Below are 57454 nucleotides of genomic sequence, written 5' to 3'. Positions count from 1 at the left end.
AGCCGCACCGAGCGTCTCCGCGGCTTGCTCGAGCCTGCGGTCGATCGCCTCGATCGACAGCCGCATCGGGCGCACCAGCAGTGGAAACGACATCACGCCGCAGGCAAGCGCGGCGCCAGTCCAGCGAAACGCGAAGACGATGCCGAGATGGTCGGCGAGGAAGGCGCCCACGAGCCCGCGGCGGCCAAACGTAAGCAAGAGCAGATAGCCGGTGACGACCGGCGGCAGCACCAGCGGCAGATGCACCACCGCATCGAGCACCGCCTTGCCCCAGAAGTCTTTGCGGGCGAGCAGCCACGCCAGCACAATGCCGAACGGCGTCGCCACCAGCGTTGCGATGACGGCGACCCTGAGCGAGAGCAGGATCGCCGTCCATTCCGCGGGAGAGATATCGAGCATCAAGTCGTAGATATCAGGTTGTGGGGCTGATCAGGAACTTGAAGCCGTATTTTTCCAGAATGGTCTTGGCCGCCGACGTGCGCAGGAAGGCGAGATAGTCGTTGGTCTCGGGCTTTGCGGTCGTGGTCGCCGCTACCGGATAGATGATCGCGGGATGCGAATCCGCCGGGAAGGTGCCGACGATCTTGACGCCGGGCTCGACCTTGGCGTCGGTGGAATAGACGATGCCGAGGTTGGCCTCGTCGCGCGCCACCAGCGTCAGCGCGGCGCGCACGCTTTCGGCCATGGCGAATTTCGGCTCAGCCGCCTGCCAGGCGCCGAGCTTTTCCAGCGCAGCCTTGGCGTATTTGCCGACCGGCACCGACTTGACGTCGCCGGTCGCGATCTTGCCGTCGCCGGCGAGCTTGGCGAGATCGAAGCCTTGCGCGATCGTGACGTTGTCGATCTTGGAGTCCTTCGGCGCGATCAGCACGATGCTGTTGCCGAGCAGATTGACCCGGGTCGGCTCGTTGATGGTCTTCTTGGAAATGGCGTAGTCCATCCAGTCGGTGTCGGCGGAGACGAAGACGTCGGCCGGCGCGCCCTGCTCGATCTGCTTGGCGAGCACCGAGCTCGCGGCATAGCTGACACTGAACTTGACGCCGGTCTTGGCGGTGTAGGCGGCGTCGATCTCGTCGAGCGCGTTCTTCATCGAGGCGGCCGCGAACACGGTGATGGTCTTGTCCTCGGCGGCGGCAGGCGAGAGGCTCGCGCCCGCGAGGATCACGAAAGCGGTGAAAAGTCCGGCAATACGAAACATGGGGTAGCGCTCCGTGCGAGCCCGCGCGCGAAATCGCACGCGCAACCGGCGTTGGGTGGGAAGGCGTTGCGACCGGCGGAAGCGCTGTTCCGCGTGGCCTCGCAACGGCTTACGGCCGGCGAGGATATCGCATCTGCGAAGATAGCAGGCTGGGGCTTGAGGTGAAAGGCGACCGTTTGTCTAACCAACCCAGCCTATTGTGCCGGCAGGATCGAGATCGAGAGCGCATTGTCCTTGGCGCCGCTGATTTGGAGCACGAAGGGCTGCGCCGACAGCTCGTATTTCATGGTCTTGCGGATGCCGTCGCAATCGGTCGCGCCGCTGAAGGCGACGGGCTTGAGGAAATGCCCGTCCTGCACCACGTCGACCCACGCCCCGGTGGACAGGCTGACCGTGTAGAGACCTGCTTTCGCGGTCTTGATGCTCGTGAAGCCGGCAAAGGTGCCATCCTTCGGCGCGCGCTCCGGCGGCGACGGCAGTCTCGCCTCCTGAGGCGCGACCAGCGCCAGCGTGATGCCAGACGACGGCAGAGCTGCCTGCTCGGCTCCCGATGCCAGCTTGGCACGATCCGGCGCAGTGAGCGCAGCGCGCTCACGTTCGATCGGCCATTTGAACTTGTCGCAACCGCTGGGTTCTTCGGCGGCGAGGGCGGAGGTCGCGCTGAGTGAAAGCACGGCGAGGAGGGCAAGGACGCGCATGTCAAATCTCATCGTTGGCCACGCGAACGACGCGGCTTGCAGTCAGGTGGTTGAGGAGCGGGATGCGCATCCCGACGAGCCGCTGGCTTACGGCACAGCGGCAAGGTGATCCTAGCGCATTTGGGTGATGCGAACCAACCATCGAGTTCGTTGTCATGGACAAGTGATCTATCCGCTCGTCGTCCCGGCGAAGGCCGGGACCCATAACCACAAGGAGTAGTTTGGCGAAGACTCGGAGTTCGGTACATCGACTTTCCACAATCGATAGACCTCGCGGTATGGGTCCCGGCCTTCGCCGGGACGACGGCGGAGGCCTACGGCTTCGCATCCCCCGCGCGCAGCACGGCCTTACAAGCGGCCGGCATCTGCGCCAGCGTCATCGGCGGATGCGGCTTCGGTGGCTCCGGCGATGGCTTCGGATGCAGCACGCCCTCGCTGAACCAGTAGGCGAAGTCGGAAGCCTTGCAGCCCTCATCCTCAGATTGTGACGGCTGGCCCTGGCATTCGGTGGCGCCCGCCGGGCAGCGCATGCGGATGTGGAAGTGATAGTCGTGGCCCCACCACGGCCGGATCTTTGACAGCCAGGAGCGGTCGCCCTTGGCTTCGCGGCACAGCGCCTTCTTGATCGCGGGATTGACGAAGATGCGCTGCACCGCCGGCTCCTGCGCCGCGTCGCGCAGCACGAGCACGTGGGCGGGCGTGAACACTTTTGGATCGATGTCGAGGCGGTCGTCGCGCACCATCATCACCGCCGACGTCTCCTCGCGTTCCTCGCGCGAGAGGCGATGGTCCGGCATCGGCGTCAGCCAGATGTCGGCATCCAAACCAATCTGATGGCTGGCATGGCCGGACAATGCTGGCCCGCCGCGCGGCTGGCCGATGTCGCCGACCAGGATGCCGGGCCAGCCCGCATCCTTGTGCGCCTTGGCCGCGAGCCGCTTGATCAGCGCGATCATGTCGGGGTGGCCCCAGTTGCGATTGCGCGACAGCCGCATCACCTGCCAATTGTCGCCGTTGAGCGGCATCTGCTCGGCGCCGCCGATGCAGCCCTTCACATACGAGCCGATGACGTGCGCCGGCCCCGTCGAGGGCAGCAGTTTTCGCGCGAACAGCTCCTTGGCGCCGATCTTGGGATCGTTCGGATTGGCAAGCGGCGGCAGCGGCTTTGGATTCACGCTGCCCTTGTCCTGCGCCAGCGCGTCGCCGGCGGCCAGGAACGTCATGACAAGCAGGAGAGGGGCGATGCGGCGGAGACTCATGCTGATGGTCTTATAGCCCATCGCGGCGCCGATGCCGCACGCGATCTTCTTCCATCTAGAGCCCCGTGCCGATTCCACCGGAACGGAAATGGCTCTAGATCATCCCAAAGTCGCAGGTCGGCCGGCCGATTCTTAACGGCCCGATAACCCTATCCTGTGTTGACCAAAATTCGTGCGCGGAGTGCGCAATCACCGCGGCTCGCATGCAATCCCGTGCGATTTTGGAAACGATTCAAGCGAACGCGCAATTTTGCGCCAGCATGCTAGCCGATTGCGACGCGGGAACAGGTTTGGTGCGCCTGCCGACGCTAGGCCGCCTCGCAAACGGGCAACAAAGTCCGCATCACGCGCTCCGCGCAACGATGGCCCAGTGGCCCGGCTGCCGAAGATTACTTTTTTTTCAGACACTTGCCTCAAGAGTTGCAGCCGCTGGGCGCGACTGGACATGTGAGTTGAGTTTGGGGTCTCGAAAACCGAAAAAGCGAAAGCACACCGCGCTCGCCCGGGCCGGCCAACGGCTGTGCAAGCCGCGTTTCGCGCGCGCGCCTCGTCCGCCCGTCGAACGCGAAGCGGCCATCACCGAAGCGCACAAATCGCATGATCGCCTGCGTCAGGCCGTCGACATGCTGCCGCAGGGCATCGTGATCCTCGACCCCGAGGGCCGCTACGTTCTCTGGAACAAGCAATATTCGGAGATCTACAGCAAGACCGCCGATCTGTTCGCGGAAGGCGCGCGGCTGGAAGATACGCTGCGCATCGGCGTCGCCCGTGGCGACTATCCGGAGGCCGCCGGCCACGAGGATGAGTGGATCGCCGAGCGGCTGAAGAAGCTCCACCAGCCCGGCAAGCGCCACGAGCAGACGCTGTCGGACGGCCGCGTCATCCTGATCGAGGAACGCCGGACCGACGATGGCGGCATCGTCGGCCTGCGCGTCGACATCACCGAATTGAAGCAGCGCGAGGCCTCGTTCCGCCTGCTGTTCGACGGCAATCCCGTGCCCATGATCGTCTGTGCGCTGGATGACGAGTGCATCCTCGGTGTCAACGATTCCGCGGTCGCGCATTACGGCTATAGCCGCACCGAGTTCGAGAAGCTGAAGATCCGCTCGTTGCAGGCCTTCGACAGCGAGCCGCCCTGGACCACCGATCGGTCCAGCGAGGAGCAGGCCGCGCGCATCTGGAAGCACGTCAAGGCCGACGGCGCGCTGATCGATCTTGCGATCTATTCGCGCGAATTGACCTATGCCGAGCGGCCCGCGGTGCTGCTCGCGCTGATGGACATCACCGAGCGCAAGCGCGCCGAGGCGCGGCTCGCCTTCATGGCCCAGCATGACGGGCTGACCGGCCTGCCGAATCGCAATTTGCTGCGCCAGCAGGTGGACGAGATGCTGCTGCATACGCGTCGCGGCGCCGAGAAGGTCGCGGTGCTGATGCTGGGGCTCGACAATTTCAAGGCGGTCAACGACACGCTCGGACATGCTGTCGGCGACAAGCTCTTGCGCGGCGTCGCCAAGCGCTTGCGTTCGACGCTCCGCGAGGACGACGCGCTGGCGCGCCTCAATTCGGACGAGTTCGCGATCGCGCAGAGCGGGCTGACGCGTCCCGAGGATGCGGTGATGCTGGCAAAGCGCCTGCTGGAAGCCATCGCCGATCCCTATCTGCTCGACGGCCATTCCGTGGTGATCGGCGCCTCCATCGGCATCGCGATGGCGCCCGGCGACGGCGATGATTCCGAGAAGTTGCTCAAGAGCGCCGACATGGCGCTGTCGCGCGCCAAGCTGGATGCGCGCGGCACCTTCGCGTTCTTCGAGGCCGCGCTCGACGCCAAAGCGCAGAGCCGCCGCAAGATCGAGGTCGAGCTGCGCGACGCCATCCAGAGCGACGTGCTGCGGCCATATTATCAGCCGCTGGTCGATCTCTCGAGCGGGCGCATCACCGGCTTCGAGGCGCTGGTGCGCTGGCCGCATCCCGAGCGCGGCATGGTCTCGCCGGCCGAGTTCATTCCGGTTGCCGAGGACACCGGGCTGATCAATCCGCTCGGCGGGCTGATGCTGCGCCGCGCCTGTCTCGACGCCGCGACCTGGCCCGACGACGTCCGCGTCGCCGTCAACCTCTCGCCGCTCCAGTTCCGCAGCGGCAATCTGCTTTCGGTGGTGACGGACGCGCTGAAGCATTCCGGCCTGCCGCCGCGGCGGCTCGAGCTCGAGATCACCGAGACGCTGCTGCTGGAGAAGAGCGCGCAGGTGCTGGCGACGCTGCATGCGCTGCGCGCGCTCGGCGTGCGCATCTCGATGGACGATTTCGGCACCGGCTATTCCAGCCTCAGCTATCTGCGCAGCTTCCCGTTCGACAAGATCAAGATCGACCAGTCCTTCGTGCGTGATTTGGGCGCCAACCGCGAATCGCAAGCGATCATCCGCTCCATCGTCAGCCTCGGCAAAGGCCTCGGCGTCATCATCACCGCCGAGGGCGTCGAGACCGAAGCCGAGCTGAGCTGCCTCCGCGCCGAAGGCTGCGACGAAGGCCAGGGCTTTCTGTTCAGCAAGGCCCGCCCCAACGTCGAGATCATCAGCCTGCTGGCGGCACAGCGCGGGATTGATGGGGACGAGGACGCTGCGCTGGTGGCGTGAACGTGCCGTCTGATATGATCGAACCTCGAGCCGCTCGCCGGCGTCTCTTAGTCGGATCGGATCAACGGATGCTGCACCCATGGCCTCTGACGCCCCAACCCTGACGCCCGGGCCGCGCTATGCGCGCTTCTCGCGGCGGCTGAAAGCCATCCTGCTCGACTGGATGCTCGCGATGGTCTTGCTGTTCGGCGCCTTAGCGGTGGCGAGCAACGCGCAAAGCGATGCGCTGGCCCGAACCCTCGGCGTGTCGGTCGTCGTGATCCTGCTGCTCTACGAGCCGATACTGGTCTGGCGCACCGGCGGCACGCTCGGGCATGCCTGGACCAATCTACGCGTCGTCGACGACCGCGGCGGGCATTTGAGCTTTGCAAAGGCGCTCGCCCGCTTCGCCATCAAGAGCCTGCTCGGCTGGTACTCGTTCCTGACCATGGCGGCCACCCGGCGCAACCAGGCGATTCACGATCTCCTGACCCACTCGACCGTGCAGATTCGCGATCCGGCCAAAGCCAATCCGGGGCAATTCATCACGGAGCGGAGCGAGGACGACCCGGCGATGCCCTCGCGGCTGCGGCGAACGCTCGTGACGGTGGTCTATCTCGCGCTCGGCGTCTTGCTCTATTTCGGGGTGCTCGCCGCCCTGCTCCGGGGTGGCATCCTGTCCCGCGCCTGCCTCAATCACGATATTTGCTCCGGAGGCGACCGCATCGTCGATGTCGCCGCCGCCGTGGCATTCCTCCTGATGATCGCCCTGGTCATCGGCATGGGCTGGCGAGGCCGCCTGTTCGGCGCACGCAAGGCGTAGAGTGCGTCCTCCAGCGCAGGCCAAGGCGGTCCTTTCACCTTCCTCGTAGGGAGAGGTCGGAATTCAAGCGCAGCTTGAATTCCGGGTGAGGGGGACTCTCCGCGAGCCCAGCTGATGCAGCGACTGTCCAGACCGTGTTGATAGTCCTAGGGGAAGTACCGCCGAGCAAACTTCTGGAAGTTTTCCGTCAGGAACCGGTTTGCCCGCTTGCTGATGGGAGCGTCGGGTACCACGACCTCAAAAGCGTGATAAGCGCCGTCGAATACCTCGAACTCAACCGGAATATTGGCCCGGCGAAGGTTTTCGACGTAGATTTTCGTTTCATCCCGAAATGGCTCCAGACTGCCGACGTAAGTGATCGTCGGCGGCAATTTCGAATAGTCCGTGCAGCGCGCCGCAGCAGCGTAGGGCGTCACGTTCATCACGCCATCCAGATAACGGGACCAAGCCAGCCTGTTGGCTCCTTCATCCCATATCGGTGCGTCGTTTCCAACGACAGAGGCGCTGTTCTGCCGGTCGTCAATCATCGGATAGAGCGGCATTTGAAAGGCTATTTTTGCATCGCCGGTATCGGTAGCCTTGAGCGAGACGGCCGCCGCAAGCCCTCCGCCCGCGCTAGGTCCCGCCACGATGAATCCGTCGGTTCTTCCGCCGATGGAGGCCGCATTGTCCCTTATCCATAGCAGGGTGTCGTAGCAGTCGTTGAATGCAGCCGGGTACGGCGCTTCGCCGGCCTTTCTATAGTCCGGCGCGACGATGATGCAGGGTTCTGTTTCGATGAAGGCCTTGATGAGTGAGCCGAATTGCTCGGGCACCCCGTGAATATAACCGCCGCCGTGCAAATACAACATCACCGGCAGGGGTCCAACCGCCGCGGTTGGCCGATAGAGTCTCACACGAATGGGTGACCCGTCATTTCTGCTCGGAATATGCTGTTCTCGGCATACAAGTCCACGGATGTTTCTTCCCCGCAGGATGGCCCCAGTGAAACCGAACATGAGCAGAGCGAACCATCTCGTGTGAAAGAATCTTGCGACCATCCGCCCAACCGCATATCGGACGCGCAGGTCCTGATCCACCATGTCTCTGGCGACCTTCATCCGATACGTCCTGCCTTGACCTTCGGAACCTCTTCCATCCGAGAGGTATGCTGCAAGTGCAGGAAGCAAGTCCAGCAGGATACCGGCTATCGCAACGGGGCGGTCATCTTTGCCGGGATGGGCAGCCGAAGGCCCAGCCCGCGAGAAAACGCCGGGCGCCTCGATGCCGGCAGTCTTTCCGGGAGCTGTCCGAAATAGGCAATGGTCTGCGTCATCGCAGCTCTGATGGCCGGCTCGATCTTCGCGCTGATAAACCAGCAGACCAGGACAAGCATGCCCAGCTCGACAAATACGGCCGCGGTGGCATCCAGGCCGGCATCGACCAGGACACGAATGATCTCTGTGCCGATGACGTTGTGGGTGAGATAGAGCGGATAGGTGATCAGCCCGAGCGTTCTCCAATAAGCCGGCGCTTCACGAGACACGGTGCCCGCAGAACGCCTGTTCCTGTTCGCGCCATAGGCAATGAGGCCCACCGCCGCCGCCCAAACCGTGATCGGCACCAGGGCCGATTGATCCGAGATGGCGGGGATGCTCGTCAGGAAGAAGGAGGCAAAATAGTAGATTTCCGCGACGCCGGAGAGGCACGTGACGGCGACGGCGACTTGTTCGAGCGTCGTCAACTTTCTGTTTGCAGAAATGAACAGCCAGATCCCAAGCGCAAAGAAGCAGCCATGGTTCAACAGGAATGCTGCGGCGGGCACCCGGAACATCAGGATAATCAGATAGGGCAAGTCGTTGGGCGTCGTGCACGACAGAATCAGCAACGCGACAGCATTGAAGACCGCGCTGTAGATGGTGAGACCAAAGGCCACGTGTCGCAGGGTGATCCTCTTCGTGAGCATCGCGCAAAACACCAGCCCATAAAACGCCGCCTCGGCCGCCAGCGTCCAGTAGACGCCGTCAAGCCAGTCACCGATGACTCCCTTGGGAACGAGCGTCATGGCGTGGATGTAGGGGACAATGAATTGCGATACTGACCCACTGCCAAACAGAACCAGAACGAGGAGGGTCGCGGTGGCGCAAACCCAGACCGCGGGATAGAGCCTCAGCGCGCGGCCAAGAAGAAACTCAGTCGGCGAAGACTTGCTCGCGGAATTCGCGATGACGAAACCGGAAATAACGAAGAAGATTTCAACACCCACCCAGCCGAACCATGTGAAGGGCGCGGCGGACGGGTATAGAACATCGGCGGCGACGGTGCGCTCGAAACCTGGGACGCCAATCGAGACCCAGGCCCAGGACCAGAACATCTGGTGGAAAATGGCGACGCCGAGGGCAGTCGCGAAGCGCAGCGGATCCAGCAGGGGAAAATGGTTCTTCATGGGAGTGCTTCAAATGTATGAGACGCTCCCGTTGCAGATATTGGATCCCTTCACCGCGCTCTTTGAGGTAGGTCACACTTCTCCGCCATGCTTCAAATGCCCGGATCGTCGTATCTTCGCGCAGTGTGATTTTCCTCACGGTGTCAATGTGGGTTGCCCTTACGCCAAGACCACTCTTCATGAGGCGACGCGGGGCCGCTTCAGCCAAACAGGGCGACGGCCATGACGAATATCTCGCTCACGAGGACCGTTCGCAGCCCGGCCTCAGCCGGACGTGCCGCCCGATAGGATCCCCTTCCCGACATCCTCATAATGCGTGTCGCGAGCCTGGATCTGCTGGGTGATCGCGTGCATGTCGCGGAACCGCCGTTCGAACGGGTTGCTGCGAAACACCGCGGTCGCGCCGGCCATGTGATAGGCGGTGTCGACCACTTTTGCCGACTGCTGGATGGTCCAGGTCGCGGCGAGGCGAACCGCGCTGCGATGCGCCGGGCTGAACTTGCCGGTCGCGGAGAGGTCGCGCCACATCGCGTTCGCCGTCGCGTAGAGATAGGCGCGCGCGGCGCGCAAATCCCCCTCGGTGCGGCCGATCAACCCATGTACCGCCTGGTTGTCGCGCATGGCGCTGGCGGCAAGCGACTGATGTTTTGCGCGAGCCAGCGCGATTCCCGCATCGAGCGTGGCGCGCGCAACGCCGAGCGAGACCGCGGCGAAGCCAAGACTGTACGTCGATCCGGTCGGAAGCCTGTAGAGCGGACCCGGCTCGCGCAACGCCGCGGGCACGTCGCGGAACGCTGCAAAGCGATCGGGGATGAAGAGGTCGTGCACCTCGTAGGAATCGGTGCCGGTTCCGGCAAGCCCGATCGCCTGCCACACGTCGTGCATCACAGCGCTCGCAAGCGGGAACAGGATGGTACGCATCTCCGGTGAGCCGTCGGCGTTTTTGCGCGGCGTGCCGTCAGTGCCGATGATGCGGACATGCGCCCCCAGCCAGCTCGCCTGCCGCGAGCCCGAGGCGAAATCCCAGCGTGCCGTGGCGCGATAGCCGCCCTCGACCGCGCGTGCCTCATGCGCGACCGCGCCCCAGGCGAGGATGCCGGGCGCCGTGTTGAAGATCTCGTGCGCGGTGTCGCGGTCGAGGGAGGCTGCGATCATCGCGCAGACGCTGTTTTGGCCGAGACACCAGGCGGTGGAGGCATCTGCCTTCGCGATCTCCTCCAGCATCTGCATGAAGGCTTCCGGCGCAGCCTCGGCGCCGCCGAGGCTCTGCGGCAGCAACGCGCGATAGAGCCCGTTCTCGATCAGCGCGCCCACGACCGCCGGCGTCAGCCGCCGCGTCCGCTCGATCTGATCAGCCTCGCCCGCAATCAGCGGCGCGATGGCCCGTGCCCGCTCGACCAGATCAACCCCGGGAGTTGCATTCATGTCAGCGTTTCCTCGCCCATTCTTGGTGTGAGCGGTAAGTGACGCGATGGTGGTCTATTTGGCGGGGGCGATCAAGATCGCATCCCGGTGCTCAGTTGATCACGATCTGAAATCTCGGGATCTCTCGTAGCCCGGATGGAGCGAAGCGAAATCCGGGGCCTTCGGAAACTGCGGCGACGAACCCGGATTGCGCTTCGCTCCATCCAGGCTACGCATTCACTACGCCATAGGCTTGCAAGCTTGTCGCACAACCAGACTTAATGTTACCGTCCGTAGCATATTCGGGGCCGCTCAAGAGGAATACCATGAAGAAGCCGACTCGCCGCGCTGATCGCCCCGCCACGGTTGCCGCCAGCGCCGAGCCGGCGCCCATGCCGACGCTCGCGCACGCGCCGATGAGCGATATCATCGATGCCCTGGCCGCCGGGCGCGTCACCGCTACAGCGCTGACCAGAGTCTATCTTGCGCGCATCGAGGCCTATGACCGCGATGGTCCCATGCTCAATTCGGTCCGCGCGCTCAATCCCGACGCGCTCACGATCGCAGGCAAGCTCGACGACACCAGGCCGCCGGTCAAGCGGCCGTTGGCCGGCGTCCCGATCTTGATCAAGGACAACATCGCGACGTCTGACAAGCAGCAGACCACGGCGGGTTCGCTGGCGCTGGAGGGCGCACGCGCCAAACGCGACGCCACGGTGGTCAAGCTGCTGCGTAACGCCGGCGCGGTGATCCTGGGCAAGGCGAACCTGACGGAGTTCGCCAACATCCTCGCGATGGACATGCCCTCGGGCTATTCATCGCTGGGCGGCCAGGTGAAAAACCCCTATGCGCCGGCGCTGATGGACGATCGCGGCATTCCGGTCGTGTCCCCGGGCGGCTCGAGCTCGGGATCGGCGGTCGCCGTCGCCGCCGGTCTGTGCGCGGCCTCGATCGGCACCGAGACCTCGGGCTCGCTGCTGTTTCCCGCCAGCCAGAATGGTCTCGTCACCGTCAAGCCGACGGTCGGATTGATCAGCCGCGCCGGCATCGTGCCGATCGCGCATAGCCAGGACACCGCGGGGCCGATGACGCGCAATGTGCGCGACGCGGCGCTGCTTCTCAACGTGCTGGCCGCCAAGGATCCGCGCGATCCCGTGACGCTGCGGCAGCGGCGGCCGGCCGATTACACCGCGGGCCTCGCCTCCGACGCGATGAAGGGCGCGCGCATCGGCGTGCCGAGCGACCCCGCCGACCCGCTGAACGATCCCTATTACGGCAAGCTGGCACCCAAATGGACCGAGGTGATGACCGAGGCGATCAAGGTGATGGAGGATCTGGGCGCCGTCGTCGTGCGCGCCAGCATGCCGACGGCCGGCTGGATGGCCGGACCGGGCACGACCATGGCCGTGTTCAACCGCAATCCGCTGAGCCGCAACAAGGGCAATCCGATGATGCAGTCGGTCGTCTTCCTTTACGAGCTGAAGCACGATCTCAATCTCTATTTGAAGGATTGGGCGACCAACACGGAGATCAAGACCATCGCCGACATCGTCGCCTTCAACGAGGCGCACGCGGAGAAGGCGCTGCGTTTCGGCCAGGATCTGTTCCTCGCGGCCAACGCCACCAGGGGCGATCTCAGCGAGCGCGAGTACAAATCGGCGCGCGCCATGGACCTGCTCGCGGCGAAGACGCGCGGCATGGACGCCTACATCAACCAGCACAAGCTCGACGCCGTGCTGTTCCCCGGCAGCATGGGCGCCGCGATCGCCGCCAAGGCGGGCTATCCCAGCGTCATGGTGCCAGGCGGATTCGTCTCGGGAGCCGACGACAAGGACACGCCCGACTATCCGCTCGGCATCACTTTTGCTGGATCCGCCTGGAGCGAGCACAGGCTGCTGCGTCTGGCTTACGCGTTCGAGCAGGCGTCCCAGATGCGCAAGCCGCCGCCAGGCTTGGTCGCGCTCTAGAATCGGGTGCTGGCCCGATCAGCAACCCCGACAAATGCCGGAGATCTTGCGGTCGATATTGGCATCCTCCTGATCAAGGAAATCCTGCGATCCCAAGGTTGTTGCCGGCACGTCGGACGCGTGCGGCTGGCGGTGACCGACCGGCGCCGTCCAGGGCCGCGTGGTCGTTTCCTTTCCAGGAAGCGAGGGGTGGAAAGGCTGAGCCGAAGCTGCGCCCATCGCCGATACGATCGCGACCACAACCAGCATCTTTGAGGTGATCATAGGTATCTCCAAATGAATCCCGCGACACATGCGCGGTTCCGACATCTGGATTTGCAGCGACGGCCTGCTATTCCCCCTCGTCGCGTAGGCGTGATCCCGCTGTGGCCCGGTCTTACGGAATGACGCTTGGTCAGGCCGGCGCTTTCCGGCCGATCAGGCCGAAGATGATCATGACGAGGCTGATGCCGCCGACGGCACCGGAGACTTCTCCGACGGTTCGCATCAGGGCGACAGGATCATTGGACCACAGCGTCATGTCCTGCATGGACAGGAAGAACAGGATTGCAAGCACCAGCAGCACCGTGCCGACCGCAATCAATCGCCAGTTTCGCTTCCGCATGCGAGATGCTCCCCTGTATCGCCCAAGGATGGGCGGGGCCGTTCAGGACGCAGGGGATAGTGTCGTCGACGCCTGATCGGGTTCAATCGGAGCGGAGGACGCAGGTGAAGTTCGGCGAATTTCGTGCCGTCCCTCACCGTCACCCTGAGGTGCTCGCCTCTTCGGCGAGCCTCGAAGGGCGACGGCCCGGCTGTATCCGGGCCGCTCATCCTTCGAGGCTCAGCTTGCAATGCTTCGCATCGCAAGCTTCACACCTCGGGATGACGGGTTGAGAGGGGTTGTTTTCGAGATTCTGGTCAGAAGCACTCGGCCAACTCCAGCTGACGTCCCTCCGTTCGTCGCGCATCGTGATGGCGAGCTTCAACGTCTTCGTCTACGATCCGATCGAGCCACTTTTCGGAGACGTCTAGATGCAAACCATCGGCCTGATCGGAGGCATGAGCTGGGAGAGCACCGCGCTCTACTACAAGCTCATCAACGAGCGCGTCCGCGATCGCATGGGCAAGCTGCATTCGGCTCCGCTGCTGCTGTATTCCTACGACTTCCAGGAGATCAAGGACATGCAGTACGCCGGCCGCTGGGAAGAGGCGGCAGCCAGCCTGGCGGAGGTCGCGCAGCGCCTCGAAAGCGCCGGCGCGCGTGCGATCGTGCTGTGCACGAACACGATGCACAAGCTGGCGCCCGACATCGTGTCGAAGGTGACCATTCCCTTCATTCACATCGGCGACGCAACGGCGCAGCGGATTCGGGCCAAGGGGTATCGGCGGGTTGGGCTGCTCGGCACCAGGTTCACGATGGAGGAAGACTTCTACATCGACCGGCTGCGCGCGCATGATCTCGACGTGCTGGTTCCTCCCACTGACGCACGGGCTGACGTGAACCGCATCATCTACGATGAACTGTGCCTTGGCATCGTCGCCGCTCCCTCGCGCCGTCGCTACCAGGACGTGATGGCCGCGCTCGTCGCCGCCAGCGCGGAGTGCATCATCCTCGGCTGCACCGAGATCACGATGCTGGTCGGTGGGGGCGATACGACAGTCGAGACGTTCGATACGACGGCGATTCACGCCGAGACAGCGGCCGATTTTGCGATCGGATGATGGTGGTCTCGCTGGAGGCCAAAGCGGGGCAGGGTTTGGTCGGAGTGTAGGCCGCGAAGTAGGTATGCTCCCTCTCCCGCTTGCGGGAGAGGGCTGGGGTGGGGGTGCTTCCGTAATGGACACTCCCGATGTGGAGAGAGCCCCCATCCGGCGCTTCGCGCCGACCTCCCCCGCAAGCGCAGGGCGATCGCACAGCGGAAGGCTGCCGGATGAGCTCGGCCTGCATGGTTCGAGACGCCCGCTTTGGCGGGCTCCTCACCATGAGGGTTTAATATCTCGCCGCAAAACGCGACCTCATCCTGAGGGCCCGCCATAGGCGGGCGTCTCGAAGGATGGGCCGCAGGCAAGCTGCCCGCCACGTTTTTCTTCATATGCGATAGCCCTGCCCGCAAGCGGGAGAGGTGGACCGCGTCCTCGGCTTGCATCGATTCAACCAAAACTCTTCGCTTTTAGACGTCCGTCATCGGAAGCAATTCCAGCTTCGCCGCCGATTTTTCCAACAGCCGGGCTTGCGCCGCCCGCCGAGGATCGCTCCGATAGTTTTGAAAGTCCGCATCGGATGCGAAGCTGACGACGTGCATCTCGATGGTGCCATCCGGATTTCGAAGCCGTCGCTCCAGACATCCGTTGAACTCAGGCAACAGCGGCAAGACGGCCTCTTCGTAGGCGCGAAAGCTGTCGACACCCTCGGTAGGTATCCGGGCAATGAGCACAAACGTTACGGGGTTGGTTTGATGGGACATCACCGCTGCCGGTCACACACGCTGCGATCCTGCCATCATGCCCCTGTTTTGCCCGACGGGTCAAACGGACTTCGTAAAATCGAAAAAATGCAATGCCGACAAGCCGCCGGCTACTGTGCATGGGGTTGTTTTCGCGTTTTTGTTTGAGGCGAGGCTGGCGCGGCCGGAGTGAAGCCGGCGCCAGGCAGCAACGCGCCTCAGCTATCGACCTTCAGCGCGGCAATAAAAGCTTCCTGCGGGATATCGACCTTGCCGAACTGCCGCATCTTCTTCTTGCCTTCCTTCTGCTTCTCCAGAAGTTTTCGTTTACGCGTGATGTCGCCGCCATAGCACTTTGCGGTGACGTCCTTGCGCAGCGCGCGCACGGTCTCGCGGGCGATCACCTTGCCGCCGATCGCCGCCTGGATCGGGATCTGGAACATGTGCGGCGGGATCAGCTCCTTCATCTTCTCGACCATGGCGCGGCCGCGCCCCTCCGCGCGGGTCCGATGCACCAGCATCGAGAGCGCATCGACCGGTTCGTTGTTGACCAGGATCTGCATCTTGACGAGATCGGCCGGCTTGTAGTCGGTGAGATGATAGTCGAACGAGGCGTAGCCCTTGGAGACCGACTTCAGGCGGTCGTAGAAATCGAACACGACTTCGTTGAGCGGCAGGTCGTATTTCACCATCGCGCGCGAGCCGACATAGGTCAGCTCCTTCTGCGAGCCGCGGCGGTCCTGGCAAAGCTTCAAGACGCTGCCGAGATATTCGTCCGGCGTGAGGATCGTGGCCTCGATCCAGGGTTCCTGGATCTCGGCGATCTTGACCACGTCCGGCATGTCGACGGGATTGTGAATGGAGATTTCCTGCCCGTCGGTCAGCCTCATCTTGTAGATGACGCTTGGCGCGGTCGCGATCAGATTGAGATCGAACTCGCGCGACAGACGCTCCTGGATGATCTCCAGATGCAGCAGACCGAGGAAGCCGCAGCGGAAGCCGAAGCCGAGTGCGGCCGACGTCTCCATCTCGTAGGAGAAGCTGGCATCGTTGAGGCGCAGCTTGCCCATCGCCGCGCGCAAGGTCTCGAAATCATCGGCGTCCGCGGGGAACAGGCCGCAGAACACCACCGGGATGGCCGGCTTGAAGCCCGGCAGCATCTCCGTGACCGGCTTTCTGTCGTCGGTGATGGTGTCGCCGACGCGGGTGTCGGCGACTTCCTTGATTGCGGCGGTGATGAAGCCGATCTCGCCGGGGCCGAGCTCGTCGACCTGCGTCATCTTCGGCGTGAAGAAGCCGACGCGCTCGATGTCATAGGCCGCGCCCGTGCCCATCATGCGGATGCGGCTGTTCTTCTTCATGACGCCGTCGACGACGCGGATCAGCACGACCACGCCGAGATAGACGTCGTACCAGCTGTCGACCAGCAGCGCTTTCAATGTGGCTTCGCGATCGCCCTTCGGCGGCGGCAGGCGCGTGACGATCGCCTCCAGCACATCGGGAACGCCGAGGCCGGTCTTGGCGGAGATCATCACCGCGTCTGATGCGTCGATGCCGATCACGTCCTCGATCTGCTGCCTTATCTTCTCGGGTTCGGCGGCGGGCAGGTCGACCTTGTTGAGGACCGGAACGATCTCATGACCCGCGTCGAGCGCGTGGTAGACGTTGGCGAGCGTCTGCGCTTCCACGCCCTGGCTGGCGTCGACCACCAGTAGGGAACCCTCGCAGGCCGCCAGCGACCGCGAGACTTCGTAGGCGAAGTCGACATGGCCGGGCGTGTCCATCAGGTTGAAGATGTAATCCTTGCCGTCCTTGGCGCGGTAGGCGAGGCGGACCGTCTGCGCCTTGATGGTGATGCCGCGCTCGCGCTCGATGTCCATGGAATCGAGCACCTGCTCCTTGCCCGCCATTTCGCGGTCGGTGAGGCCGCCGGTCATCTGGATCAGGCGGTCGGCCAGCGTCGATTTGCCATGGTCGATATGGGCGACGATGGAGAAATTGCGGATGTTGGAAATGGGGACGGTCGTCATGGGCGCGGGATACCACTCACATCCCCGTGCGGCAACCATATTGCTGTATTTTCAGGGGCTTTGTTCACGCCAAGCTGATTCCACACTGGCCCAAAACGCGCTACGCAACGGCCCATGTCGACCACTTCGATCCCATCCGCCCGAGCCCGTGCAAAGACCCGGGTGAGCTTTGGCCGCTTCCGGGCCTGGCTGGTTGCCTGCGCGATCCACCCCTCAGCCCGCCTTTGGCTGGTGATCCAGTTCGCCATCCTGCATGCGGTGATCTGGACCTTCATCCTGATCAATCTCAAGGCAGCGCAGGACGTTCACATGGACGTCGCAGAGGCCTGGGGCTGGGGCCAGAAGTTCCTGCTCGGCTATGGCAAGCACCCGCCGTTGTCGGGCTGGATCGCCGGTGTCTGGTTCACGGCGTTCCCGGCGACGGACTGGGCGACCTATGCGCTCGCGATGGCCACCGTCAGCGTCGGCATGGTGATCTGCTGGCTCCTCGCGTTGCGCGTGGTCGATCCGCGCCGCGCGTTCCTGGTCGTGGTGATGGTCGCGCTCTACCCGATCTTCAATTTCAAGGGCTTCAAGTACAACCCGGACCTGTTGCAGCTCGTCACGCTGCCGCTGCTCGTGCTCGCTTATCTCAACGCCTTCGAGAAGCGGAGCTGGCAGTCCGGAATTTGGCTTGGACTCGCCGGTGCGCTGGCGCTGATGACCAAATACTGGGTGCTGACCATGATCGGCGCCATCGGGCTCGCCGCGCTGATCCATCCCGACCGGATCAGATTCCTGTTGTCGCCCGCGCCATGGGTCGCGATCGCGACGATGGCCGTGGCGATGATCCCGCATATCATCTGGCTCGCGGACGCCCATTTCGTGCCGCTGACCTATGCCGGCGATACCTATAGCATCGAGGATGCCGGCCTCGTGCATCAGCTCGTGTTCGGCTATGTCCTGCACAATGTCGCGCTGCTGGCATTGCCGGTGGCGCTCGCAAGCCTCGCGATGGCGCTGGTGCCGTCGTGGCTGACGCTGCTCTCGCGCGCGCCGTTGCGCATCGTCACGCGGGCTTGGGCGCGCGGCGCCAATTCCGGCGTCAACCTCTCGCAGGCGCTGAATATCTGGATCATCCAGATCATCGTCGCAGCCGGGCCGCCGCTCGGCGCGCTGGTCTTCAGCATCTACATGAAGACCGATTGGGGCATCTCGCTGTTCTTCCTGGTGCCCTTGGCGCTGGTCGCGATCCCTGCGCTGCGGGTGCAGGGTGCGGCGCTGTTCAATATCGTTGCGATCTGGCTCGTGCTCAGCATCGCAACGCTCATTGCCTCGCCCTGGATCGCCGCGCGCGAGATGGCGGTCAATTCCGACAATACGGCGACCTATGGCGCGCGCTCGGAGCTCGCGCGCGAGCTCACGCAAGCCTGGCACGCGCGTTTCGCTTCGCGTTGGGCCGTCGTCGCCGGCACCATGGAATCGATACAGCCGATGGTGTTCTACAGCCCCGATCATCCGGCCGCATTCACGCCGAACGAAGCCTGGAACTCCGGGCTGACGTCACTCGATGACGTGAAGAAATACGGCTTCATCGGTGTGTTCGATCCGGCCGACGGCCGCTTGCCCGCGTTCGAGAAATGGGTCTCGGAGACCGCGCCGAACGCCGAGCGCATCGTGATGACGACGCGCCGCTTTACCCACGGCAAGGCCGGACCGTCGATGACCTGGAACGTCTACATCGCCCCGCCGGAGAAGTGACCCTCAGGTCCCTTCTTCGTTGAACTTGCTTTCAACGAGCTCCGTGATCGCCGCAAGCGCAGCTTCCGCATCGGCACCGGCAGCGGCCACCGTGATCGTCGTGCCCGGTCCCGCGGCCAGCATCATCAGGCCCATGATCGAGGTGCCGCCGACGGTCTCGCCGCCGCGCGTCACCCACACTTGCGCGTTGAAGCGCTCGACCGCCTGGACGAATTTTGCGGAGGCGCGGGCGTGCAGGCCGCGCTTGTTGATGATCAGGAGGTCTTTAGAGATCGCGCCCGCGGGCACGCCCGTCCCGGCTTGGGGCGCGTCGTCGCTCATTTGCCGGCGAGCACGCGGCTGGCAATGGTGACGTATTTGCGGCCCGCTTCCTGGGCCATTGCGATCGCGTCCGGCAGCGAACGTTCTTCACGCACCTTGGCAAGCTTCACCAGCATGGGAAGGTTGATGCCCGCGAGCACTTCGACCTTCGGCCGGCTCATGCAGGATATTGCAAGGTTCGACGGCGTGCCGCCGAACATGTCGGTGAGGATCGCAACGCCATCGCCGGAATCGACGCGGTTAACCGCTTCGATGATGTCGCTTCGACAGAGATCGGAATCATCTTCGGCGCCGATCGTGATCGCTTCGATTTGCTTTTGTGGGCCCATGACATGTTCAAGCGCTGCCTTGAATTCGTCGGCAAGGCGCCCGTGGGTCACAAGTACTAGACCAATCATCGGAAAAACTCCTCGCGGGCGCTTTTGGTGCACCGCACGAACGCGCCACTTTGACCATCCAGAGCCCCCGCGCAAGAGGGGATGTTGCGTATCTCCCTGAATCTAGACGGATGGATGAGGGGAGCTGCGCCGGTCTATTCGGTCGCGATAGTGGGGTTCATATGGTTACCATTTCCCTTCAAACAATCGCCTGAAGGGTTAACGGAAGATGAACTCTTGGTAGTGGTCAAGGCCGCGACAACCAGTGGGAGGGGCAAATAACCGCGCTCGATCGGGATTCGCGGTATTTCGACACCTAAAATGCATATTTTCAGCGATTCCGCCGCAGGCAGGCGCTCGGCGTCCGCGGCGTCCAGATCGACCACGAGGCCGACGGTCGCACGCTCCACGAAGTCGCAGCGGCGAATTCCCAGGCCCCGGATCTCGATCAGGCCGGCCAATGGCTGGGCGGGACCAACCTCAATTTCATCGCCGACTGTCGCCAGATGGACACGGTCATCGCCGACCAGAACGGCCCTTTCGACCACGCCGGCGCGTCCCGCCATGATTAAATCGAAGGCAAGCCGCGACTTGCCGGAGCCCGAGGGCCCGCGGATTAGCACCGCCAGATTCCCGACCTTGACCGCGGAGGCGTGAATGCTGGGGCCGCCGTCGCTCATAGCGCCGGCAGCCTCACCACGAAGCGCGCGCCGGCAACCGTCGCCGCGCCGTCGGCGTCCGCAGGGCCTGCGCGGTTCTCCGCCCAGATGCGTCCGCCATGGGCGTCGACGATCTGCTTGGAGATCGAGAGCCCGAGCCCGGAGTTCTGGCCAAAACCCTGATGCGGACGGTCGGTGTAGAAGCGCTCGAAGATGCGCTCCAGCGCGTCGTCGCGGATGCCGGGGCCGTCATCGTCGACCACGATCTCGATCTCGCCGCGCACACGCCGGCAGGTGAGACGCACCTTGCTGCCGGGCTCGGAGAAGGATTGCGCGTTGGCGAGCAGATTCGAGACCACTTGCCCGAGCCGTGAATCGTGGCCGGTCACGGAAAGCGTGTCGGTCGGACTGCGGCCCTCGAAGCGCGCCTCGACCGCGACGTCGTGGCCGAGTTTTGTTTCATTGGCGACCCCAACCAGTGTGCCCAGCAGGCGCCTGAGATCGACCGGACTGGCATCCTGCCGCTGGAGTTCGGCATCGAGTCGGCTCGCGTCGGAAATGTCCGAGATCAGCCGGTCGAGCCGCTTGACGTCATGCTCGATCACCTCGAGCAGGCGGGCGCGGCTGTTCTCGTTGCGCGCCAGCGGCAGCGTCTCGACCGCGGAGCGCAGCGAGGTCAGCGGGTTCTTCAGTTCATGGGCGACGTCGGCGGCGAACATCTCGATCGCCTCGATCCGCTTGTAGAGCGCATTGGTCATGTCGCGCAGCGCGCCGGAGAGATGGCCGATCTCGTCACGGCGGCGGGTGAAGTCGGGAATCTCGACGCGGCTCTTGATGCGGCGACGGACCCGCTCGGCGCTGTCTGCGAGCCGGCGCACCGGGCCTGCGATCGTGCTGGCGAGCAGCAGCGACAGCATGATCATGACGGTGGCGGCGACACCGCCGACCTTGAGGATCGCCAGGCGTTCGGCGGTGACCATCTGGTCGATGTCGTCGCCTTGGGTGGACAGCATCAGCGCGCCGTGGATGGCGCGCGAGCGCAGCACGGGGACGGCGACCGAGACGATCACCTCGCCGCGCGCATTGACTCGCACCATCGAGCGCTTCTGGCCCTCGAGTGCATCGGCGACTTCCACATAGCCGTTGCCGTTCTCGCGCCCGAGCTCACGATACAGCGGCAGGTCGCCGCGGTTGATCCAGAGGCGTACCGCCACCGTCCCGCGTTCGACCAGGCCGGGCTTTTCCGACGGCGGCGGCAGCGGCAAGGTCCGCACGTTGTCGAGGTCACGGCTGTCGAGCAACACCGAGCCGTTGGGATCGAAAATCCGCGCGCGGGTCTTGGTTGGTGAGATCAGCGTGCGCAACACCGGCGCCACGCGCTCAGGATTGATCGGAAAATCCAGCGAATCGTCCGGTCCGCCATAGCTCTCGCCCAGTTTCAGGTCGAGCAGCCGCTCAGGGTCGACGGTAATCGCATTGGTCTGAACCGTCGCCGACGCTCCGATAGCGCCCGCGATGATTTCGGCCTGCACCAGGAGGCTCTGTGCCCGCGCGTCGATCAGGCCGGCGCGGAACTGCGACAGATAAAGGATGCTCGCGACCAGCGCGACCAGGCCCGCGAGGTTGAGCGAGACGATGCGGCGGGTCAGGCTCGAGAACGACAGCGCGAAGAAGAACTGCCCGGCGCGCTTGATCCAGTTCAGCGGCCGCCAGCCCTGCGCGACCGGTTTGTCGTCATAGTCCGAGGCGCCGTGGGAAGCGCTGTCCTCGGCGTTCGAACTCGACTCAGGCTGCGTTCGGTCCAGCAATGCTCACGCCCGCGTTAGGACAGCTCGTGCGATGGGTCCCCGCATCCTAGAGCCATCCCGGCCCTGATGGAATCAGAACCGGCCCAGCTCTCGTCTTTTGTGAAGGCGCGTGCGCCTCAGGCTTCCTTGAAGCGGTAGCCGACGCCGTAGAGCGTCTCGATCATCTCGAAATCGTTGTCCGTCACCTTGAACTTCTTGCGCAGCCGCTTGATGTGGCTGTCGATGGTGCGGTCGTCGACATAGACCTGATCGTCATAGGCGGCGTCCATCAGCGCGTTGCGGCTCTTGACCACGCCGGGGCGCGTTGCGAGCGCCTGGAGGATCAGGAATTCGGTGACGGTCAGTGTCACCGGCTCGTTCTTCCAGGTGCAGGTATGGCGTTCCGGGTCCATGCGCAGCAGGCCGCGGTCGAGCGCCTTGGCGTCGTTCTCCTTCGGCACGACGGTCGGATCCTTCGGCGCCGAGCGGCGCAGCACCGCCTTGACGCGCTCGACCAGTAGGCGCTGTGAGAACGGTTTGCGGATGAAATCGTCGGCGCCCATCTTGAGGCCGAACAGCTCGTCGATCTCTTCGTCCTTGGAGGTGAGGAAGATTACCGGCAAGTCGGATTTCTGCCGCAGCCGCCGCAGCGTCTCCATGCCGTCCATGCGCGGCATCTTGATGTCGAGGATGGCAAGATCGGGCTGGGTGGTGCGGAAACCGTCCAGCGCAGAAGCGCCGTCGGTGTAGGTCATGATGCGGTAGCCTTCCGCTTCCAGCGCGATCGAGACGGATGTGAGAATGTTGCGGTCGTCGTCGACCAAAGCGATTGTGGGCATGAGCCTGCTTTCTGCTTTCCGTTTGGATCGTGGCTTAAACGGCGAGCAATCCAGTGGTGCGCCGCATAGATGGGTCCCGAACTTGGAGTTCGAACTTTGTCACCGAGCAATGCAAGCTGGGCTGAAGTGTGACCAAGTTCCACGAAACACGGCAGATTCGCCGCATATCGACCCATAACCAGACCCTCGTTTACCCGAAAAAAGGCCCCTCTTGCAACCACCTGAACCGAGAAAGCCAATGCAACCGACCCCCGATTTCGACCCCGGAAGGCTCGCCAAATCGCTATTGCGGCGGTCCCGGCAGGGGGCGCTGGCCACGCTGATGGCCGGCAGCGGCGATCCCTATTGTTCCCTGGTCAATCTGGCGAGCCACCCCGACGGCTCGCCCATCCTGCTGATCTCGCGCCTGGCCCTGCACACCAGGAATATCCTGGCAGATAGCCGGGTCTCCCTGATGCTGGATGAGCGTGCCGCGGGTGATCCGTTGGAGGGCGCCCGGATCATGCTGTCCGGCCGGGCCGAACAGGCGGACGTCGAAAAAGATCTCCTCCAGCGACGGTATCTCAATGCTCATCCGTCGGCGGAAACCTTTGTTTTATTTAAGGATTTTTCGTTCTTTCGGATCATCCCTGCGGGAACCCATCTGGTCGCAGGCTTCGGCCGGATCGTGGATCTCGAGCCGGGGCAATTCCTCACGGACCTTGCGGGAGCCGAGGACCTGCTGGCGGCCGAGGAAGGCGCGGTCGAGCACATGAATGCCGACCACCGCGACGCCATGGGCCTCTATGCGACCAAGCTGCTCGGTGCGGCCGAGGGGGACTGGCGCTGCAGCGGCTGCGACCCTGACGGCCTCGACATGCAGGACGGCCAGACCGCGCTGCGGCTGGACTTCCCGGAGCGGGTGACCGACGGCACGGCGCTGCGCAAGATGCTGGTCAGGCTTGTCGGCGAAGCGCGCGCCAAGGTGGACTAGCGCCGACAATTTTGAACGCTGGCGCCCATCGCGGCGACCCAAGTCCGTAATGGTCTGCGGTTGGCTGCGAGAGGGTTCATGACGCGTTGTCGTTTGGCAGGGGTCGCAGGCTTTGCGCTCGCGATCACCTTATCGTTTGCCACGCCCGGCCTGGCCCAGAAGGCCGATCTTTCCGGACAAAGCGCGCGGATCAACGCGTTCAGGAGCGCCGGCAAATATACGGAGGCGCTGCCGCTGGCGCAGGCCATGGTGGCGTCTCTCGAGAAGACCAGCAACAACCGCGACCTTGCAGCCGCGCTCAACAACCTCGCGCAGATCTATGCCGATCAGGGCCATGACGATCAGGCCGAGCCGATCTACAAGCGCGCCATTGCGCTGATGGAAAAGGGCACCGGCCTCGACAGCGTCGAGATCGCGCCCTTACTGAACAATCTCGCCGCGCTCGATCAGCGGCAGAGCCGCTTCGCGGAAGCCGAGCCGTTGTTCAAGCGAGCGCTCGCCATTCGTGAAAAGGCGCTGTCGCGCGAGCATCCCGATGTCGGCCAGTCCCTCAACAATCTCGCCACGCTCTATGTGAAGCAGGAGCATTTTGCCGACGCCGAACCGCTGTTCCAGCGCGCGCTCGCGATCTATCAGAAGGTCGGCGGTCCCGAACATCCGGCGGTCGCGACGCTCCTGAACAATATCGGCCAGCTTGATCGCGACCTCAATCGCGACGCCGATGCAGAGGCACCGATCAAGCGCTCGCTCGCGATCCGCGAAAAGGTACTGGGGCCGGATCATCCCGACGTCGCGCGCTCGCTGAACAATCTCGCCGGGCTGTACGAGCACCAGCAGCGCTATGCCGAGGCCGAGCCGCTCTATCGCCGTGCGCTTGTCATCCGCGAGCGGGCGCTTGGCCCGGATCATCCGGATGTGGCGACCTCGACCAGCAATCTTGCTTATTTCCTCTATGTGGCCGGGCGAAATGCCGAGGCGCTGCCGTTTGCCGAAAAGACGCTTGCGACCAATCGCGCGCAATTGCGTGTCGTTTTGCCGATCCTGTTTTCCGCGCGCCAGCAATCTCTGCTGCCGGCCGACAAGGCGGTAGACGAGGCACTCGCGGCGATCCAGCGCGGCACGCAATCCTCCGCCGCATCCGCCGTGAACAAGCTCGCGGTACGGCTCGCGGCCGGCAGCGACCGGCTCGCCGAGCTCGTGCGCAAGGACCAGGATCTCGCGGCAGAGGCCGAGGCGCTCGACAAGGCGATCATCACCGCGGTGTCGAAGCAAGCGGCGCAACGCGACGTCGCGGCCGAGCAGCGCAGCCGCGCGCGCATCGCCGCAATCACAAGCGAGCGCGCCGGGTTGCAGAAGACGCTCGCCGTTGAGTTCCCCGACTACGCCTCGCTCTCCAATCCGTTGCCGCTGACGGTGAAGGACATCCAGCCGCTGCTCTCTGCTGATGAAGCGATGACGATCTATTCCGTCGTCGACAAGCGGAGTTATGTCATCGCGATCACGCGCGACGGCGTCGACTGGAAGGAGATTCCGCTTGGCGCAGATGCGCTGGCGCAGAAGGTCACCGCGTTCCGCAAAGGTCTCGATGTCGGCAAGGCGCGCGATGCCTCCGACAAATCAGGCCTGTTCGACCTCGCGCTCGCCAACGAGCTCTACGTCACGCTGCTAGGCCCGGTCGAGACGTTGACGAAAGAGAAGCGCAGCCTGCTCGTGGTGCCGTCGGGCGCGCTGACCGCACTGCCGTTTCATCTGCTCGTTACGGAGACGCCGCAGGCTGCGATCCCGGACAAGCTCGAAGGTTATCGCAGCGCTGCCTGGCTGTTGCGCCGTCAGGCCGTGTCGGTGTTGCCGTCGGTGGTCAGCCTGAAATCGCTTCGCGCCTTCGCGCGTGGCGATCAGGGCATCAAGCCGATGACGGGCTTTGGCGATCCCGTGTTCAATCCCGCCGAGGCCGGACCTGCCGACCGGCGCGCAGCAGGCGGGAAAGTCGCCGCGCGCAGCATCGCGACATCAGCCTATACCGATTTCTGGCGCGGCGCCGGCGTCGATCGCGCGCGGCTTGCGCAGGCGCTGCCGCAACTGCCCGACACCGCGGACGAGCTGAATGCGGTGGCTAAGGATGTCGGCGCGGCCGAGGCCGACATCCATCTCGGCCGCGATGCCAGCGAGACGACGCTCAAGCATGCAGCGCTTGCTCAATACAGCATCATCTACTTTGCCACCCACGGCCTGGTCGCCGGCGATATCAAGGGCGTGGGCGAGCCGTCGCTTGCGCTGTCCATTCCCGACCAGCCCTCCGAGCTCGACGACGGTCTGCTGACCGCGAGCGAAGTTGCCCAGCTCAAGCTCAACGCGGATTGGGTGGTGCTGTCGGCCTGCAACACGATCGCCGGCGACAAGCCCGGCGCCGAGGCCCTGTCTGGATTGGCGCGCGCGTTCTTCTATGCCGGCGCCCGCGCGCTGCTGGTCTCGCATTGGGCCGTAGATTCCGAAGCTGCCACCCGCTTGACCACATCGACTTTCGATTTGCTCAAAAACGAACCAAAAATCGGCCGAGCCGAAGCGCTGAGGCGCGCCATGTTAACCTACCTCGATGACACCTCGTCACCGCGCAATGCTTATCCCGCGATGTGGGGACCGTTCGCACTCATTGGCGAAGGTGCGGTACGATAGACTAATCTCTGGAATTGTGCGTCGCAACAACAACGGAGAACGCCGAATTGAGCGTTTGGTTGCGCGACCATCTCTAATTTTTTGATGCGCCTGCTCAGAGCAGACATGCGTGACTTTTGGCGCAGTCCTTGAATAAACCAAATCCCAAGGGATCAGCTTGGCAACGTCAGCGTTCACCGATATTAGGTCGTCCAACCGAGGCCGGACGGCCTGTTATTAACGGTGGCCGCGATGGCACCAAAGCTTGGTCGCGCAGAGTGTCGCGGGTTCTAGGAGGATTTTTCGTGCAAGAGACGGGCGTGCGCAACGGTGCCTTCGGTGCCGACAAATTCGGCTTAAAGAATCTCAAGCAGGTTCACTGGAACCTTGCTGCGCCGCAACTCTATCAATACTCGCTCGCTGCGGGCGAGGCGGTGCTGTCCGCCGACGGCGCACTCTGCGCCGACACCGGTGAGTTCACCGGCCGCAGCCCCAAGGACAAGTTCACGGTGCGTGACGCCACCACCGACAAGAAGATGTGGTGGGCCGGCAACCAGTCGATCACCGCGGAGCAGTTCGAGACGCTCTACCAGGACTTCCTCAAGCACGCCGAAGGCAAGTCGCTGTTCGCGCAGGACCTCTACGGCGGCGCCGATCCGGCTTACCGGATCAAGACCCGCGTCTTCACCGAGCTCGCCTGGCACTCGCTGTTCATTCGCACGCTCTTGATCCGCCCCGAGGCGGTCGAGCTGCCGAGCTTCACGCCGGAGCTCACCATCATTGACATGCCGAGCTTCCGCGCCGATCCGAAGCGCCATGGCTGCAAGTCGGAGAACGTCGTCGCGATCGACTTCGCCCGCAAGATCGTGCTGATCGCCGGCTCCTACTATGCCGGCGAGATGAAGAAGTCGGTCTTCACCACGCTGAACTATTACCTGCCCGAGCGCGGCGTGATGCCGATGCACTGCTCCGCCAATGTCGGCGCCAAGGGCGATGCCGCGATCTTCTTCGGCCTGTCCGGCACCGGCAAGACCACGCTGTCGGCCGATCCCAACCGCACGCTGATCGGTGACGACGAGCACGGCTGGGGCCCGAACGGCATCTTCAATTTCGAGGGCGGCTGCTACGCCAAGTGCATCAAGCTCTCGCAGGAAGCCGAGCCCGAGATCTACGCCGCCTCGACGCGCTTCGGCGCGGTGCTCGAGAACTGCGTGCTCGACGAAGACACCCGCGTGGTGGATTTCGACGACGGCTCCAAGACCGAGAACACCCGCTCGGCCTATCCGCTCGACTTCATCCCGAACGCCTCGCGCACCGGCCGCGCGCCGCAGCCGAAGAACGTGGTGATGCTCGCCGCCGACGCCTTCGGCGTGCTGCCGCCGATCGCAAAGCTCTCGCCGGCGCAGGCGATGTATCACTTCCTCTCGGGCTACACCGCCAAGGTTGCGGGCACCGAGCGTGGTCTCGGCAACGAGCCGCAGCCGGAATTCTCCACCTGCTTCGGCTCGCCGTTCCTGCCGCTCGACCCCAGCGTCTACGGCAACATGCTGCGTGACCTGATCGCGGAGCACAATGTCGATTGCTGGCTGGTCAACACCGGCTGGACCGGCGGCAAGTACGGCACGGGCTCGCGCATGCCGATCAAGGTGACGCGCGCGCTGCTCACCGCGGCGCTCGACGGTAGCTTGCGCAACGTCGAATTCCGTACCGACAAGTACTTTGGCTTCGCGGTCCCGACCGCCCTGCCGGGCGTGCCGAGCGAGATCCTCAACCCGGTCAACACCTGGAAGGACAAGGACGAGTTCGACAAGACCGCGCGCGCGCTGGTCGGCATGTTCCAGAAGAACTTTGCCAAGTTCGAAGCCCAGGTCGACGCCGAGGTGCGCGCGGCTGCGCCGGACGTGAAGCTCGCGGCGGAGTAATCTCTTTCAGTGTGAATGCAAAAGGGCGGCCGAGAGGCCGCCCTTTTTTGTGACCACTAGCGCGAACCACACACTCGGTGTCGTCCCGGCGAAGCCCCTACTGTATGCACACATCTTTTGACCGTCATCGGCAGCTTCAAAAAATGTGAGTCTTATCAAGGACGCAAACGTGCCCACGATAGGATCGCTCAAAAACCGGGGGCATCTAAGTCCCTGTATCTGAGTCGGTTTTTGAGATGTGTGCATACACTAGGGCGAAGCCCGGGACCCATACCGCGTGATCCATCGATGGAGCTCGGTGAAAGTACCAGCGAAGAAAACGATAACTACGAATCTTCGCCAAACTACTTCCGGTGGTTATGGGGCCCGGCCTTCGCCGGGACGACGTTGGGGTGAGACCTCACGCTTTGAAATACGCGATCTGCGTGCTGGTCGCGAGCAGTCTTCCATTCGGTGACCACAGCTCGGCGTTCTGGTCGGCGTAGCTCTTGTGCATGACCTTCGAATCGGCCGTCGCGAGCACGCGGGTGATGTCCTCGGCCGCGAGCTCGTCGCTATCGGTGTGAAAATACGTCGTCAGCGACACCGTGCCGAACGGCACCAGCTCGCGTCGCGCGTGGAAGATGCGGCCGAAGAAGGCGTCCGACATCGACATCAGCGACAGCATGTCGAGCTTGCGCGGCGTGCGGTCGCCGATCCAGATTTTCGAATAGGTGCTGGCGAGCTCGGCCTGCGGCGGGCCGATCCGCATCTCGCCCTCGACGAAACGGAATTCATACTGGTTGGCCCAGGACGCCGAGATTTTCGGGAATGGCAGCGTTGCCTCGAACGCCGTGGCATCCGGATATGTCGCCACCCTGTGCTCCCAGGACGGCTGGCGCTCGGCGAATACGGCGGTGGCGAGCGTCGCGACCTCGCCGCCGCCCTGCGACAGTTCGACGCTCCAGTGCTGGCTGGAACGGTTGGACTTCACCAACCGTATGTCGAGATCGAACGGTCCTTTGGCGATCGGCGCGCAGTAATTGACGGTGAGGGCGAGTGGTTCGCCGGCGCGTTGCGGATGCTCGATCAGCGCGCGCAAAATGGTCGCGGCGGTAGCGCCGCCGAACGGACCGACAAAGGCCCAGTAGTCGTCGCTGGTGTGTCCCTGCCAGCTAGAGTCACCGGCGGTGATGCGGGTGGCGTCGTCGAACGGGTGCGGGAGTTTCGCGTGCATTGTTTGATCCGGCTTTCAATGACGGACGTCATATCACGTCCGACGCCGGCTTGTGCAATTACCTTAGAGGTAGCCGATTTCACGCAGCGGAAAATCAGCTCGCCGCGTCGCGCAAATCCTCTGCCTCCTGGAACGGCGGCGTGACCGGATTGACCGGCACGTTCCAGATCTCCTCGGCATATTCGCGGATGGTGCGATCCGAGGAGAACCACGCCATGCGCGCGACGTTGAGGATCGATGCGCGCGTCCAGGCTGGCGCCACCTGCCAGCGCGCATCGACGGCGCGCTGCGCCTCGTAATAGGAATCGAAATCGGCGCTGACCATGTAATGGTCGAGATAGCGCAAGGCGTGCGCGATGGATTCGAACCGACCGGGCTCACCGGGCGAGAACTCGCCGGCGCCGATCGCATTGATGGCACGCTGTAGCTTTGGCGATTTGCGGATCACGTCGGAGGCATCCAGCCCCTGCTTGCGGCGGATCATCACGTCGCCGGCCTCCATGCCGAAGATGGCGATGTTTTCCAGGCCGACATGGTCGCGGATCTCGATGTTGGCGCCGTCGAGCGTACCGATCGTGAGGGCGCCGTTCAGCGATAGCTTCATGTTGCCGGTGCCGGACGCTTCCATGCCGGCGGTCGAGATCTGCTCGGACAGGTCGGCCGCGGGAATGATCACTTCCGCAAGGCTGACATTGTAGTCGGGCAGGAAGACGACCTTGAGCTTGCCGCCGATCGCGGGATCGTTGTTGACGACCTCCGCAACGTCGTTGATCAGCTTGATGATCAGCTTGGCGTAGCGATAGCTCGCCGCCGCTTTGCCGGCGAAGATCTTTACCCGCGGCACCCAGTTTGCGTTGGGATCGTCCTTCATCGACTGGTACAGCGCGACCGTCTCGATGACGTTGAGCAGCTGCCGCTTGTATTCGTGGATCCGCTTGATCTGCACGTCGAACAGCGCGTTCGGATCGACCTTGATGCCGATCCGCTCGCCGATCAGGCGCGCCAGCGCCGTCTTGTTGTGAAGCTTGACCGCACGGAATTTCTGCTGGAACGCGACGTCGCTGGCGCGCGCTTCCATCAGGCTGAGCTGGGTCGGATCGTCGAGCACTGCGTCGCCGCAAGCCTCGCGCAATAGGTCTGTCAGCCTCGGGTTCGCCAGCATCAGCCAGCGGCGGAAGGTGATGCCGTTGGTCTTGTTGGTGATGCGGCCAGGATAGAGATGGTTGAGATCGTGGAACACGGTCTCGCGCATCAGGTCGGAATGCATCGCCGAAACGCCGTTGATGCGGTGCGAGCCGACGAAGGCGAGCTGGCCCATGCGCACGCGCCGGCCGCTTCTCTCGTCGATCAGCGAGACCGAGGCGCGGAAATCGATGTCGCCGGGCGCGCGCGCTTCGGCGAGTGCGAGATGCTGCACGTTGATGCGATAGATGATCTCGAGATGCCGCGGCAGCAGGCGCTCGAACAGCTCGACCGGCCAGGTCTCCAGCGCCTCGGGCAGCAGCGTGTGGTTGGTGTAGGACAGCGTCGCGACCGTGATCTTCCAGGCCTCGTCCCAGCGGAAATTGTGCAGGTCGATAAGAATCCGCATCAGCTCGGTGACGGCAAGGCTCGGATGAGTGTCGTTGAGCTGCACCGCGACCTTGGACGACAGGCTGCGGAGCTGACCGTCGGACGAGAGATGCCGCTTGATGAGATCCTGGAGCGAGGCCGAGACGAAGAAATATTCCTGGCGCAGGCGCAGCTCGCGACCCGCCGGGCTCTCGTCGTTCGGATAGAGGAATTTGCAGATCGCTTCCGCGCGCGACTGCTCGGAGCTGGCGCTGACATAATCGCCCTTGTTGAAGGCGTCGAGCTTCAATGGATCGGGCGAGCGCGCCGACCACAGTCGTAGCGCATTGACGTGCTGGCCGCGCCAGCCGACGATCGGCGTGTCATAGGCGAGCGCCTGCACCGTCTCGCCCGGATGCCAGATCGCGCGGTCGCGGCCCTTGTCGTCGACATGCTCGACGCCGCCGCCGAAATTGATGTCGTAGATCACTTCCGGCCGCTGCAATTCCCAGGGATTGCCGAAGCCGAGCCATTCGTCCGGATATTCCTGCTGCCAGCCCTGATTGATGATCTGGCGGAACAGGCCGTAGTCGTAGCGGATGCCGTAGCCGATCGCGGGGATCGACAATGTCGCCATGCTCTCCATGAAACACGCGGCAAGCCGTCCGAGGCCGCCATTGCCGAGCGCGGCATCCGGCTCGCATTTGCGCAGCTCAGGCAGGGACACGCCGAGATCGCCGAGCGCGACCTCGAAGATCTTCAAAAGTCCCATATTGTTCAGCGCGTCGGTGAAGAGGCGGCCGATCAGGAATTCGAGCGAGAGATAATAGACGCGCTTGCGCCCCGCGTCGTAGCTGCGCTTCTCCGCGCTGAGCCAGCGATGCACGATGCGGTCGCGCAGCGTGAGCGCCGCAGCCTGATACCAGTCGTGCTTGGTCGCCATGCCCGCGTCCTTGCCGATGGCAAGGCGCAGCTTCGCCAGGATCGCACCCTTGATCTCCGACAGCGCGAGTTCGTCGATGGGCTGACCGGGGGCGGGGAAATTTGGCTGGAACGATTGATCTTGCAAGGCCGTCACTTCCTGGTCGCGAGAACACCACTAACCCTACGCAACTTGCTTCCGGACCGAAACCTCGCTGGCGCGGCCGTGAACTGCGCTGGCGTAAAATTATGCAAGGAACGGGCCGGTTTGGGAACCCGGGCGAGCACGGAGAAGCGTGGATTTGGTGCTAGATTGGGCGCCAATTCAGCCATCAGTATGGAGGAGACGCCCCATGAGACCTCTGATGCGACTGCTGATCGAAATCGCCACTGCGGCGCTTGTTGTCATCTGCATCGCCACCTCGAGCGCCGCCTTTGCCGCCGGCAAGGGCCGCAGCGCCGACGGCCTCAGCTGCGCGGTCGCGCTCCCGCAAAGCGCCACACCAGCGGCACGATGCGCCGCCATCAAGCGCCAATGCGGCGGAAAGTTTTATGCGAGCGCGTGCGGGGATAAGTTGATGTCGGCGATGTGAGGGCGAATAGCTTACCACGAAAGCAGTGTCGTCCCGGCGAAGGCCGGGACCCATAACCACCGCTGTTAGAGAAGATGCGAGAGATCGCGCCAATCCGGATTCTCGCGCTCAATCAAGCGAATCTTCCAGTCGCGTTGCCATTCCTTCAGCGCCTTCTCACGCGCGATCGCTTCGGATGGCGAAGCATACATCTCGACATAGACGAGCCGCGTCACGCCATACTTCTTTACGAATTTCGAGCCACGCCCTGAGCGATGCAAAGTGAGCCGATTGCTGAGGTCGTTGCAGACGCCGACGTAGAGCGTGCCGTATCGTCGGCTCGCAAGAATGTAGACGTAGTACGCGGCTGGTGCATTCATTGCTGGGCATCCACTTCCGAAACGTCCGACGGCGGTGGTTATGGGTCCCGGCCTTCGCCGGGACGACATTGCTGGAGTATCGGAACAAATTAAGAACACTTTAGCAAGTCTTTGATATATCATTGTGATTCGGCGCGTTGCCGACACAATATCTAGGGTCTGTCCGACGTTGCGAGGACTACATGTCCACCATTGCCTTCGATCAATTTGCTCTCACCCGGATCGCGGATTTCGCGCGCTCGCTGTCGCGGCTGCATCTGGCGGCGCGGCGCTATGCCGTCGATGACGATCAGTTCGACCGCGAGTTCAACGCGGTGTGCCAGTCGATCTGGGGCTACACCATCGACGACGTCAGCGACGATCTGTTCGCGGCTGAGGATCATTTGTTTCTCGACACGCTGGATGAAGCGCATGCGCGCATCTTCGCGGCCGAGCAGGGCTACGACCTCGTCGGCGAGACGGGCATGCTGACCGACTGGTGGGGCTTTTGCTGGATGATCTTGGCCGAGAAGCGCGGTCTGCTCACGGCAGACAACCGCGCCGCCGCACGTGCGGCGATCGAGGAGAAATATCTGGCGGCGCCGAATGTGATCGGAGTGATTATCGGACGGTGATGCTCTCGCTCCTCACCATGAGGAGCTCAATCCAATCCCGCCCGCTTTGCCGACTTCGCCGGTGCCTTCGGCACCGTCACATCAGGCAACGTCCCGTGCACGATCTCCGCGGCCGGAGCGTCGGCCGCCACTGTCTCCGCCCGCACTGGCGCCACCTTCATTTCGCCGAGCCGGGCGCGGACCTGAGCGGTGAGGCCGGGATAGGAGGCGACCGGGGTGAACTCCGCGGTCTGGTCGTTGCCGAGGCGAACGCCGGTATAGGCGACCAGGCCGTCGGTGGTGGCGATGACATCGCCGGCCTTCAGCGAGGGGTCCAGTGCGAGGTCGACCGGGGCAAGGCCAACCGGCTCGCGGCCGTTGCAGGTGCAGTCCGCGCGCAGCGCCTTGCGGTAGGCGAATGCGTTCTCGCTGTCGGCATAGCGTTCGCCGGTCTGCGCAAAGGCGCCGTCGATGTTGGAGCCGAAAAAGACCTTTGTGGCGGTGGCAGGACAGAAGGCCTGACACATCTGCGCCGGCGAAGCGACGCCGCGCATCAGCGGAAAATATTTTCCGTCGCAGCTGCGCACGCAGAACGCCGGGCCCGAGCTGCCGGCGGCCGCCGAGCGCGTCGGCGGGACATATTGCGGGGTCGCGGGATTCTGCTGGCCGGTAAAGGGATCAGCGTACGAGTTCGCCTGCGGCACCTCGCGCTGCGGCCGCTGCTGTGCGCCACCGAAAAGGAAGTCGAACAAGCCCTCGGCCGAAACCGGCGCGGGAGCCGCAAGCAGCGGGCTTCCGAAAATGGCGGCCACAAGCATCGCGCGACGCCGCCGGCGCGCATGGGACACAATCGTACGCAACGCTTACTCCACCCGACGCTACTGAACCGGCCGGGACCAGCGAGGTCTCAGCACATGATTCACCATAACGGGGGATGGTAAATGAGCGGTTGAGGGGAGCTTGGCGATTTATGCCTTCAAGAACTCTGACGCCTTGTAGAGCGAGCGGAAGGGCAGGCCGGCCGCACCGAATGTATCGGTGGCGCCTTCCTCGCGGTCGACCATGGTCAGCACCAGCACCACCTCGGCGCCGGTCTCGCGCACGGCTTCCACCGCCTTCATCGCCGAGCCGCCGGTGGTGGTGACATCCTCGACGATCACGACGCGCTTGCCCTCCAGCGTCTCGCCCCTGGGCAGGCCCTCGATCGCGAGCTTCGCGCCGTGCTCCTTCGGCTTCTTGCGCACGAAGAACGCCGCGATCGGATGGCCCTTGATCCAGGAGATCTGCGCCAGCGCGCCCGCAAGCGGCACTGCGCCCATCTCGAGCCCGCCGATGAAATCGAGCTGGTCGTCCTTCAGCGTCTCGTAGGTGAGCTCGGCGAGCAGCGTCGCGCCCTCCGGGTCCAGCATGGTCGGCTTGAGGTTGAAATAGAAATCGCTCTTGCGGCCCGACGCGAGCGTCACCTCGCCGCGGCCAAAGGAGCGCCGGCGGATGATTTCGAACAGGCGGGCGCGGGAGGCTGATTTCGACACGGCGGTCCCTCGGGAGCGTTCTTAGCGGAAGCGGAATTTATCCGCCACGGCGGTGACATTCCAGAGGGGGCGGGTCCCGTCAACAGGGATCGGCCATTCCGGTGCGCCGGTTGTAGGGGTGCAACCTTCTGGAGTACTTGGATGCCAGATATCTCGGGCAAGAAACTGGGCAAGGAAACAAGGCAAATGACCATCGAGCTGCACACCTGGAACACGCCGAACGGCCGCAAAATCTCGGTCGCGCTGGAGGAAATGGGGCTGCCCTACAAGGTCATTCCGGTGAACATCAGCAAGGGCGAGCAGATGGCGCCTGGGTTCCTGAAGCTCTCTCCGAACAACAAGATCCCAGCGATCGTCGACCCCGAGGGGCCCGACGGCAAGCCTGTCAGCGTGTTCGAGTCCGGTGCGATCCTGCTCTATCTCGGCGAAAAGACCGGTAAATTCCTGCCCAAACCGCTGGCCGGCCGCATTCCCGTCTACGAATGGCTGATGTGGCAGATGGGCGGCTTCGGGCCGATGCCGGGCCAGGTGCATCATTTCATTGCACTCGAGAACGAGCAGGACCGCGCCTACGGCCTCAAACGCTACATGGCGGAGACGCGCCGGCTCTACGGGGTGCTGGACCGTCGCCTGGACGGCTGCGATTTCGTCGCCGGCGATCTTTCGGTGGCCGATTTCGCCATTCTGGGCTGGGCCTGGCGCCATCCTCGCCACAAGGTGGATCTGGCCGATTTCCCCAACGTCAAGCGCTGGTACGAGGCCCTAATGGCGCGCCCCGCGGTAAAGCGGGGAATCGAGGCGAAGCTGGATTGAGGTGACGGTGTCATCGCCCGCGAAGGCGGGCGATCCAGTATTCCAGAGACGGCGGTGGTTGAGCCGAGAGGCCGCGGCGTACTGGGATGCCCCGGTCAAGCCGGGGCATGACAGCGTTGCCCTCACACCTTCCGCGCTTCCACCGCCATCCTGACCGCGAGCCCGGCCAGCACCGTGCCCATCAGCCAGCGTTGCACCAGCATCCAGCTCGGCCGGCTCGCCATGAACAGCGCGATCGATCCGGCCGCGAGCGCGATCACCGCATTCACGCTGACGCTGATCGCGACCTGAATCGCGCCCAGCACGAGCGACTGCGTCAGCACGCTGCCGGCGGTGGGATCGAGGAACTGCGGCAGCAGCGCGAGATAGAGCATCGCGATCTTCGGGTTGAGCAGATTGGTGACGAAGCCCATCGCGAACAATTTGCGCGGGCTGTCGATCGCGAGCTGCTTCACCTGGAACGGCGAACGCCCGCCCGGTTTCATCGCCCGCCAGGCGAGCCAGAGCAAATAGCCGGCACCCGCAAAGCGCAGTGCGTCATAGGCAAAGGGAATGGCGAGCAAGAGCGCGGTGATGCCGAACGCGGCGCACAGCATGTAGACCACGAAGCCGAGCGCCACGCCGCCGAGCGAGACGATGCCGGCTGCGGGGCCCTGCGTGATCGAGCGTGAGATCAGGTAGATCATGTTCGGTCCGGGTGTGAGTACAAGACCGAGGCAGACGAGGGCGAAGCCGAGCAGGGCGGAGGTGTGGGGCATGGTGAACCGGTGCGGGGGATCGCACGGTTCTAATATGCACGGCTCGGTGAGGCCATCGCGCAATTGCTCGGAGGACAATTGGATTCGCCGCGTTTTACTCCAATGTCATTCCGGCCTTCGCCGGGACGACACCGTCCGGTCAATGCGCCTCGTCCCAATTCGTTGCCGCGCGCGCGTCCACATGCAGCGGAACCGAGAGCAGCACGGCCGGGAACGGCGCGTCCTGCATGACGTGCTGCACGACGGGAAGCGTCGCTGCGACCTCCGCGTCGGGCACCTCGAAGATCAATTCGTCATGCACCTGGAGCAGCATCTGCGCTGAGAGTTTTTTTGCGGCGAGCGCGTCCTCCACCCGCGTCATGGCGCGGCGGATGATGTCGGCGGCGGTGCCCTGAAGCCGGGCGTTGATCGCGGCGCGTTCGTTGAAGGCGCGCACCGAGGCGTTCGACGCCTTGATGTCGGGATAGTGGCATTTGCGGCCGAACAGCGTGGTGACGTAGCCGTGGCTCCGGCAGAAATCCCGCGTCTCGTCCATATAGGCGCGGATGCCGGGGAAGCGCTCGAAATATTTCTTGATGTAGGCTGACGCTTCTTCGCGCGCGATGCCGAGCTGGTTGGCCAGCCCAAACGCCGAGATGCCGTAGATGATGCCAAAATTGATCGCTTTCGCACGGCGGCGGATTTCGCTCGGCATGCCCTTGATCGGTACGCCGAACATCTCGGAGGCCGTCATCGCGTGAATGTCGAGGCCGTCCTTGAACGCCTGCTTCAGCACGGGAATGTCGGCGATCTCCGCCAGCAGTCGCAATTCGATCTGCGAATAGTCGGCGGAGACGAGCTTGTGTCCGGGCGTCGCGATGAAGGCGCGCCTGATCTTGCGGCCGTCCTCGGTGCGCACCGGAATGTTCTGCAAATTCGGCTCGTTCGAGGACAGCCGGCCCGTCGTGGTCGCGGCCAGCGCGTAGGTCGTGTGCACGCGATGGGTCTGCGGATTGACATAGGTCGGCAGCGCGTCGGTGTAAGTCGATTTCAGCTTGGAGACCTGGCGCCACTCCAGAATCTTCTTCGGGAGATCGTGGCCTTGCTCAGCGAGATCATCCAGCACCTGCGCGGTGGTTGACCAAGCGCCGGTTTTTGTCTTGGTGCCGCCGCTCAGCCCCATCTTGCCGAACAGGATGTCGCCGATTTGCTTGGGGCTGCCGACATTGACCGGTTCGCCCGCGATCTCCTGGATCTCGGCCTCGACCCGCGCGGCGGTCTGGGCGAAGTCGCCGGAGAGACGCGACAGCACCTGGCGATCGATCGAGATGCCGCGCCGCTCCATTCGTGCGAGCACCGAGACCAGCGGCCGCTCCAGCGTCTCGTAGACTGCGGTCATGTGCTCGGCGACGAGACGCGGCTTCAGCACGCGCCGTATGCGCAGGATCATGTCGGCGCCTTCCGCCGACAGCGGCATGGCCTTCTCGATCGGGACCTGGTCGAAGGTGATCTTGCCCTTGCCGCTGCCGAGCAGCTCGCCCTCCTTCAGCATGGCGTGGCCGAACCAGCGCTCGGCCAGCGAGTCGAGTTCATTTGAACCTCGCCCGGCATCGAGCACATAGGAGATCAGTTTGGCGTCGTCGGTGTTGCGCAGCGTGATGCCGTGCTGTGCCAGCATCACGGCCGTGAATTTAACGTCGAAACCGATCTTGAGAATGCCGGCCGATTCCAGCACGGGCCGCAGCGCCTCGATGGCGTCAGCATGCTTCACCTGATCGGGCGCGAGGCCGGCGTCGAACAGGCCGGCGCCGCCGCCGGATTGCTTGTGCGCCAGCGGCACATAGCAGGCATCGTTCGGCGCCAACGCCAGCGCGATGCCACAGAGATCGGCCTGCATCGGATCGATGGAATTGGCGCGGATCTCGATCGCGACATGGCCGACTTCGTGGATGCGCGCGATGAAGGCGTTGAGTTCGGCAAGATTCTTGATCGCCTGATACTTGCCGCGGTCGATCGGAAGCTTTCGCAAGGCCTCTTCGCGCGCGGCAGCTAACGAGATTGGCGCGCCCTTGAGGCTTGCTGACTTGTCGCCCTTGTCGCCACCCTTTGCGGTTGCCGCAGGAGCGGCGAAGAGATCGCCGGACGTCTCGGACGATTTTGTCCTGGCCGCACCGTCGCCGCCGCGCGCCTCGCTGCTGTTGCTGGCATCGGCATCGATATTCGCGGGATCGATCTGCGAATAGTCGGCGACGCGGCGCGTCAGCGTGGAAAACTCCATCGCCTTCAGGAAGGCCACCAGCTTGCGCGCATCGGGCTCGTGCACCGCGAGGTCGTCGAGCGGCACCTCCAGCTCGACCTTGTCGTCGAGCAGCACGAGCTTTCGCGAGATCCGCGCCTTCTCCGCGTTCTCGATCAGCGCCTCGCGACGCTTGGGTTGCTTGATCTCGGTCGCGCGGAACAAGAGCTGCTCGAGGTCGCCATATTCGACGATCAGTTGCGCGGCAGTCTTGATGCCGATACCCGGCACGCCCGGCACGTTGTCGGTGGAATCGCCGGCCAGCGCCTGCACCTCGACGACCTTCTCCGGAGGCACGCCGAACTTCTCGATCACCTCGGGGATGCCGATGCGGCGATCCTTCATGGTGTCGTACATCGTGATCTTGTCGTTGACGAGCTGCATCAAATCCTTGTCGGAGGAGACGATGGTCGTGTGCGCGCCGCGGTCGCTAGCCTGCCGCGCATAGGTCGCGATGAGGTCGTCGGCCTCGAAGCCGCCCTGTTCCAGGCAGGGCAGGTCGAAGGCGCGCACGGCTTCGCGGATCAGTGCGAATTGCGGGATCAGATCGTCGGGCGCCGGCGGCCGGTGCGCCTTGTATTCGGGATAGATCTTGTTGCGGAACGTCACTTCCGACTTGTCGAACACGATCGCCAGATGCGTCGGCCGGTTGTCGGCGGGCATGTCGCGCAACAGCTTCCACAGCATGTTGCAGAAGCCGAGCACGGCATTGACCTGAAGGCCGTCGGACTTGCGGTTCAGCGGCGGCAGCGCGTGATAGGCGCGGAAGATGTAGCCGGAACCGTCGACCAGGAAGACGTGGTCACCCTTGCCGGCGGCCTTTGCCGCAACCGGTTTGGCAGCAGCTGTCGCAGCGGGTTTGGTGTCGGCTTGGGCGGAGGTCTTCGGGGAGGTTTTGGGCATGGCCGCAATGTATGAATTTTTGCGGCAAAAGACAGCCTCGAGAGGTCGCAATTTTGGCGACTCGCACAGGCAAATCGCGGCGACGGCAGAGCCTCCGAGATCAGGCCAGGCAGCCTTCGATGAAGCTTGCCACCGCGCGCACGGCTGGCGTGCGGCGCAGATCGCGATGGAGAACCAGCCAGACCTCGCGCCCGACCGGGCGCCCGCCGATGTCATGGCGCTGCAGTCGCGGATCGGCCTCGCCAAGAAATCTTGGCAAGGCGGCGAGGCCAATTCCGGTCCTGGCCGCTGCTGCCTGGTTCTCAAGGTCGTTGGTGCGAAGCACGATCTCGCGCGTGCCGGCGAAGCGCATCAGCCACCGCTGTTGAGGAACCTCATCCATGCTGGCGTCGTAGGCGACGAAGGCGAAAGCATGCGGTTGTGTCGTCTTCAGATAGTCGGGCGAGCCGTAGAGGGCGAACTCGAAATAGCCGATCTTGCGGGCGATCAGCCCCGGCTCCGTCGGACGAGACAGGCGAAGCGCCAGATCCGCCTCGCGGCGATTGAGCGAGGCTGTGCGCTTCTCGCCGATCAGCTTGATCCGGATGCCAGGATGCTGTTGCCGTAGCCGGATCAGCTTCGGCGCGATCAAGAGGTTGGCCAACGAAGGCGGCGCGCTGATCGTGATCTCGCCGGCGATCTCGGATTTTGAGGCCAGCGCGGCGCGCTCCACCGCAAACGCCGTCTCCGCCATCGGAGCTCCGATCTTGGCGATGCGCTTGCCGTCTTCGGTGAGCTCGTAGCTGCGCGGCCTGCGGTCCACGAGCTTGAGTGACATGGATGCTTCCAGGGCGGCCACGCGGCGGGCCACGGTGACGTGGTCGACGTTGAGGATCTTTGCAGCGGCTGACAGGCTGCCCTCACGTGCGAGCGCCAGGAAATGCTGCAGGTCGGTCCAGTCCATGTGCGAATTCTCACAATGAAGTCTCAGTTGTGAGCAGTTTCGCAGATATTCGGATCATTCCATAGTCCCCCATCATCGACGGGAGAACTCGACATGGCCGTGATCGTGAGGCTGAAGGCGCCGGGTGGCGTAGAACAACTCGAACTGGCGAGCGCCGATCTGCCGCCGCCAGGCTGCGGCGAAATCCGGCTGCAGCAGACCGCGATCGGCGTCAATTCCATCGACATCTATCAGCGCATCGGTCTCTACGCGCTTTCGCCCGAGCGAATTCCCGGCGTTGAGGCGGTGGGCATCGTCGCGGCGCTGGGTTCTGAGGTGGCCGGTCTCGCGGTCGGGGACCGCGTCGCTTACGCTGGCGCACCGGTCGGTGCCTATGCGTCTGAGCGCAATCTGCCGTCCTGGCGCTGCCTGAAGCTTCCCGCCAGCCTGCCGGATGAGGCGGTCGCCGCGGCGTTCGTCAAGAGTATTACAGCTGACATGCTGCTCAGTCGCGTTTTCCCTGTCGGCCGCGGGACGACGATTCTCGTCCATAGTGCCGCAGGAGGGCTCGGACAGCTCCTGACGCGCTGGGCCAGTGCACTCGGGGCTGTCGTGATCGGGACCGTCGGTTCGCTGGCGAAAGCCGAGATCGCCCGCGCTGCCGGTGCGCGTCATGTGATCGTCGGGCGGGACGCCGATTTTGCCGCAGCCGTCGCCGATCTCACTACTGGACGCGGCGTCGATGTCGCCTATGACGGTGTCGGGGGGATGACGTTGCAAAAGACGCTGGGCTGCGTGCGGCCATTTGGCGTCGTGGCGAGTATGGGCCAGTCGGCCGGGCCGATCCCGCCCGTCGATGTCCACGATCTCGGGCCGCGGCGCAGCTTGATGTTGGCGCGGCCGAGCGTCATGGCTCACATGAACGATGCCGATATGTACCGCCGTTCTGCCGCGCGGGCGCTTGCCGCGATGGTCGATGGCGTGCTCCAGGTGACCGGCAAAGCCTACAGCCTGCGGGACGCGGCGCTGGCGCAGGCCGACCTGGAAGCCGGACGTACGACGGGAGCCTTGTATCTGCGACCTTGAGCGGCCTACTCCGCCGCCTGCAACACCGGCGCGGCCTTCTTCGGTGCGATCCAGAATGCATCGGGCCGCTCGAACAGGAAGTCGGCATTGAGCCGCAGTGCGACCTGCCAGATCGCCAGCGAGCCGATCACGCCGACGATGGTGACGATCAGCGACACCGTGCCGATATCGGGAATAATGCCGGCGTGCAGCAGCAGCGTGCGCGTTGCCGCCATCGGCAGGAAGAAGCCGAGGTAGATCACGATCGAATGCGCGCCGCAGAAGCGTAAAAAGTTCAGCCAATGCGCGCGCGCGAGCAGCGTGCCCATCGTGATGATGGCGCAGGCGCCGGCAAAGCCTAGCACGAGCGACACGATCATCCATTCGCTGGCGCCGAGCGCGACCACACTCGCATTGATGAGCGCCCAGGCCGCGAGCGCTGCAAGCGCCCATGCGGGATGGTTGCGCGCGCGGTCCGACAGCGCGAACACATAAGGCGCGAACAGATAGCCCGAGTAGAAATAGACGAAGCGCGCGCAGAATTCGTCGATCGCGGTCCAGCCGGTCGCCACATGCGCCGACTCCAGCGCTGCCGCGACGATCCAGATCGCCAGCGGCGGGATTCGCCGTGTCAGTTTTGTGACGACGAAGAAGATCGGCAGCAGGTAAATGAACCAGAGCGTGCCGAACGGCTCGATGAAGGATTCGAGATACAGCAGCCCTGCGTCGCGCCAGCCGGTCTCGGCCGCGAAAGCAGGCGCCTTGAAGCCGAACTGGATTGTCACCCAGACGACATAAAAATAAGCGAAATGCACCACCTTGCGGTCGAGATAGGTCCGCCAGTCCCGATCGATCACCAGTGGCAGGAACAGCCCCGAAATCAGGAAGAAGTCCGGCATCCGAAACGGCTTTGCGAACGCCACCAGGACATGCATGAAACCAGTCTCGCCGGCGGCGAGCTCGACCCCCAGCACCGAATGCATCATCACGACCATGACGATGCAGATGCCCTTGGCATAGTCGACCCAATCGACACGCGCGGCGGCCGGGGCGTGATGCCCTCTGCTCGCGGCGATTGTGCCGGATGGTGTCATGGTGTCCCTGTTCGAAGCGAGTTCCGCCCGGCTCTGTCCGGGTGTGGGGCAGTGTGGGCCCTTGCGGTTTACGATTTCTTTACCGGTACAATTTGCGTGCCGGTTTTTGCCTGCAGACTGTTCTCTTTCCTCGGGAAAATGCTAAACCGCCCCGAATTGGGGTTTCGTTAACCAACGCAGGCAGGGTTATTCATGCGCATCGCTATGATCGGCACGGGTTATGTGGGACTGGTGTCCGGAGCCTGTTTTGCGGATTTCGGTCACGACGTCACCTGCGTCGATAAGGACGAGAAGAAGATCGCAGCGCTTCATCGCGGCGAGATCCCGATCTACGAGCCCGGGCTCGACGAGCTGGTCGCGACCAACGTCAAGGCCAAGCGGCTCGATTTCACCACCGACCTGTCCAAGCCGGTCGCGGACGCCGACGCCGTGTTCATCGCGGTCGGCACGCCGTCGCGCCGTGGCGATGGCCACGCCGATCTCTCCTATGTCTACGCCGCTGCGCGCGAGATCGCGCAGTCGCTCTCGGGCTTCACCGTCGTGGTGACGAAATCGACCGTCCCGGTCGGCACCGGCGACGAGGTCGAGCGCATCATTCGCGAGGCTAACCCCAAGGCCGACGTCGTCGTCGCCTCCAACCCCGAGTTCCTGCGCGAAGGCGCCGCGATCCGCGACTTCAAGTTCCCCGACCGCGTCGTGGTCGGCACCTCCGACGAGCGTGGCCGCAAGGTGATGGGCGACGTCTACCGCCCGCTGTCGCTCAACCAGGCGCCGCTGATGTTCACGGAACGCCGCACCGCCGAGATGATCAAATACGCTGCGAACGCGTTCCTCGCGACCAAGATCACCTTCATCAACGAGATCGCGGATCTCTCCGAAAAGGTCGGCGCCAACGTGCAGGAGGTCGCGCGCGGCATTGGCCTCGACAACCGCATCGGCACGAAGTTTTTGCACGCCGGCCCAGGCTTCGGCGGCTCCTGCTTCCCGAAAGACACCAAGGCGCTGATCAAGATCGCGCAGGACTATGACGTGAGCTTGCGCATCGTCGAGTCCGTGCTGGCGGTCAACGAGAACCGCAAGCGCGCGATGGCGCGGAAGGTAAGCCAGGCGCTTGGCGGCTCGCTGCGCGGCAAGACCATCGCTGTGCTCGGCCTCACCTTCAAGCCCGATACGGATGATATGCGCGACGCGCCGTCGATCCCGCTCGTCACCGGCCTCCTCGACATGGGCGCGAAGGTCAAGGCCTACGATCCCGTCGGCATGGAGCAGGCCAAGGGCGAGCTGCCCAGCATCATTTATTGCGAAGATGCGTATTCCTGCGCGGAAGGCGCCGATGCGGTCGTCATCGTCACCGAATGGACGCAGTTCCGCGGCCTCGATCTCGACCGGCTGAAGGCGACCATGGCGCAACCTGTCGTCGTCGATCTCCGCAATATCTTCCGCCCGGAAGACATGCGTGCGGCCGGCTTCGTCTATGAGAGCATCGGACGGCCTCCGGTTCAGGGCTGAGCGCGACATACGATTGTCATACCCCGCGAAGGCGGGGTATCCAGTAACCCCGATCTTCGTGATGACTGGGACCTGAGTTTACTGGATCACCCGCCTCGGCGCGCAATCGCGCGTAAGGCGGGTGATGACGGAAGCGAGATACTTGCCCCGCAGCTTCGATACGCCCCTCCCGATCGACGCCGTGCTCGACGAGCTGTCGCGCACGCTGGAGGCGCACAATGCCGCCGTGCTGGTGGCGCCGCCCGGCGCTGGCAAGACCACGCGGGTGCCGCTGGCGCTGCTGGATGCGCCCTGGGCCAGGGCTAAGAAAATCATCGTGCTGGAGCCGCGGCGCATTGCTGCCCGGGCGAGCGCCGATCGCATGGCCAAATCGCTTGGCGAGCGCGCCGGCGAAACCGTCGGCTACCGTGTCCGTTTCGGCTCGAAGATATCGCGCGCGACCCGCATCGAGGTGGTGACCGAAGGCATCTTCACCCGCCAGATCCTCGACGATCCCGAGCTCTCGGGCATTGCCGCAATCCTGTTCGACGAATTCCATGAACGCTCGCTCGACGCCGATCTCGGCTTGGCGCTGGCGCGCGATGCGCAACTGGGCCTGCGCGAGGATCTGCGCATCCTCGTGATGTCGGCAACGCTCGACGGCGCCCGTGTTGGAAAGCTCCTGGGCAATGCGCCCGTCGTTGAAAGCGAGGGCCGCGCCTTTCCGGTCGAGACGCGCTATCTCGGCCGCAAGGCAGATGCGCAGGTGGAGCGGCAGATGGCGGATGCGATTGCCTCGGCCCTGCGCGCCGATGCCGGCTCGGTGCTAGCATTTTTGCCGGGCGCCGCCGAAATCCGCCGCACCCAGACTTTCCTCGGCGAGCGTGTGCAGGACGCCAGCATCGAGATCGTGCCGCTGTTCGGTGCGCTCGATGCCGCCGTGCAGGATCGCGCGATCTCGCCCGCGCCCAAGGGCATGCGCAAGGTGGTGCTGGCGACCTCGATCGCGGAGACCTCGCTCACGATCGAAGGCGTGCGTATCGTGGTCGATTCCGGTCTTGCCCGCGTGCCGCGCTATGAGCCGGATATCGGGCTGACGCGGCTCGAGACCGTGCGCGTCTCGCGCGCAGCAGCCGATCAACGCCGCGGCCGCGCAGGCCGCACCGAACCGGGCGTCTGCTACCGTCTTTGGGACGAGCCGCAGACGGCGTCGCTTGCGCCCTATACCCAGCCTGAAATTCTCAGCGCAGATCTCTCCTCGCTGGTGCTCGATCTCGCGCAATGGGGCGTGGCTGATCCGGCGGCGCTGTCGTTCCTCGATCCACCGCCCGGGCCGGCCTGGAAGGAAGCCAAGAGCCTGCTCACCGAGCTCAACGCGCTCGATGGTGACGGCCGCATCACCACTGAGGGCAAGAGCCTGCGCGCGCTGGCGCTGCCGCCACGGCTCGCGCGCATGATCGTGGATTCGCATCGTGCGGGCGCCGGCGAGGCCGCCGCGGAAATCGCCGCCATTCTCACCGAGCGCGGGCTCGGCGGCGACAGCGCCGATCTCGAGTACCGGCGCGACCAGTTCCGCCGCGACCGCTCGCCGCGCGCATCGAGTGCGCGCGATCTGGCGCGGCGCTGGGCGTCGCAAGTGGCGGCTTCCGAGAAAGCGGGGCAGCAGGAGGATCTCTCGACCGGCCTGATGCTCGCCTATGCCTTCCCGGACCGCGTCGCGCGCAACCGCGGCAATGGCAGTTTTGTGCTCGCCAATGGCCGAGGTGCCGCCGTCGAGCAATCCTCGTCGCTCGCCCGCACACCCTACATCGCGATCGGCGAGATGACGGGGACGGCGGCGAGCGGACGCATCCTGCTCGCCGCGCCAATCACGCAGGACGATATCGAGCTTCATTTCGCCGAGCATATCGAGGCCGTCGACGAGATCACTTTCGATCGTGGTGCAATGGCATTGCGCGCGCGGCGCAAGCGCACGCTGCATGCGATCACATTATCCGAGGCCACACTCGCCGTGTCGCCTTCGGAGGTGACCGCGCGCATCTTCGCGGACGGGCTGATCGCCGCGGGCCTCGACCGGCTGCCCTGGTCGAAGGCCGCAAAACAATGGCGCGACCGCGTGATGTTTTTGCGCAAGGCCGAGGGCGAGAGTTGGCCTGATCTGTCAGATGACGGACTGATCGCGCGGCGCGACGACTGGCTGGTGCCGGCGCTCTACGACAAGATCGCGCTGAAGGATATCTCCGCCGGCGATCTCTCCGATGCGCTGATGGCGCTGCTGCCCTGGGAAATGCGCGCGCGGCTCGAGCGCGAGGCGCCGACGCATTTCGAGGCGCCGACCGGCACGGTGCTCGCGATCGATTACGAGGCCGAGCAGGGACCGACCATCGCGGTGCGGCTCCAGGAATTGTTCGGGCTCAACACCCATCCGTCGATTGCGGCCGGCAAGGTGCCGCTGGTGCTGGAACTACTGTCGCCGGCGCAGCGCCCAGTGCAGGTGACGCGCGATCTCCCCGGCTTCTGGCGCGGCAGCTACGCCGCGGTGCGCTCGGACCTGCGCGGCCGCTACCCGCGCCACCCCTGGCCGGATGATCCGGCGAGCGCGCTGCCGACCCGACGGGTGAAACCGCGCGGCACCTGAGAGATCACGACCCCGCATTAACCGTCCGCTCATCCTTTTCGTCAAAATGACACCGGCTTGGTCGCGGCGTAGCTCGCAGGCGGGCGCGTTGCGTGGTGAAATCGTGCTTTCCGTTCCGAGTGGTGTCATGCGTAACATAATGATCTTCGCGGCCATCCTGATCGGGCTGGGCACCTTCATGGCGCAGATGGCGGACAGGATCAGCTCCGCCTCCGCGACGTCAGCGCCGCGCACGACCATTGCGGTCGCGTCAACGGCGCAGGCCGGCAGCCGCAGCTTCAGCATTCCCCGCGATGGCCGCGGTCATTTCCAGGCCGAGGGCCGCATCGACGGCCAGCGCATCGGCTTCATGGTCGACACCGGCGCTTCCGTGGTTGCGCTGAACGAGACCTCGGCCGCCCGCTTCGGCCTGCGTCCCTCGCGCAGCGAGTACAACGCCACCGTCACCACCGCCAACGGCACCATCAAGGCCGCGCGCGCCCGCATCGCGATGCTGGACGTCGGCGGCCTCGTCGTGCGTGACGTCGATGCCATGGTGCTGCCGGACGAGGCGCTGTCGGAAAACCTGCTCGGCCTCTCCTTCCTGTCCCGCCTCAAGCGTTTCGAATACGCCAACGGCCAGATGGTGCTGGAGCAGTAGCTCGGCGTCCCGGTCACCGGCTCGACCGGCGAAACCTTAGACGCTGCGCGGCGCGACGGTATTCCAATATCGCGGATTGGCCGGCGACTGAATTCGGACCCAGCGATAAGGGGCGCGCGACCACGGCCTGATCTGCGGGGTCAAATTGTCCAGCACTAGGTCCCCGCTCCTAGTCAGTACCACCAGAACGAGATGATGCTTGCCCCAAACGGTCACGACCTCGCCGAGCAGCAGCGTCCGCGCGGGCCATCCGCCCTTCATGAGCCGGTGGCGTTTGCTGACAGCGTAGTCGTTGCAGTCACCGCGCTCCGGATCAATGAGCCAGGTCTCCGTCGCCAGACCGAACTCATTCGGTTCCGGGACGATAGCGCGGTTCACAGTCTGGTTGACGTCTTTCAAGCTGGCCCATCGTGCCTCGGTCAGGAGGACCGGACCGCCTCGAAACAGCGGGCGGGTGCGGCATTCATCCTGGTAGCGCAGGCAAAACACGGTGTACGCGAACGGCGGAAGCGCCGGACCGTCAAGCTTGAGGTGGGGGGGCGCCGACATGGCGCTGGCCGGTATGCCCAACAATCTCTCATCGGCCGATTGGCCGGCGGTCATTTGAGAGACCATCGTGATCGTGCCGGCTGCGATCGCAGCCAAGATCGACACCCTGCGCATGCTTTGTCTCCCACGTTTGGAACGCGGAGCAAGCTCGAAGCGAAGCTTTTAATGCTCTAATGGGTCGATCAGGCTGCGTCGAACGCCAGGGCGATTGTCGAGTGGTCACCGGGCGAGACGGAGTAACATGTACGCATATGCGCGGCGCGGCCGATAGGTTTCAACACGATTTCGCGATCAGAGGTTGTGGGCTGCAATGTTCTCATTTGCAGCCAGCGGGTTCGATCGCGCCCGAGATTTCTGCGGAGCCATTCCAGATGATCCGAGCGGGGAGCCGTGACCCGCCGTTACCAATCTGCCGTAATTATCAGCCATAAGCGGTCAATCCCACCTTCCGTTGCAGCCGGGCATTCGCTAAGGCTGCAGTCAACGCCTGCTCCTTTTCACGAGATCCCCTCAATGTTCCCCAAGCCGAAATCCGTGTTGCTGCCCAACACCTATGCCTTCGAATCCGAGCCGATGGTGAAGGCCACGGGTTTCCGCGAATACGACGCGCGCTGGCTGTTCCAAAAGGAAATCAACCTGATGGGGATACAGGCGCTCGGCATGGGGCTGGGTGCGCTGATCGCGGAGCTCGGCGTCAGCCAGGAGATCGTCACCGGCCATGATTTCCGCGGCTATTCGGCCTCGATCAAATATGCGCTGATCTCCGGCCTGATGGCGGCGGGCTGCAAGGTGCACGACATCGGCCTGGCGGTAACGCCGATGGCCTATTTCGCGCAGTTCGACCTCGACGTGCCCTGCTGTGCCATGGTCACGGCCTCGCACAACGACAATGGCTGGACCGGCGTGAAGATGGGCGCCAACCGCCCGCTGACGTTTGGCCCGGACGAGATGACGCGGCTGAAGGAAATCGTGCTCAATGCCGATTTCAAGAACAAGGCCGGCGGCTCCTACCAATTCCACGAGAACTATCCGGCGCGCTACATCGCCGATCTCACCAATCGTCCGAAGCTGAAGCGCAAGCTGAAAGTCGTTGCGGCCTGTGGCAACGGTACCGCCGGTGCATTCGCGCCGCAGGTACTGGAAGCGATCGGCTGCGAGGTGATCCCGCTCGACACCGAGCTCGACCACACCTTCCCGAAATACAATCCGAACCCTGAAGACATGGAAATGCTGCACGCGATCCGCGATGCGGTGCTCCAGCACAAGGCCGACGTCGGCCTCGGTTTCGACGGTGACGGTGACCGCTGCGGCGTCGTCGACAACACCGGCGAGGAGATCTTTGCCGACAAGGTCGGCGTGATGCTGGCGCGCGATATGTCGGCGATCCACAAGGACGCGCAGTTCATCGTCGACGTGAAGTCGACCGGCCTCTTCATCACCGATCCGGTGCTCCAGAAGCAGGGCGCAAAGACCACCTATTGGAAGACCGGCCATTCCTACATGAAGCGCCGCACCCACGAGACCGGCGCGCTCGCCGGCTTCGAGAAATCCGGCCATTTCTTCTTCAACAAGCCGTATGGACGCGGCTATGACGACGGCCTGGTCTCGGCGCTCGCGATCTGCGACATGCTCGATCGCGCGCCCGGCAAGTCGATGGCGGACTTGAAGAACGCGCTGCCAAAGACCTGGTCGTCGCCGACCATGTCGCCGCATTGCGCCGACGAGGTCAAATACGGCGTCATCGACCAGGTCGTGAAGCACTTTGAAGGCTTGCAGGCGAAGGGCGCCAAGATCGGCGGCCAGGCGATCCGCGATCTCGTCACCGTCAACGGCGTGCGCGTCACGGTCGAAGACGGCAGCTGGGGGCTGGTGCGCGCCTCCTCCAACAAACCCGAGCTCGTGGTCGTGGTCGAGAGCCCGGTCTCCGAGCAGCGCATGCACGACATGTTCGAGATGGTGAACAGCGTGTTGCGCACGCATCCCGAAGTCGGCGAGTACAATCAGAAGATCTGAGCAGCGGGGCGCGCGCTCGCCGAATCGCCGGGTCATCGAGCCGGGCGATGACAGCTTTTTCGTGTGGTGAGTCTTAAGCCGCCACCACCGCCGGAATCGGGAGCGCCGTGACCGACTTGATCTTCTCCATCGCGAAGCGCGAGGTGACGTTCTTCAGCGGCACGGCGCTGATCAGCTTCTTGTAGAAGATGTCATAGGCCTGCATGTCCGCGACTACGACGCGCAGCATGTAGTCGACGTCGCCGGCCATGCGATAGAACTCCATCACTTCGGGCATGGCACTGACGGCCTCGGCGAATTTCTTCAGCCATGCGTCCGAATGATCGGAGCTCTCGACCGACACGAACACGGAGATGCCGAGCCCGATCTTGTTCTGGTCGACCAGTGCCACCCGCTTGGTGATCACGCCGTCAGCTTCCAGGCGCTGGATGCGCTTCCAGCAGGGGGTCGAGGACAGTCCGACCCGGTCTCCGATCTCGGCAACCGACAGGGAAGCATCGTCCTGAAGCACCATCAGGATCTTGCGATCGATGGCGTCGAGGCGGCGGCTGGTCTCGGGGAGTTGGACAGCGAGGTCAGTCATCTGAAGAACTTTGTTCCATTATGAGGGCTGGTTTCCCTCTTATAGAGAAAAATCTTCTATCGCAAGCCTATAATCTCGGCGGTGAGCTCGGAGCCAACCTTGGGTGACTGCGTAAAAGCTCTTCAACTTCAATGCGTTGTGGGGCGGCCAGGCCGCCGCCATGCCGGGTGCATTTCAGCGCTGCGGCGGCCGCGGCGAATCGCAGCGCCTCCCGCGCGTCGCCGCCCTCAGTGAGGCGGAGCGTGAAGGCGCCATGGAAGACGTCGCCGGCGCCGAGCGTGTCTACGGCATCGACCGGAAAGGCCGGCGTCTCCTCAAGCGCTCCCGCCTCGTTCAGCCAGATCGTGCCATTCGGACCGCGGGTGGCGGCCAGGAAGGCCGGTGTCAGACCCGCCAGGCGCTTCAGCGCCTCGCTATCGTCGGTTACGCCTGCGGTCTGCTGCACCTGTTCGCTGGCGAACAGCAGATGCGAGGCGGCGGTGAGCAGGCCATCGGTCAGCGCCATCGCGCGGTCGACGCTACCGACGACGGCAATGCCGCGCCAGGTCGCGCACGGGAATGCCGATGCAGAGGATGCGCGGCGCGATCCCTGATTCAGCCATCGGCGGTCTCAGCTCTTGTCGTGCACCCAGCGGCCGAGCAGATGATGGGCGATCGCGAAAGGATGCGGACCTGCGAGCCCGTCTGGATGCGTCCGCGTCAACATCAGGGCGGCCTCTTCGCGCGTGAACCAGCGCGCATCCTCGAGCTCGGAGTGATCGACGACGACGTCCTCGTTCAGCGCTCGCGCGCTACAGCCGATCATCAGCGACGACGGATAGGGCCAGGGCTGAGTCATGTAATACTGCACGTCGGTACAGCTGATGCCGGACTCTTCGAGGATCTCGCGGCGCACCGCATCCTCGATGGTTTCGGCGGCCTCGACGAAGCCGGCGAGGCAGGAATACATGCCCGGCGGAAACTGCTTCTGGCGGCCGAGCAGGCATTTTTCGCCGGACGCCACCAGCATGATCACGACCGGATCGGTGCGGGGGAAATGCTCGGCCTTGCAGCTTGGGCATTCGCGCTTCCAGCCACCTTCCTTCATCGCGCTGCGCGTGCCGCAATTGGCGCAATAGCCGTGGCGCTGGTGCCAGCTCACCATCGACTTCGCCATTGCGATCGCCGAGAGCTCTTGCGGTGGAATCGCGCCCTGCATCGCCATGCCGCGCAGCTCGGTGACGGTGTAGTCCTCGCGCCCGATCAGCTTTTCCGCTGCGGCTTGGGGCAGGCCCATGCCGAACACAGCCGCACCATCGCGCAGCCCTAGGAAAATCGTGCCGGGATTGGCGCCGCACTTCAGCGCCTCGTCGAACGAGAGCAGCGCGCGTGCTTTTTCGCCCTCGCGCTTCACCAGCAGCGAGTCGCGGTAGACGACATAGGCGCGCGATGACGGCTTCTGCTCCATCGCGAACAGCTTTTCATCATCGCGGCGCAGGTGCGCGGCGCGATCGAGGACGTCGGTGACGAAGGCCGGTTGCCCCAGCGGAAACGAGTCGAATGCTGACATTTCTTGTTCTTTCAACCCAACCAGATTTTTCGGCGAAGCGCACTGATGAAATTCTGCACCTCGGTGGCGTCGTGCGCCAAGGGCTTCATCACGCCCCACACCGGCCGCGGCCAGGCGGCGTCACTGGTCCGGCGCGCGATGATGTGGACGTGAAGCTGCGGCACGAGGTTGCCAAGCGCCGCGATGTTGAGCTTGTCGCATTGGGTGATCTCCTTCAGCGCACGCGACACGCGGGAGATCTCGGTCATCAGCTGCGCCTGCTGGACCTCGTCGAGATCGATGATCTCGACCGCATCGGAGCGCCGCGGCACCAGCAGCAGCCAGGGATAATGCGCGTCCTTGATGACCAGCACCTTCGACAGCGGCAGATCGCCGATGTCGATGGTGTCCTCTTTCAGGCGGGAGTGCAGCGACCAGGCGGGATCGGACATGAATGTTTCCGGATGGCCCGATGGGGACGGGCTTGTTTGGTCGGACCATACGATACCGAGTTGGCGAGGGGAAGGTTAGCGCTCCGCAGGTCCCGCATGCTTTGTTGTCGTCCCGGCCTAGTGCGCAATTGCGCACGGGGGGCCGGGACCCATAACCACAGGGAGTAGTTTGGCGAAAGTTCGTAGTGAAGAGTCTTCCCGCGCTAGGAGCACCTGCGCCTATCGATAGATCACGCGGTATGGGTCCCGGCCTTCGCCGGGACGACGGCGAATTCGTGGCGGCTGCCTACGCTTCCGCCAGCACCCGCGCATTGGCGCGGACCGAGGCTTCGCTGACGCGAATCCCGAGGCCCGGCCCGTCAGGCACGACGACATGGCCGCCGCGGTTGGCGACGCGCTCTTCGAGCACGTCTTCGGTCAGCACATGATGCGGCATGTAGAATTCGCAGCCGAGCGAGATGCCCGGCGTTGCCGCGATCAGCTGCGTGCCGGCGGCGAGCCCAATGCCGCCCTCCCACAGCGTGCCGCCATAGCCGGGCAGGCCGGCGATGTCGGCGATCGCCATGATCGCCTGGGCCTCGAACAGGCCGCCGGCCTTCATCAGCTTGATCGAGACGGCGTCGGCCGCCTCGCGGCGCACCACCTCCATCATGTCGCGGCGGTCGAAACAGCTTTCGTCGGCAAGTACAGGCGTTTCCAGCGCCGCGGTGAGCTGCGCCATCACGTCGAGAAATTTGCGCGGCACCGGCTGCTCGATGAAGGTCGGCGCAAACTGTTCGATATCGCGCAGGATCTTGATGGCGCCGAACGGCGCCAGCGCCTGGTTGTAGTCGACGCGAAGGTCGACCTTGTCGCCGAACTCGTTCCGGATCGCTTCAAGATGGTCGAGGTCCTCCCGATGCGGCTTCACGCCGGTCTTGACCTTGTAGATGACGTTGCCGTCTGGAACCATTTTTCGCATGCGTTCGAGATCGGCGGGAAAGTCCGGATCGGCGATCGAGAACGACAGGGGAATCGTGTCGCGCACGCGGCCGCCGAGCAAGTCAGCGACCGAAAGCCCCGACGATTTGCCGACGATGTCGAGCAGCGCCATCTCGATCGCGACCTTGGCTTCGGCGTGACCGACCAGGGCGCGGTCGAGCTCAGCCATCAGCGCGCGAATGCGGCGCACGGGTTTGCCGAGCACGATCGGCCGCAGATAGATGTCGAGGGCGGAGAAGGCCGCTTCCGGCGTTCCCGTGAACACTTCCCATGGCGCTGCCTCGCCCCAGCCGACCACGCCGTCGCTTGATGTGAGCTCGAGTAGCACACGCTTGACCGTGCCCTTGACGTTGCCGACGCCCTGGAGGCGCGCCATCTTGATCGGACTCTCGATCAGGAACAGCCTGATGCGTGCGACGGTTGCTTCGGTCATGTCAAGCCTCCATTGACGTGCCAGACCTGGCCGGTGACGTAGGACGCCTTCGGCGATGCCAGGAAGGCGATGATTTCAGCGACTTCGTCCGGCCGCCCGCGACGGCGCATCGGGATCAGCGCCTCGGTCGCAGCGATTTGCTCGGGTGAGAGCCGGCTCTCGCTCGGCTTGTCCTTGACGATCAGCCCAGGCGCAACCGCGTTGACGGTGATGCCGTCCTTGGCAAGTTCAACTGCGGTGAGTCGCACCAGCGCTTCGAGCGCGGCGCGGCTGGCGGCCGTTGCTGCGAACGGCGCAAACTCGGGCCGGATCGCGTGCGCGACGAAGGACGACACCGCGACAATCCGCGCATCGTGGCCGGCACGCAACAGCGGCAGCGCGGCGTCGACCAGCCGCGTGAAGGCCAGCGCCGATTCATCCATTGCCTGGCGGAATTGATCCGCCGGCGTGCCGATGGCGCTGCCGCGGCGAGCGTGGCCGCCGACCAGGATCAACCCATCGAGGCGACCGAAGGCGCTCTGTGTCGCGGCGACGGCATCGGTGATCGCCGCTTCCTCGGCAAGATCGCCGAGGCACTTTGCGACAACAGCGCCTTGCGCTTCGGCCTCCACTGCTGTGGCATCAAGGCCGGCTGCGTTCGAGCGCGTATGCAGCAGCAGTGCGGTGCCGGGCGCTGCGAGCAGTTTTGCGGTGGCGCGACCGATGCCGCTGGCGGCGCCGGTGACAAGATAAACACGATCGATATTGGGCATCACGATACTGTTGTGGCCGGCGGCAGTGCGCCGGTGCGGTGGAAATGGCTGAGGAAGGCGCGCGTCGCGGCTGCCTGCGGATTATCGATCACCTGCCGCGCCGGGCCTTCCTCGACGACGATTCCGTCGCGCATGAAGATCAAGCGGTCGGCGACCTCGCGCGCAAAGGCGATTTCGTGAGTTACGATCACCATGGTCATGCCCTCGGATGCCAGCCGCTGGATGACGGCGAGCACTTCGCCGACGAGCTCGGGATCGAGCGCCGAAGTCGCCTCGTCGAACAGCATCACGTCCGGCTCCATCGCGAGCGCGCGCGCGATTGCAACGCGCTGCTTCTGGCCGCCGGAGAGCGTTGCCGGATATTGGTCGGCCTTTTCCGCGAGGCCCACTTTCGCAAGCTGGGCGCGAGCGAGCTTCTCGGCGTCCGCCTTGGCCATGCGACGAACCGTGACCGGACCCTCCATCACATTCTGGAGCGTCGTCATGTGCGGGAACAGGTTGAAATGCTGGAATACCATGCCGGTGGTGGCGCGGAATTTTGCCAGCGTCTTCACGTCGGGTAGCTTCGAACCCTCGCCGAATGCAAAGCTTGTGTCGCCGACGCGGACGCTGCCGCCGTCGGGCACGACCAGGAGATTGATGCAGCGGAGCAGCGTCGACTTGCCCGAGCCGGAGGGGCCGATCAGCGCGACGACGCCGCCCTTGGCGACGTCGAGGCTGATGGTCTTCAAGACTTCATTGCTGCCAAAGCTCTTGCGCAAGCCTCTGATCTCGATTTTTGACATCTCGCTCATTCGCTGACCGCCAGTCGCTTCTCGCCGCGCCGGGCGAGGATGGTCAGAGGAATCAGGATCGCGGCGTAGGCGACCGCGACCGCGGTGTAGGTCTCTAACGGCCGGTAGCTGTCATGGGCTGCGACCTGGCTCTGATAGACCAGATCAGGCACCGCCAGCACCGAGACCAGCGAGGTGTTCTTGAACTGAATGATCGATTGGTTCATCAGCGCCGGGATCATGCGCTTGATCGCCTGCGGCAGCACGATGCGTCGCATCGCCTGGCCCGGTGTCATGCCGAGCGCAGCACCCGCTTCCGACTGGCCGTTGTCGATCGAGACGATGCCGCCGCGGATGATCTCCGAGTAGAACGAGCCGCCATAGAGCGAGAGCGCCAGCGCCGAGGCCGTGATCGGCGTCATCTCGACGCCGGCGAGGATCGGCAGCGCGTAATAGAACCAGATCAGCTGCACCAGGATCGGCGTGCAGCGGAACGCCTCGATGAAGGTGAGGGCGAGGAGACGCACGGCCCTGAAGCGCGACAGGCTACCGAACGCGCCGAACAGCCCGAACACCAGCCCGAGCACGACGATGACCACGGTAAAGCCGACGGTGACGCCAAGCCCGTTGAGAAAGAGCCAGCGATAGCTCCAGAGGATGCCGAAGTCCCACTGATACATGCGTTCTTTCTTGCTTCACCTCTCCCGCAAGCGAGGGCTTTGCTTAATTGGCCGTGCGGGAGTGAGGCTCGATGTGGGGCATTTTTTTGTGTGGCCTCGGATTGCGAGCGAACGCAGACGGCCTTGTTTTCGTGGCCGATCGATGGCGTTGGGCTACGGCGGTCACGCTACACCTCCCGCGGGACACAGCACCGCCCATCGTTTGAGGTTCATGGCCAAGCAGAGAAGACGCAGATGGGTATGGTTGCGTGCCAAGCCCAGATAGCGAGCGCGCGCCCAGCCGTAGACGCCCTTGAGGCGCGCAAAGACCTGCTCGACCGGCGCGTGGCGGCGTCCCACGGCGTCGTTGAAGCGCTTCTTCCGCTCGGTCAGGGGATGATGCTTGTTGGGCCGGAACATCAGCCGCGGCTTGATGCCCCGGGCAGCCAGCCCGGCGCGGCGCTCGTGCTTGTCATAGGCCTGGTCGGCGTAGACCGCCTTCTCGTCGCCGCTGATCAATTCATCGGCCGGCACCGTATCGTTGACCGCAGCGTCGGTCAGCTTACTGCGACGGATGATCGCCGAGCACTGGTCGACACCGACATGCGCCTTGTAGCCGAAGTATCGCTTGCCACCCTTCTTGGTCCATCGCGCATCCGCATCGCGCTCGCTGTTGACCAGCTTGCTCGGCGCGCGCCCGTCTGGGCCGGGCGGCAGCGGGTCCTTTGGCGGCTTCGGCGGCTTCACCGCCGCCGGGATCAGGCTGGCGTCGATCAATGTGCCTCGACGCGGCACCAGCCCGCGCGCGTCGATCTGGCGCAGCATCTCGGCAAACAGCGTCTCGTCCAGACCGGCCTGCTGCAAAGCTTCGCGGAAGCGCCAGATCGTCGTATGGTCGGGCGTCTCGTCGCCCAGCGCAAAGCCGCAGAAGTCGCGGAAAGAGGCCCGGTCATCGAGCGCTTCTTCCAGTTCCGGATCGGACAGCCCGTACCATTGCTGCAACAGCACAGCCTTGAACATCACCAGCCGAGGATAGGCCGGCGCGCCACGCTCAGGTTCCGGAAGGCCGCACAGCACGCGCTCCACAGCCCCCCAATCGACCAGTTCGCAAATCCGCCTCAGCACCGCACCGCCTTTCCCACGCCGCGACGCCAGCGCATCTGCGAAGCTCGGTTGCCCAACCTGCCGATATGCCATCCCAAGACCCTCTTCAGATCTCTCTTAGTGAATCGCAGATTCGCGATTTGTGCAAAGCCCTCGC

The 57454-nt window shown here is 64.0% G+C and carries 50 protein-coding genes and 1 pseudogene (1 of these 51 cut by a window edge); 16 read left to right on the top strand and 35 right to left on the bottom strand.

Annotation, left to right across the window (positions count from 1 at the left end):
* The 4 genes from modB to mepA all read right to left on the bottom strand — a co-directional run.
* Window positions 1-399: the 5' portion of a molybdate ABC transporter permease subunit gene (gene modB, locus UP06_RS07340; protein ID WP_045001725.1), read on the bottom strand. Its footprint begins 297 nt before the window's first position; 399 of the gene's 696 nt are visible here — the first part of the coding sequence; its start codon is at window positions 397-399; its stop codon lies off the left edge, out of view.
* 13 nt (window positions 400-412) lie between these two features.
* Complete coding sequence (modA, locus tag UP06_RS07335; protein ID WP_045001724.1) at window positions 413-1198, bottom strand: molybdate ABC transporter substrate-binding protein; 786 nt, start codon at window positions 1196-1198, stop codon at window positions 413-415.
* A 194-nt stretch (window positions 1199-1392) separates the two neighbouring features.
* Window positions 1393-1896 (bottom strand): hypothetical protein, encoded by a 504-nt coding sequence (locus UP06_RS07330; protein WP_045001723.1) that lies wholly within the window; start codon window positions 1894-1896, stop codon window positions 1393-1395.
* A 314-nt stretch (window positions 1897-2210) separates the two neighbouring features.
* Window positions 2211-3155: a penicillin-insensitive murein endopeptidase gene (gene mepA, locus UP06_RS07325; RefSeq protein WP_045001797.1), complete on the bottom strand. Its 945-nt coding sequence runs from the start codon at window positions 3153-3155 to the stop codon at window positions 2211-2213.
* Window positions 3156-3778: 623 nt separating this feature from the next.
* Here mepA and UP06_RS07320 point away from each other — a divergent pair.
* Window positions 3779-5785: a putative bifunctional diguanylate cyclase/phosphodiesterase gene (locus UP06_RS07320; protein WP_245305431.1), complete on the top strand. Its 2007-nt coding sequence runs from the start codon at window positions 3779-3781 to the stop codon at window positions 5783-5785.
* Window positions 5786-5864: 79 nt separating this feature from the next.
* Complete coding sequence (locus tag UP06_RS39210) at window positions 5865-6587, top strand: RDD family protein (protein WP_050031579.1); 723 nt, start codon at window positions 5865-5867, stop codon at window positions 6585-6587.
* Window positions 6588-6733: 146 nt separating this feature from the next.
* On the opposite strand, the gene UP06_RS07310 is transcribed toward UP06_RS39210, so the two are convergent.
* The 3 genes from UP06_RS07310 to UP06_RS07300 form a co-directional block, all read right to left on the bottom strand.
* Complete coding sequence (locus UP06_RS07310) at window positions 6734-7687, bottom strand: alpha/beta hydrolase (RefSeq protein WP_045001722.1); 954 nt, start codon at window positions 7685-7687, stop codon at window positions 6734-6736.
* An 86-nt stretch (window positions 7688-7773) separates the two neighbouring features.
* Window positions 7774-9012 (bottom strand): acyltransferase family protein, encoded by a 1239-nt coding sequence (locus UP06_RS07305; protein WP_045001721.1) that lies wholly within the window; start codon window positions 9010-9012, stop codon window positions 7774-7776.
* A gap of 264 nt (window positions 9013-9276) precedes the next feature.
* The gene (locus UP06_RS07300) at window positions 9277-10437 is read right to left on the bottom strand and encodes an acyl-CoA dehydrogenase family protein (RefSeq protein ID WP_045001720.1); all 1161 of its coding nucleotides are present in this window, start codon (window positions 10435-10437) and stop codon (window positions 9277-9279) included.
* 305 nt (window positions 10438-10742) lie between these two features.
* Between UP06_RS07300 and UP06_RS07295 the strand changes: the two genes are divergently transcribed.
* Entirely contained in the window at window positions 10743-12383 is a 1641-nt protein-coding gene (locus tag UP06_RS07295; protein ID WP_045001718.1) for an amidase family protein, read from the top strand.
* A gap of 18 nt (window positions 12384-12401) precedes the next feature.
* On the opposite strand, the gene UP06_RS07290 is transcribed toward UP06_RS07295, so the two are convergent.
* Window positions 12402-12647: a hypothetical protein gene (locus UP06_RS07290; protein WP_050031578.1), complete on the bottom strand. Its 246-nt coding sequence runs from the start codon at window positions 12645-12647 to the stop codon at window positions 12402-12404.
* A gap of 130 nt (window positions 12648-12777) precedes the next feature.
* On the bottom strand, window positions 12778-12987 hold the full coding sequence (locus tag UP06_RS07285; RefSeq protein ID WP_045001716.1) for a hypothetical protein: 210 nt from the start codon (window positions 12985-12987) through the stop codon (window positions 12778-12780).
* A 410-nt stretch (window positions 12988-13397) separates the two neighbouring features.
* Here UP06_RS07285 and UP06_RS07280 point away from each other — a divergent pair, with 410 nt between their 5' ends.
* Complete coding sequence (locus tag UP06_RS07280) at window positions 13398-14087, top strand: aspartate/glutamate racemase family protein (RefSeq protein ID WP_045001714.1); 690 nt, start codon at window positions 13398-13400, stop codon at window positions 14085-14087.
* A 449-nt stretch (window positions 14088-14536) separates the two neighbouring features.
* On the opposite strand, the gene UP06_RS07275 is transcribed toward UP06_RS07280, so the two are convergent.
* Together UP06_RS07275 and lepA are read right to left on the bottom strand one after the other, a co-directional pair.
* A complete protein-coding gene (locus tag UP06_RS07275; protein WP_045001712.1) occupies window positions 14537-14830 on the bottom strand; it encodes a hypothetical protein in 294 nt (97 codons plus the stop codon).
* 197 nt (window positions 14831-15027) lie between these two features.
* Window positions 15028-16839, bottom strand: coding sequence for a translation elongation factor 4 (gene lepA / locus UP06_RS07270; protein WP_045001711.1), 1812 nt, complete (start codon window positions 16837-16839; stop codon window positions 15028-15030).
* 114 nt (window positions 16840-16953) lie between these two features.
* Between lepA and UP06_RS07265 the strand changes: the two genes are divergently transcribed.
* Window positions 16954-18579: a glycosyltransferase family 39 protein gene (locus UP06_RS07265; RefSeq protein ID WP_045001709.1), complete on the top strand. Its 1626-nt coding sequence runs from the start codon at window positions 16954-16956 to the stop codon at window positions 18577-18579.
* Window positions 18580-18582: 3 nt separating this feature from the next.
* On the opposite strand, the gene UP06_RS07260 is transcribed toward UP06_RS07265, so the two are convergent.
* The 5 genes from UP06_RS07260 to UP06_RS07240 form a co-directional block, all read right to left on the bottom strand.
* Complete coding sequence (locus tag UP06_RS07260) at window positions 18583-18900, bottom strand: HPr family phosphocarrier protein (protein ID WP_045001707.1); 318 nt, start codon at window positions 18898-18900, stop codon at window positions 18583-18585.
* On the bottom strand, window positions 18897-19298 hold the full coding sequence (locus tag UP06_RS07255) for a PTS sugar transporter subunit IIA (RefSeq protein WP_024339151.1): 402 nt from the start codon (window positions 19296-19298) through the stop codon (window positions 18897-18899). Before UP06_RS07255 ends, UP06_RS07260 begins: the two co-directional genes overlap by 4 nt.
* Before the next feature lie 134 nt (window positions 19299-19432).
* A complete protein-coding gene (locus tag UP06_RS07250; RefSeq protein WP_045001706.1) occupies window positions 19433-19957 on the bottom strand; it encodes an HPr kinase/phosphorylase in 525 nt (174 codons plus the stop codon).
* Window positions 19954-21744 (bottom strand): sensor histidine kinase, encoded by a 1791-nt coding sequence (locus UP06_RS07245; protein WP_045001705.1) that lies wholly within the window; start codon window positions 21742-21744, stop codon window positions 19954-19956. The genes UP06_RS07250 and UP06_RS07245 overlap by 4 nt, the downstream gene beginning before the upstream one ends.
* A gap of 116 nt (window positions 21745-21860) precedes the next feature.
* Complete coding sequence (locus UP06_RS07240; RefSeq protein WP_045001704.1) at window positions 21861-22562, bottom strand: response regulator transcription factor; 702 nt, start codon at window positions 22560-22562, stop codon at window positions 21861-21863.
* Window positions 22563-22800: 238 nt separating this feature from the next.
* Here UP06_RS07240 and UP06_RS07235 point away from each other — a divergent pair, with 238 nt between their 5' ends.
* The 3 genes from UP06_RS07235 (at window position 22801) to UP06_RS07225 (ending at window position 28109) form a co-directional block, all read left to right on the top strand.
* Window positions 22801-23535 carry a HugZ family pyridoxamine 5'-phosphate oxidase gene (locus UP06_RS07235; RefSeq protein WP_045001703.1) on the top strand — a complete coding sequence of 245 codons (735 nt, stop codon included), beginning with the start codon at window positions 22801-22803 and terminating at the stop codon, window positions 23533-23535.
* 78 nt (window positions 23536-23613) lie between these two features.
* Window positions 23614-26208, top strand: coding sequence for a CHAT domain-containing tetratricopeptide repeat protein (locus UP06_RS07230; RefSeq protein WP_045001702.1), 2595 nt, complete (start codon window positions 23614-23616; stop codon window positions 26206-26208).
* Window positions 26209-26492: 284 nt separating this feature from the next.
* Window positions 26493-28109 carry a phosphoenolpyruvate carboxykinase gene (locus tag UP06_RS07225; protein WP_045001700.1) on the top strand — a complete coding sequence of 539 codons (1617 nt, stop codon included), beginning with the start codon at window positions 26493-26495 and terminating at the stop codon, window positions 28107-28109.
* Between the two features lie 400 nt (window positions 28110-28509).
* On the opposite strand, the gene UP06_RS07220 is transcribed toward UP06_RS07225, so the two are convergent.
* Window positions 28510-29325, bottom strand: a complete 816-nt coding sequence (locus tag UP06_RS07220) for an acyl-CoA thioesterase (RefSeq protein ID WP_045001698.1) — start codon at window positions 29323-29325, stop codon at window positions 28510-28512.
* Between the two features lie 94 nt (window positions 29326-29419).
* Window positions 29420-31945, bottom strand: coding sequence for a glycogen/starch/alpha-glucan phosphorylase (locus UP06_RS07215; RefSeq protein WP_045001793.1), 2526 nt, complete (start codon window positions 31943-31945; stop codon window positions 29420-29422).
* A gap of 217 nt (window positions 31946-32162) precedes the next feature.
* Here UP06_RS07215 and UP06_RS07210 point away from each other — a divergent pair, with 217 nt between their 5' ends.
* Window positions 32163-32390 carry a hypothetical protein gene (locus UP06_RS07210; RefSeq protein WP_245305427.1) on the top strand — a complete coding sequence of 76 codons (228 nt, stop codon included), beginning with the start codon at window positions 32163-32165 and terminating at the stop codon, window positions 32388-32390.
* Window positions 32391-32455: 65 nt separating this feature from the next.
* On the opposite strand, the gene UP06_RS07205 is transcribed toward UP06_RS07210, so the two are convergent.
* Window positions 32456-32749 (bottom strand): GIY-YIG nuclease family protein, encoded by a 294-nt coding sequence (locus UP06_RS07205; protein ID WP_045001695.1) that lies wholly within the window; start codon window positions 32747-32749, stop codon window positions 32456-32458.
* A 182-nt stretch (window positions 32750-32931) separates the two neighbouring features.
* Here UP06_RS07205 and UP06_RS07200 point away from each other — a divergent pair, with 182 nt between their 5' ends.
* Window positions 32932-33363: a hypothetical protein gene (locus UP06_RS07200; protein WP_045001693.1), complete on the top strand. Its 432-nt coding sequence runs from the start codon at window positions 32932-32934 to the stop codon at window positions 33361-33363.
* Window positions 33364-33389: 26 nt separating this feature from the next.
* Here the strand turns inward: UP06_RS07200 and UP06_RS07195 are convergent, their stop codons facing one another.
* Window positions 33390-34160, bottom strand: coding sequence for a DUF2865 domain-containing protein (locus tag UP06_RS07195; protein ID WP_045001692.1), 771 nt, complete (start codon window positions 34158-34160; stop codon window positions 33390-33392).
* A 150-nt stretch (window positions 34161-34310) separates the two neighbouring features.
* Complete coding sequence (pyrE, locus tag UP06_RS07190; RefSeq protein WP_045001691.1) at window positions 34311-34874, bottom strand: orotate phosphoribosyltransferase; 564 nt, start codon at window positions 34872-34874, stop codon at window positions 34311-34313.
* 186 nt (window positions 34875-35060) lie between these two features.
* Between pyrE and UP06_RS07185 the strand changes: the two genes are divergently transcribed.
* The gene (locus UP06_RS07185; RefSeq protein ID WP_045001690.1) at window positions 35061-35687 is read left to right on the top strand and encodes a glutathione S-transferase family protein; all 627 of its coding nucleotides are present in this window, start codon (window positions 35061-35063) and stop codon (window positions 35685-35687) included.
* Between the two features lie 122 nt (window positions 35688-35809).
* On the opposite strand, the gene UP06_RS07180 is transcribed toward UP06_RS07185, so the two are convergent.
* The 3 genes from UP06_RS07180 to UP06_RS07170 form a co-directional block, all read right to left on the bottom strand.
* A complete protein-coding gene (locus tag UP06_RS07180; protein WP_045001689.1) occupies window positions 35810-36445 on the bottom strand; it encodes a LysE family translocator in 636 nt (211 codons plus the stop codon).
* Between the two features lie 139 nt (window positions 36446-36584).
* Window positions 36585-39623 carry a DNA polymerase I gene (gene polA, locus UP06_RS07175; protein WP_045001687.1) on the bottom strand — a complete coding sequence of 1013 codons (3039 nt, stop codon included), beginning with the start codon at window positions 39621-39623 and terminating at the stop codon, window positions 36585-36587.
* A 100-nt stretch (window positions 39624-39723) separates the two neighbouring features.
* Window positions 39724-40566: a LysR family transcriptional regulator gene (locus tag UP06_RS07170; RefSeq protein WP_045001686.1), complete on the bottom strand. Its 843-nt coding sequence runs from the start codon at window positions 40564-40566 to the stop codon at window positions 39724-39726.
* Between the two features lie 93 nt (window positions 40567-40659).
* Between UP06_RS07170 and UP06_RS07165 the strand changes: the two genes are divergently transcribed.
* A complete protein-coding gene (locus UP06_RS07165; protein WP_045001684.1) occupies window positions 40660-41631 on the top strand; it encodes a quinone oxidoreductase family protein in 972 nt (323 codons plus the stop codon).
* A gap of 5 nt (window positions 41632-41636) precedes the next feature.
* On the opposite strand, the gene UP06_RS07160 is transcribed toward UP06_RS07165, so the two are convergent.
* A complete protein-coding gene (locus UP06_RS07160) occupies window positions 41637-42704 on the bottom strand; it encodes an acyltransferase family protein (RefSeq protein WP_045001682.1) in 1068 nt (355 codons plus the stop codon).
* A gap of 192 nt (window positions 42705-42896) precedes the next feature.
* Here UP06_RS07160 and UP06_RS07155 point away from each other — a divergent pair, with 192 nt between their 5' ends.
* The 3 genes from UP06_RS07155 to UP06_RS07145 all read left to right on the top strand — a co-directional run bounded on the left by UP06_RS07155 (window position 42897) and on the right by UP06_RS07145 (window position 47470).
* Window positions 42897-44213: a UDP-glucose dehydrogenase family protein gene (locus tag UP06_RS07155; protein ID WP_045001681.1), complete on the top strand. Its 1317-nt coding sequence runs from the start codon at window positions 42897-42899 to the stop codon at window positions 44211-44213.
* 142 nt (window positions 44214-44355) lie between these two features.
* The gene (hrpB, locus tag UP06_RS07150; protein WP_045001792.1) at window positions 44356-46830 is read left to right on the top strand and encodes an ATP-dependent helicase HrpB; all 2475 of its coding nucleotides are present in this window, start codon (window positions 44356-44358) and stop codon (window positions 46828-46830) included.
* 127 nt (window positions 46831-46957) lie between these two features.
* Window positions 46958-47470: a TIGR02281 family clan AA aspartic protease gene (locus UP06_RS07145; RefSeq protein ID WP_082081288.1), complete on the top strand. Its 513-nt coding sequence runs from the start codon at window positions 46958-46960 to the stop codon at window positions 47468-47470.
* 36 nt (window positions 47471-47506) lie between these two features.
* Here UP06_RS07145 and UP06_RS07140 read toward each other — a convergent pair whose 3' ends face one another.
* Window positions 47507-48133 carry a transglutaminase-like cysteine peptidase gene (locus UP06_RS07140; protein WP_045001678.1) on the bottom strand — a complete coding sequence of 209 codons (627 nt, stop codon included), beginning with the start codon at window positions 48131-48133 and terminating at the stop codon, window positions 47507-47509.
* A gap of 399 nt (window positions 48134-48532) precedes the next feature.
* Between UP06_RS07140 and UP06_RS07135 the strand changes: the two genes are divergently transcribed.
* Complete coding sequence (locus tag UP06_RS07135) at window positions 48533-50032, top strand: phosphomannomutase/phosphoglucomutase (protein ID WP_045001676.1); 1500 nt, start codon at window positions 48533-48535, stop codon at window positions 50030-50032.
* 73 nt (window positions 50033-50105) lie between these two features.
* On the opposite strand, the gene UP06_RS07130 is transcribed toward UP06_RS07135, so the two are convergent.
* From UP06_RS07130 to UP06_RS07090, 9 genes and pseudogenes are all read right to left on the bottom strand, one after another.
* Window positions 50106-50615: an Lrp/AsnC family transcriptional regulator gene (locus UP06_RS07130; protein WP_045001675.1), complete on the bottom strand. Its 510-nt coding sequence runs from the start codon at window positions 50613-50615 to the stop codon at window positions 50106-50108.
* Window positions 50616-50682: 67 nt separating this feature from the next.
* Window positions 50683-51156, bottom strand: a pseudogene (locus UP06_RS07125) (PfkB family carbohydrate kinase); the annotation flags it as partial.
* A gap of 69 nt (window positions 51157-51225) precedes the next feature.
* Window positions 51226-52164 carry an NAD(+) diphosphatase gene (gene nudC, locus UP06_RS07120; RefSeq protein ID WP_045001674.1) on the bottom strand — a complete coding sequence of 313 codons (939 nt, stop codon included), beginning with the start codon at window positions 52162-52164 and terminating at the stop codon, window positions 51226-51228.
* 11 nt (window positions 52165-52175) lie between these two features.
* Window positions 52176-52595, bottom strand: coding sequence for an HIT domain-containing protein (locus UP06_RS07115; protein ID WP_045001672.1), 420 nt, complete (start codon window positions 52593-52595; stop codon window positions 52176-52178).
* A 286-nt stretch (window positions 52596-52881) separates the two neighbouring features.
* Window positions 52882-54009 (bottom strand): muconate cycloisomerase family protein, encoded by a 1128-nt coding sequence (locus UP06_RS07110; protein ID WP_045001671.1) that lies wholly within the window; start codon window positions 54007-54009, stop codon window positions 52882-52884.
* Window positions 54006-54761 (bottom strand): SDR family NAD(P)-dependent oxidoreductase, encoded by a 756-nt coding sequence (locus UP06_RS07105; protein ID WP_045001670.1) that lies wholly within the window; start codon window positions 54759-54761, stop codon window positions 54006-54008. The genes UP06_RS07110 and UP06_RS07105 overlap by 4 nt, the downstream gene beginning before the upstream one ends.
* Window positions 54761-55555 carry an amino acid ABC transporter ATP-binding protein gene (locus UP06_RS07100; protein WP_045001668.1) on the bottom strand — a complete coding sequence of 265 codons (795 nt, stop codon included), beginning with the start codon at window positions 55553-55555 and terminating at the stop codon, window positions 54761-54763. Before UP06_RS07100 ends, UP06_RS07105 begins: the two co-directional genes overlap by 1 nt.
* Complete coding sequence (locus UP06_RS07095) at window positions 55552-56214, bottom strand: amino acid ABC transporter permease (RefSeq protein ID WP_045001667.1); 663 nt, start codon at window positions 56212-56214, stop codon at window positions 55552-55554. The genes UP06_RS07100 and UP06_RS07095 overlap by 4 nt, the downstream gene beginning before the upstream one ends.
* 162 nt (window positions 56215-56376) lie before the next feature.
* Window positions 56377-57390: an IS5 family transposase gene (locus UP06_RS07090; RefSeq protein ID WP_050031577.1), complete on the bottom strand. Its 1014-nt coding sequence runs from the start codon at window positions 57388-57390 to the stop codon at window positions 56377-56379.
* Between the last annotated feature and the right edge of the window lie 64 nt (window positions 57391-57454).

The sequence above is a fragment of the Bradyrhizobium sp. LTSP857 genome, assembly GCF_000938285.1.
In the GTDB taxonomy this organism is placed as follows: Bacteria; Pseudomonadota; Alphaproteobacteria; order Rhizobiales; family Xanthobacteraceae; genus Bradyrhizobium.
Note: the sequence above shows the minus strand (reverse complement) of the source record. Positions and strands in the feature narration are given on the sequence as shown.

Coding starts and splice junctions, on each gene's coding strand:
- modA (WP_045001724.1), bottom strand. CDS start 1,198: ATGTTTCGTATTGCCGGACTTTTCACCGCTTTCGTGATCCTCGCGGGC.
- UP06_RS07330 (WP_045001723.1), bottom strand. CDS start 1,896: ATGCGCGTCCTTGCCCTCCTCGCCGTGCTTTCACTCAGCGCGACCTCC.
- mepA (WP_045001797.1), bottom strand. CDS start 3,155: ATGAGTCTCCGCCGCATCGCCCCTCTCCTGCTTGTCATGACGTTCCTG.
- UP06_RS07320 (WP_245305431.1), top strand. CDS start 3,779: ATGCTGCCGCAGGGCATCGTGATCCTCGACCCCGAGGGCCGCTACGTT.
- UP06_RS39210 (WP_050031579.1), top strand. CDS start 5,865: ATGGCCTCTGACGCCCCAACCCTGACGCCCGGGCCGCGCTATGCGCGC.
- UP06_RS07310 (WP_045001722.1), bottom strand. CDS start 7,687: ATGAAGGTCGCCAGAGACATGGTGGATCAGGACCTGCGCGTCCGATAT.
- UP06_RS07305 (WP_045001721.1), bottom strand. CDS start 9,012: ATGAAGAACCATTTTCCCCTGCTGGATCCGCTGCGCTTCGCGACTGCC.
- UP06_RS07300 (WP_045001720.1), bottom strand. CDS start 10,437: ATGAATGCAACTCCCGGGGTTGATCTGGTCGAGCGGGCACGGGCCATC.
- UP06_RS07295 (WP_045001718.1), top strand. CDS start 10,743: ATGAAGAAGCCGACTCGCCGCGCTGATCGCCCCGCCACGGTTGCCGCC.
- UP06_RS07290 (WP_050031578.1), bottom strand. CDS start 12,647: ATGATCACCTCAAAGATGCTGGTTGTGGTCGCGATCGTATCGGCGATG.
- UP06_RS07285 (WP_045001716.1), bottom strand. CDS start 12,987: ATGCGGAAGCGAAACTGGCGATTGATTGCGGTCGGCACGGTGCTGCTG.
- UP06_RS07280 (WP_045001714.1), top strand. CDS start 13,398: ATGCAAACCATCGGCCTGATCGGAGGCATGAGCTGGGAGAGCACCGCG.
- UP06_RS07275 (WP_045001712.1), bottom strand. CDS start 14,830: ATGTCCCATCAAACCAACCCCGTAACGTTTGTGCTCATTGCCCGGATA.
- lepA (WP_045001711.1), bottom strand. CDS start 16,839: ATGACGACCGTCCCCATTTCCAACATCCGCAATTTCTCCATCGTCGCC.
- UP06_RS07265 (WP_045001709.1), top strand. CDS start 16,954: ATGTCGACCACTTCGATCCCATCCGCCCGAGCCCGTGCAAAGACCCGG.
- UP06_RS07260 (WP_045001707.1), bottom strand. CDS start 18,900: ATGAGCGACGACGCGCCCCAAGCCGGGACGGGCGTGCCCGCGGGCGCG.
- UP06_RS07255 (WP_024339151.1), bottom strand. CDS start 19,298: ATGATTGGTCTAGTACTTGTGACCCACGGGCGCCTTGCCGACGAATTC.
- UP06_RS07250 (WP_045001706.1), bottom strand. CDS start 19,957: ATGAGCGACGGCGGCCCCAGCATTCACGCCTCCGCGGTCAAGGTCGGG.
- UP06_RS07240 (WP_045001704.1), bottom strand. CDS start 22,562: ATGCCCACAATCGCTTTGGTCGACGACGACCGCAACATTCTCACATCC.
- UP06_RS07235 (WP_045001703.1), top strand. CDS start 22,801: ATGCAACCGACCCCCGATTTCGACCCCGGAAGGCTCGCCAAATCGCTA.
- UP06_RS07230 (WP_045001702.1), top strand. CDS start 23,614: ATGACGCGTTGTCGTTTGGCAGGGGTCGCAGGCTTTGCGCTCGCGATC.
- UP06_RS07220 (WP_045001698.1), bottom strand. CDS start 29,325: ATGCACGCGAAACTCCCGCACCCGTTCGACGACGCCACCCGCATCACC.
- UP06_RS07210 (WP_245305427.1), top strand. CDS start 32,163: ATGCGACTGCTGATCGAAATCGCCACTGCGGCGCTTGTTGTCATCTGC.
- UP06_RS07205 (WP_045001695.1), bottom strand. CDS start 32,749: ATGAATGCACCAGCCGCGTACTACGTCTACATTCTTGCGAGCCGACGA.
- UP06_RS07200 (WP_045001693.1), top strand. CDS start 32,932: ATGTCCACCATTGCCTTCGATCAATTTGCTCTCACCCGGATCGCGGAT.
- UP06_RS07195 (WP_045001692.1), bottom strand. CDS start 34,160: ATGCTTGTGGCCGCCATTTTCGGAAGCCCGCTGCTTGCGGCTCCCGCG.
- UP06_RS07185 (WP_045001690.1), top strand. CDS start 35,061: ATGACCATCGAGCTGCACACCTGGAACACGCCGAACGGCCGCAAAATC.
- UP06_RS07180 (WP_045001689.1), bottom strand. CDS start 36,445: ATGCCCCACACCTCCGCCCTGCTCGGCTTCGCCCTCGTCTGCCTCGGT.
- polA (WP_045001687.1), bottom strand. CDS start 39,623: ATGCCCAAAACCTCCCCGAAGACCTCCGCCCAAGCCGACACCAAACCC.
- UP06_RS07170 (WP_045001686.1), bottom strand. CDS start 40,566: ATGGACTGGACCGACCTGCAGCATTTCCTGGCGCTCGCACGTGAGGGC.
- UP06_RS07165 (WP_045001684.1), top strand. CDS start 40,660: ATGGCCGTGATCGTGAGGCTGAAGGCGCCGGGTGGCGTAGAACAACTC.
- UP06_RS07160 (WP_045001682.1), bottom strand. CDS start 42,704: ATGACACCATCCGGCACAATCGCCGCGAGCAGAGGGCATCACGCCCCG.
- UP06_RS07155 (WP_045001681.1), top strand. CDS start 42,897: ATGCGCATCGCTATGATCGGCACGGGTTATGTGGGACTGGTGTCCGGA.
- UP06_RS07145 (WP_082081288.1), top strand. CDS start 46,958: ATGCGTAACATAATGATCTTCGCGGCCATCCTGATCGGGCTGGGCACC.
- UP06_RS07140 (WP_045001678.1), bottom strand. CDS start 48,133: ATGCGCAGGGTGTCGATCTTGGCTGCGATCGCAGCCGGCACGATCACG.
- UP06_RS07135 (WP_045001676.1), top strand. CDS start 48,533: ATGTTCCCCAAGCCGAAATCCGTGTTGCTGCCCAACACCTATGCCTTC.
- UP06_RS07130 (WP_045001675.1), bottom strand. CDS start 50,615: ATGACTGACCTCGCTGTCCAACTCCCCGAGACCAGCCGCCGCCTCGAC.
- nudC (WP_045001674.1), bottom strand. CDS start 52,164: ATGTCAGCATTCGACTCGTTTCCGCTGGGGCAACCGGCCTTCGTCACC.
- UP06_RS07115 (WP_045001672.1), bottom strand. CDS start 52,595: ATGTCCGATCCCGCCTGGTCGCTGCACTCCCGCCTGAAAGAGGACACC.
- UP06_RS07110 (WP_045001671.1), bottom strand. CDS start 54,009: ATGACCGAAGCAACCGTCGCACGCATCAGGCTGTTCCTGATCGAGAGT.
- UP06_RS07105 (WP_045001670.1), bottom strand. CDS start 54,761: ATGCCCAATATCGATCGTGTTTATCTTGTCACCGGCGCCGCCAGCGGC.
- UP06_RS07100 (WP_045001668.1), bottom strand. CDS start 55,555: ATGAGCGAGATGTCAAAAATCGAGATCAGAGGCTTGCGCAAGAGCTTT.
- UP06_RS07095 (WP_045001667.1), bottom strand. CDS start 56,214: ATGTATCAGTGGGACTTCGGCATCCTCTGGAGCTATCGCTGGCTCTTT.
- UP06_RS07090 (WP_050031577.1), bottom strand. CDS start 57,390: ATGGCATATCGGCAGGTTGGGCAACCGAGCTTCGCAGATGCGCTGGCG.